Raw genomic sequence first — 57,671 nt, 5'->3', positions numbered from 1 at the left:
AGGAGTCGCGCCAAATCCGTTGACGAGAATAGCCAGCTCCTTCGTATTTTCATCAATGCCAAGGTCTCGTAGTAGGTCACTTGTCATTCTTTCTGCCAATTCATCTGCAGAAATCATCTTTTCGCGCCTAATACCTGGCTCACCGTGGATGCCGACACCATATTCCATCTCATCCTCACCAAGTGTAAAGGTAGGTGTTCCTTTTGCCGGAACCGTACAGGAGGTTAGGGCAAAGCCGATGCTGCGTACATTCGCGGCAGCCTTCTCAGCAGCTTCTTTCACGCTCTGTAAGTCTCTTCCTTCCTCTGCTGCAGCGCCTGCAATCTTATGAACGAGCACAGTACCCGCAACGCCGCGGCGGCCGACAGAATAGAGGCTGTCCTCTACCGCCATATCATCCGCAACCTTCACATATTCAACCTGGATACCATCTTCTTCTGCCAAGGCAGCGCCATTCTTAAAGTTCATCATATCCCCACTGTAATTCTTGATAATCATGAGGACGCCCTTTTGGCCAGCTGCTGCTTTGATCCCTTGATATACTTGGATTTGAGAAGGGGATGCGAAGACATCTCCGCAGATGGCTGCATCGAGCATGCCTTTTCCGACAAAGCCGGCATGTGCAGGTTCATGTCCGCTGCCGCCGCCGCTAATAAGGCTTACTTTGCTTTCATTGATTTGTTTCTTCTTAATGATCTTATCTTTTTTGAGGAATTCCAGCTCTGGATGGGCCAAAGCGAGTCCATAACCCATTTCAATGACGAGGTCCTCTGGTTTATTGATGATCTTTTTCATATCTTACCGCCTCCTGGTATTCATCTAGAACCATAGATTAACTAGATTTCCGTATAATCCCTATCATAGATTGAAAGCGTTTTATCGTAAACGGACAAAAACCTCGATTTGTCAAAATTGGTTGCTTCTATCATATTTTTGTATAATAAAAGGACTATTTGATAGGGATGGTAATCTATGACTTCATCGATCATTACAAAGAAAATCATCGCGAAATCGTTGAAAGACCTGATGGAAACAGAATCCTTCCACAAGATTTCGGTCAGTGATATTATGGGAAACTGCCAAATGCGAAGACAGACCTTTTATTATCATTTTCAAGATAAATATGAATTGCTCGGCTGGATTTATAAGGAGGAGACACAGGAGAATATAACCGATTTCATTGGATATGAAAGGTGGGAGAATATTCTTGAACTGCTGCTGTCATACTTCAGCAGAAACCGGCGCTTCTATCGTAACGCCTTTACGGTGACGGAGCAGAATTCCTTTAATGGCTACTTATTTGAACATACGAAGAATCTCTCTCTTGAGATTATCGATAAAGAAATGATGAAGGAAAAACAGTCCATTGCTGCTGCTGAGAAAGAGCTGTTAGCCTCTTTCTACAGCCATGGATTTGTAGGAATGATTCAAGATTGGATTGAACAAGATTGCCAGACAGACAAGGTCGTTATGTCGGCCCTGATGAAGAATATGATGAATGATATGCTGCAAACAGCGATGAGAGGGAGAGGCCATGAAAAAGATACTCAATGAAGTACAAGGTGCAGTGAATGATATGCTGAACGGCTTTTATTTTGAACAGAGGGGAAGGGTTAGCTATGATCCTGAGCATGAGATTATTTACCGGAGTGACCTCTGGGATCTAGAGGAGGTCATTCTCATCAGCGGGGGCGGGAGCGGCCATGAGCCTGCTCATTTCGGCTATGTAGGGAAAGGAATGCTCTCGATGGCGGTTTGCGGTCAAATCTTCATCCCGCCAACAGCTGAGCAAATTGCAGCTGCCATCCGAATGGTCGATAAACATAAGCCAATCCTCCTTATCATCAAGAATTTTGAGGCAGATCTAGAAAGCTTCCTAAGGGCAGAAGCAATGTCGAAGGAAGAGGGATGGAACATTGATCATATCATCGTGAGTGATGATGTATCAGTAGAGGATGATAATTCCTATGAGAAAAGAAGAAGAGGTGTGGCAGGTACCGTGCTTGTTCATAAGATTCTCGGTGCTGCAGCGGCAGACGGCTGCTCCCTTCCTCAACTTAAGAAGCTTGGAGAAGAAGTGACCAGCAGGCTTCATACATTAGGGGTAGCCCTTTCACCAGCCAATAATCCGGCAAGTGAGGAGACACCTTTTAGACTTTTGGATAACGAAGTATTCTATGGGATTGGGATCCATGGTGAGAGCGGATATCGGAAAGAGCCCTTCCATTCCTCTGAAAAATTGGCTATCGAGCTGATGAACAAGCTTAAAAGCATTTATCGCTGGCAGAAGGGAGACTCCTATGCTGTCCTCGTGAATGGATTAGGAGCTGTGCCGCTAATGGAACAATACGTCTTTGCCAATGACATTCGCCGACTTTGCGAGCTAGAGGGGCTGAACGTCCGTTTTGTGAAGGTCGGGAGTCAGCTTACTTCCTTGGACATGAAGGGAATCTCATTGAGCTTGCTGAAGATAGAAAATCCTTTGTGGGAGGAATGGCTGAGAAGAGAAGTGGAAACGGCGAGCTGGAGGTGAGCCGTTTCGTGAATGGGTGGATAAGGTGGGACCTGCAATTTGATTATTAACAAATAAGAGCAGTGAAAGCTCCCTGGTTGAATTGTCATTTATGTTTAGCTGTTTCAAAGTTCAATCATATGCAGCGCCATATCGGCTCTTCTCTGATCAGAATGCTGTATATATAGTGCCTTGGAAAAAAGACGAGAGCCACATAGGATTCTCGTCTTTTTGTATGTATAGAAAACAGGTTATTCCACAATCTCAATCTGATTATTCTCCGGGTCCAGGATACAGCTTTCGTAATACCCGTCTCCTGTGGTTCTTGGACCGCTTAGGACTGTATAGCCGTCAGCCTTTAACCGGTTTGTCAGCTCATCCACTTTTTCCTTGCTGCCGGCACTGAAGGCTAAATGGGCAAACCCAAGCTGGATAAGATGTTTTTCGTTTTCCTTCATGTCTGGTCTTTTCATGATTTCAAGTCGCACATCTCCTTCAAAGGACAAGAAATATGTTTCTAAGCCCGTTTTAGGGTTATGGTATTTGTCATTTTCTATGGCGCCGAAATATTTTTTGTAAAATTCCTTCGCACGTTCTAAATCTTCGACAAATACGGCTGCATGATTGATTCTCATTGTTGTTCCTCCTTATTAGTGTGCCACTTCTCCATTGTAGCATGGAGGAGATGGCGACACAGGCGGAAATATTCCCTGATTCCTCATCCTGAGATATCGAGTCTATAAATGAATGGATTCCTCATCAATTCGGTACTGACCGCGATGCTGCTTCATCCGTCCATTGTGCAGCAAATAGTATTCGAAGACTTCCTTGGATGTGTACGTTGGCGTGAATCCAAAGGTGGATTTCAGCTTCGTGTTATCAAGAACAGGGCGGTACCGAAGGAAGTTAACCTGTTCCTCGCCATATTGGGTCAGGGACAATCGCTTCAGGATGAAAAGAGCAGCCTTGACGATGGATGCTGGTATCCGGATGACAGGCTTGTGCAGGATATAGGCGAGCTCATCAATGGTCAGCTTGCCATCTCCGGCAACATTAAAGATTCCTGTTATGTCCCCAAGGACAGCTTGCTTGAGGCAGCTTGCAACATCTTCATCCCAAATGAAAACGAAGGGGCTGTCCGATTGGGAGATGCCGATTAAGGCCTTCTTTTCAAAAAGGGCAGTGATTTGGTTATTAACGGTTTCGCCGAGAATGGTGCCAATACGGAAAATGATTTGCTCGAGTTCAGGATGAGTCTTCCGATATTCGGCTAATAGCTGTTCGACGAGTCTCTTATGATGCGAATAGGCAAATTCCTCGTTTCCTCTGATTTCGGTATCCTCTGTTATCCATTCTGGGTTGTCAGGATGGTAGCCGTAAGCAGCTCCGCTTGATGAAACGATTATGCGTTTGACCCCAGTGTTGACGCATGCCTTAAGAATATTCTCCGTGCCAAGAACATCGACAGAGTACTCGAGCTCGCGATTGCTCTTCTTTCCCGGTGTGACAATGGAGGCAAGATGGACAACGGTATCAACCTGGTATTTGGCCATAACCTCATGAACATGCTCGGAGCGAATATCTAATTGAACAAAATCAATTGGAGTCTCTTTATACAAAAAACTCTGATCATGAATGTCTGTGACGATGATCCGAATGGCTTCGTCGTTTTTTACTGCGCCTGACAGCCTTCGGACGAGGAGGCTTCCTAAGTAGCCCGCCCCGCCTGTTATGAGTACATTCATGTTTTCACACTCCCAACTGGTGCTTGGCTTGTATCAGCCAGAGGAGGTCTTTTTGACCAGTAAGTGGCTATGGTCAGGCCGGAAATGATATGCCAGATCGCCCACCACGCCGCTACGATGGCCATGCCCCCTAATCCATTAAAGAAGTTGAAAATCAAAATCAGCCCTAGTCCGGAGTTCTGGATTCCTACCTCAATGGAGATTGCCCGCCGGTCAGCGACTGGGAGCTGTAAGAGTGAGGAAGTAGTGTAGCCAATCGTGATAGCAATTAGATTATGAAGGAATACAATGAAGGCTACCATGCCGATGAACTCGATGAAGTACGTGAAGTTAGAGGCTAACGAAACAAGGACAAAAAGCAAGAAAAAGGCAATGGATACTTTTTTTGCCCATTTGACGATTTGCTGTGCTCTTACCGGGTATTTATGTCTGACATACATCCCGGCGGCGAGCGGCAGCCCGAGCATGAGGAATATCGTAATCAGCATATCTTGGGGACTTATGGTAAAAGACTGAAGGAGGCTGTTTGTCGGGCCGTACAAGGATCCCCAGAGTAAAGTATTAAACGGTGTCATAAAGATTGCGAGCACGGTAGAAATGGCGGACATGCTGATGGACAAGGGAGTGTTTCCCCTTGCCAAATAAGTCAAGAAGTTAGAAAGATTGCCGCCCGGGCATGCCGCAACCAAGAATAATCCGAGTGCAATACTTGGCCTTGGCTGGATGATGAGTACGAGTAAATAGGTGAAGGCCGGCAGCAGGATGAATTGACAGGTGAGACCGATAAGGGCAGGCTTCGGATTGCTCAGACTGCGTTTAAAGTCGGACAAACGTAAATCGAGTGCGACACCAAACATGATGAATCCGATTAGGATATTCATGATAGTCAAGGAGGCGGCATTAAAGTTTAACTGGATATCATCGATGTTCATCTTATTTACCCCTAGGTTCGGCATGCATTTCTTTGAAATATTTCAATCCTGGCGCCCACATATGTTTGACAGGGTCCACATCCACATGAATAACCGAACAGATTCCACTCCGGATTGAACGTTCAAGCGCCTCGCGGAAGCCGGCTGGGTTATTGGCATATTCCCCATGCGCACCCATGCTCTCAGCAAGCTTATGGAATTCAATCTTTCCAAGGTCGGTATTAATACTTTCCTCCGGACTGAGTGTTTTCTTAATTAAGGTCTTGATAGGCTTCATCGCAATATGTTGATTTATTTTCACCATTCCCCATTGGCGGTCGCAAAGAACGATATAAATGACATGGAGGCCATTGCGTACAGCGGTTTCAATATCCTGCGGATGAAAGCCCATGGCTCCGTCCCCAATGACGCAGCAAACAGGAACATCCGGTCTTGCTGCCGCGGCTCCGAGTGCCTGGCCGACACCTGCGCCAAGCATGCCAAACTTAAAGGTCGAAACGACTGTTCCCGGCTCTCTCACCTTGTAGTAGAAATTAGTCCAAATGGCCGTGTTTCCCCCGTCAATGACGAGAGGAGATTCAGCTGGGAAAATATCATTGCAAATAGCTGGAACATGAGCCGAATTCATCGGTGAGGCAAAATCATTTAAGTGCTCATCCAGTTTATCGCGGTGCTTCTTTTTATCTTCAAGATATTTAGACAAAAGGGCTTCGCGGGAGAGAGGAGATAATTGTTCTTTAAAATGCTGCAACCGCTCATACAGTCTCTCAAGGAAGACTTTCACATCAGACTGAATGGTTAATTCGCATGGCTTATTGGCCCCAAGTATGGATGGGTCTATATCCACTTGAATCATCTTCTGGTTTGGATTCCAGTAAGGCGCCTTTCCCCACCAGTCCGTTTCACCAAGCCTTGAGCCAAGGACTAGCAGGACATCAGCTTCATTGCGTACCTTATTATTCGTTTCGATATGGACCATCGGCAGCATTAAGCGGTTATTCTCTGAAATGGCCCCGCGCCCTGCCCAGCTTGTGGTGATCATTGCTTGGAGGAATTCGGCCACTCTTTCAAGCTCTTTGAAGGCTCGAGCGTGGATGACTCCGCTGCCAGCATGGATGACGGGAAATTGGGCTGAAAGCAATAATTTCACAGTCTGGTCGAGCTGCTGCTCGCTTGGTCCAGGTGGCTCGGTTATGCGGTAGTGGCTGGGCTGCCAAAAGGAAAGGTCACATTTTACTTTTGTATTCAGGATATTCTCCGGAATATCTAGATGGACAACTCCTGGCCGGCCCTCATAGCATTTCCTTAAGGCCGTCCGAAGCATTTCAGGAATCCGCTCGAATGATGGGACGCTCTCGCTCCATTTAGCCATTTGACCGATGACACCTGTCTGGTCAAAGCATTGATACGTGCCGCCGCGATCGGGGTACATGATGCCTGTCCGTCTTGCGCTCGTGATGACAAGCACTCGATTTCCTTCTGCCTGCTCAACGACCAATCCCGGGAGAATATTTGCTACCCCAGGCCCGTTGCTCGCCATGCAGACTCCGAGTTTTCCAGTTAATCTCGCATAAGCACCGGCCATATGGGCAGCGCTTGTCTCATGGCGAGGAGATAGCAGTTCAATGCCATAGTTCTGTAAATTTGAATAGAAGCCAAAATAGGTCCCATCAATAATCCCAAATACTTTCTCAACATTCTCTAGGCTCAGCATCTTGGCAATCACTTCGCCGCCTGTCATTTCAGCCATCGTATTCCTCCTTTAGGGTAGGTGATAGTTTAGTGGATTCCATCAGTGACTAATTCATGAAGCAATTGTTCGAAAAGCCTCTCGATATCCTCACGGGTCGGCTGTTTTCGATTGGTGGCAATGCCATTGCCGAGGAGAGCGAGCTCGGCTAATTCCTGTATGTAAGGCAGCAGCTCGTCCTCTATTTGAATAAATTGTCTGCCGGCTTCCCAAATGTGAAAGCGTCTATTATATTGCCGGACGAGCATAAGGATTCTCTTCGCTAGATCTGCCTTGCTTAAATTCGGACTATGGCCTAAAGCAACGGCGATTTCTGCATATCGTTCCTCGGCCGATTCCAGGCTGTATTCAATGACAAATGGGTGTATAAGAGCAACGCTTAACCCATGGGGAAGCTGATATTTAGCTCCTAAAGCCCTGCCGGCTGCATGAGCTAGATTTGTGGATGAATTCGAAAAAGCAATGCCAGCATATAAGCTGCCAAGGAGCATCTCATCATAGATGTATGGGTTGGTTGTTTTGTTATATACCTCTGGGAGATTGTTCGTGATTTTGATAATAGCTTGAAGGGCATAGAAGTCAGAGAAGTCATTGGCTTTCGTTGATACATAGGCTTCCATCGCATGTGTAAGTGCATCTAATCCAGTATAGGCTGTGATGGCTGGAGATAATTTCTGAGTCCAATAGGGATCCAGTATGGCCGCATCCGGTATAAAGGCTGGATGGGAAGGGTTGAGCTTGATGCCGGTCTCGTTGTCCGTTATGACCATCACGCTTGTCGCCTCTGAGCCTGAGCCCGCTGTTGTTGGAATAGCAATCAGTGGCAGACGTTCAATGTCTGCTTCATGCTGGATTGTCATCAAGCTATGCTGCGGATTGAGAATAAAGATGGACACGGCCTTTGCCAGGTCAATGACACTGCCGCCTCCGATTGCTGCGACTCCGTCACATCCCTTTGCTTCTGCACGACCAATGGCGTTTCTCACCTGCAGGAAGGTTGGCTCACCTGTGTCGCAAATGTAGGTATGAAAGGAAATCTCCTCTTTCTCAAGTGCCGGAAAGATAATGGATTGGGCATCCACCATTAACTTTGAAGATATCATAATGAATGGCTTAGCAATTTGCATGTCCTGAATGGCCTCTATGAGCTGAACGGCGCTTGTCCCGCCTGTCATAATCCTGGAGGGCTTGAGAATGGATTGGATAGGAATCACTCCTTGTTATTATGTATTCGCTTACAAAAGTGAGGGAGTCTGGGTGGTAGAAGTTATTTGGTCCATACTTAATGAACATTATAATGAGCAAGAAAGATAAACGCAATATTATTTCTGAATATTCAAATTATAAGCGGTTAAGGTCTTATCAATCCTTCCAACTGGAGCCTCCTTAATAAATGAACATACTTAGGGTATGTGAAAATCGCCTGGTTTGTCATTTTTATCTTATATTGTTTATTCATTCCTCTCGTATTACAGTATAATATTTAGTAGGGAGAATGGGGATAAGGGGGAATAACTCATTGCAGGAGCTTAGCGGCAAACTTTACATATTACTAGAATGGGTGACACGTTTCGCTTATTTACATATACTTTGGATTTTCTTTACTTTATTTGGAGGAGTAATAGCGGGAATATATCCTTCTACGACAACAGTCTTTGCAATCATGCGGAAATGGTTGAATGGAGAGGAAGATTTGCCAGTATTTAAGACATTTTGGTCTTATTATAAGAGGGATTTTTTAAAGAGTAATCATCTAGGAATCTATATCAGTATTATTTTATTTTTTATCCTGGTTGATTTATTTTATCTATACAGCATAGCGGATAGTGCCATGCACTGGACGGCTGTTCCGTTGTCAGTAGGCGTGCTCTTTCTTTCCTTCTTGCTGCTGTATCTATTTCCTGTGTTTGTTCACTATCATCTGCCTGTCCGCAAGACAGTAAGGACGGCTTTTCTTCTGATGTTGATCAGCCCGGTTCAAATTTTTGTCATGATGATTAGTCTGTTTTCCATTGCGGTCATTCTATGGATATTTCCAGCTATCGGGTTTATCTTTGGAATAAGCCTGTATGCCTTTGTAACTGTATGGGCATCTCGTTATTCGTTTAAACGGCTGGAGCAGAAACAGGTGTCATAAAAAAACCTCCAAATGGAGGTTTTTTTGTATTAACTCATACAGCCAGTGGAACCTTATCCTTTCACCGCACTTGATGATAGTCCCTCTATCACTTTATTGCTGAAGAAAATAAAGGCAAGAAGCAAGGGAAGGAAGCTGATAATCAAGGTTGCTCCGATTGCGCCCCAATCGGTCATATATTGACCGATGAAGTTCTGAATTCCAACGGTTAAGGTCTTATATTTATCAGAGCTAATAAAGGTGTTCACAAATACAAATTCATTCCAGTTATAGATCATATTAATAATCACAGTAGTCGACAGAATAGGCATAGACATGGGCAGGACAATCCGGAAAAACATTCGGTGGACGGAGCTGCCATCAATAATCGCGGCTTCTTCAATCTCTCTAGGGAATGTTGTATAAAACCCGAGCAGAATCATCATCGTTATGGGCAAATTATAAGCTGTATAGGTAATCACAATCGACCACGGATTATCAATTAAATTCACATTCAGGAACATATTGAAGAGTGGAATCAGGGCTGAGTGAATGGGAATCATTAGTCCAATCATGAATAGGCCTAAAACAAGCTTGCTGTATTTCCATTGCATTCGTGTTATGGCATAGGTCGCCATGCTGGCGAGCAGTACGGTCAGCATGATGGCAATGCCTGTGATCCAAATACTATTAAAGAAGTATAAGCCGATGCCGCCCTCCCATACCTTCAAATAATTCTCCCACCTGAATTCTGCGGGGAGTGCGAAAGGGGAGCCCCCGAATATTTCCTGATTACTCTTTAACGAGAATAGGAAGAGCCAAATGATCGGGAAGATTTGAAAAACAGCGACAACTGCCAGTGAAAGATACAATAGGGATTTTCCTAATCGAGCCATATATTTGTTCCTCCTCTAATATTGGATTTCATCTTTTGATGCCGTCAGTTTATTGATAACCAATGTGACAATCAAGGTAATAATGAGTAAGAGGAATCCAATTGCACTTCCATATCCAAAGTTTGAGGTGGAGAAGGCAAGTTTGTACATATAGGAAGCCATTACTTCACTGGCTCCATTCGGACCGCCGCCTGTCATTACATAAATCAAATCGAAGTATTTCAGAGACCCGACAATCGCCAGCACAACTGTCACTTTCACTACGCCCATAATTAAAGGAAGCTTAATCTTTAGAGCAATTTGTAATGGGGTAGCTCCGTCAATTTTGGCAGCTTCTATAAGGGATTCAGGTATATTTTTGAGTGCGGCATAGTAAATCAATATGTAAAACCCTGCATATTGCCATAAGATTGGAATGAAGATGGCATATAAAACAATTGAAGTATCTGATAGCCATAAGGGCAGGTTTTCGACTCCAAACCAGCCTAAGATTGTGTTTAAAATTCCATTAGACGGATTAAAGACTTTAATCCATAATTGGGCGATTGCTACTGAAGATAGGAGCATAGGAATCAGGTAAATCTTTCGAAGGAGATTGGCTCCTTTAATCTTTGATGCCAGGATAAGGGCAATGGCAAGATAGATAGCCAGGCTGATAGTCGAAAAAACAGCTAATAGAACGGAGTGCCAGGCACTATCCCAAAAGAGCTTATCCTGCAAGGCAGTTAGATAATTCTCTAAACCAATGAACTCCATTGGAGAAATGCCGTCCCAGTCCATCAGACCGTAATAACCAGTCAGTAATAGAGGAATAAAAATTAATACGCTTATTAAAAGCAGGGCTGGAAGCACATAGATTGCTATAATCCACTTATTGGACATTACTTTACTCATACCATTCACCTCATAATGATGTATGTAAGAAAAGGATCCTCCCAAATAGGACAGATCCTTATTCTTGGCTTATTACTACCTATTTCGATAGAGCCTCTTCATGTGTTTTTGCGAAATCCTTAGGTGTTGTTTCCTTGCCGAATAAGGCTTGGATTTGATCTAAATGGACTTGGGCAACATCAGCACTTAACTGTACATCCGCATATAGGGTAATATTGGTTGCCGTGTTCAGCTTTTCTAATACATCCACATACATTTGAGGGAGGTCTAGAGCTTCGCCGTCAACCTTTGTAGCTGGAATGACACCGGCTTCTGTGACCGATTTCTCCCCCCATGCTTGAGTGAAGAAGGAGACAAATTCCTTTGCTTCTTCTTTGACATCTGAATTTTCTGAAACAAATAACCCTACTCCAGGCCCGCCTACATAGCTATTCATGTCACCTTTCCCATCAACAGCAGGGAAATCGAAGAAACCGACTGAGTCTCTGAATTCCTGAGGAACCTCAACATTTGTGGTATAGTTCGGAAGGTCCCAGGTTGCAATGAGGTACATTGCTGCCTGCTCGTTCATGAACATGCTCTTAGCCTCTTCATCAGATAATCCGTTAAAACCGTCTACAAATGCTTTAGCATCTACTAATTCCTGGACTTTTTCAGCAGCAGATACAAGTGCGGGATCTTCAAATGAACCGGAGCGGTCTATCGCACTATTCAATGCCTTTGTTCCGCCAATGCGGTCAGCTAGATACATATACCATAAGGAGCCGGTCCATTTATCTTTATTACCAAGAGCAATTGGCTCAACGCCGTTCTTATCCAGTGTTTTGGCAGCCTTTATGAGTTCATCAAACGTTTTTGGTGCTTCTAATCCATTTTCTTTAAAGATGGCTTTGTTATAGAAGACGGAGGCAATATTGAGTTCCAGCGGAAGTCCATATGTCTTGCCATCTACCTGATACGCTTCAGTCGTGCCGGAAACAAATGAATCCTTAAGATCGCCTTCAAGCAAATCATCAAGCGGGGCAAATTTTTCTCCCTTAACATAAGGTTCAAGATAGCCTGCAGACCAAGTCATCCCAACGTCTGGAAGCTCTCCGGAAGCGGATAAGACTTTCATCTTGTCCTTGTACTGCTCATTGCTTAATACTTCAACCTCTACTTTGACATCATCGTGCTCCTTCTCAAAATCAGCGATGATATTTTCAACAATAGCATGATGCTGTTTGGAGCTTCCTTCCGGCCATAGATGCATAAACTTGATTACTTTCTTTCCATCAGAGCTGGCATTATCGGAACCTGAGCAGCCTGACAGCACTAACGCCAGCACGAATAAGCCTGCTAACGCTGAAACCGCTTTCTTTTTTAACATAACTAAACCCCCAAAAAATAGTTTTTGAGACTTAATTACCAGTAATCTCAAAAAAAGGATAGCACGGAAAACTTTGTTTGTCTACTAGATAAACAAAGTTTTTCGTGTTACGATAAAAAAGGTACAGACAATTCTGAAATGAGGATTGGTTGAGTAGGAAACAGGTATAACAAGGAAGAAAGAAGCATTGCCAGTACTTCATGGTGTAGAGAAATGAAAGCGTTTTATTACTTTTGCAGGAGGAAGGAAAATGAAGATTCAAAATCCCATTCTAACAGGTTTTCATCCAGATCCATGTATATGCAGAAGAGGAGAAGATTATTATATTGCCGTTTCCACCTTTGAGTGGTTTCCTGGTGTGGGAATCTATCACTCTAAGGACTTGAAGAATTGGCGCCTCCTATCAAGACCACTGAATCGAATGAGCCAATTAAACATGATGGGAAACCCAGATTCCGGCGGTGTTTGGGCTCCAGCCCTTTCCTATAGTGACGGGAAGTTCTGGCTTATCTATACAGATGTGAAGGTAACAGATGGACAGTGGAAGGATTGTCATAATTATCTGGTTACCTGTGAAGAGCCTGACGGAGAGTGGTCTGAACCTATTCATCTAAATAGCTCGGGATTTGATCCATCCTTATTTCATGATGAGGACGGGAAGAAATATTTCGTGAACATGATGTGGGACCACCGCATTGGCAATCATCCTTTTTACGGGATTGTGCTGCAGGAATACAGCGATGCAGCACAAAGGCTGGTTGGAGAGAAGAAAATCATCTTTAAGGGGACAGATATTAAATTAACAGAAGCGCCTCACCTATATAAATGGAACGGCTATTATTATTTGCTCACGGCAGAGGGGGGAACGAAGTACGATCATCAAGCAACCATCGCCCGCTCCAAGACAATAGAAGGGCCATACGAGGTACATCCTGAGAATCCGCTTATTACTTCATTTCCATATCCAAGAAACCCGCTGCAAAAAGCAGGCCATGCCTCTATTGTTCAAACCCATACAGATGAATGGTTTTTGGTCCATTTAACGGGCCGGCCGCTTCCTAAGGAGAATGAAGCCTTACTTGACCCGCGTGGCTTTTGTCCGCTTGGAAGGGAAACGGCGATTCAACGTTTAGTTTGGAAGGAGGATGGCTGGCCATATATTGAGGGCGGCAATGAGCCGTCACTTGAAATCGAGGGACCAAAGATGGCTGAGGTGAAATGGGAAAGGGACTTTGAGGAAAAGGATGACTTTAATAGTGAAGTTCTGAACCTTCATTTCCAGACATTGAGGATCCCGTTGGGAGAAGATGGCGTATCCTTAACTGACAAACCTGGTCATCTAAGACTTTATGGCAGGGAATCACTGACGTCAAAATTCACGCAAGCATTTGTGGCAAGACGCTGGCAGCATTTTAACTTTATTGCGGAAACAAAGGTCGCTTTCAACCCTGATACTTTCCAGCAGGCTGCCGGATTAGTGAATTATTATAATACAGAGAATTGGAGTGCTCTCCAAATCACTTGGAATGAGGAAAAAGGGCGAGTCTTGGACTTAACGGTTTGTGATAATTTCATATTTGACCAGCCATTGAGAGGGAATGAAATCATTATTCCTGATTCCAGTGAATATGTGTACTTAAGATGTGAAGTTCAAACAAATACGTATCACTATTCCTATTCCTTTGATGGAGCGGATTGGTCAATAATCCCGGTTACCTTACACTCCTATAAGCTTTCAGATGATTATATTAGAGGCGGAGGATTCTTTACGGGTGCTTTTGTCGGCATGCAATGTCAGGATACATCCGGACAGAGAAAAGCAGCGGATTTTGACTATTTTACTTATAAGGTTACAGAGTAATTTTTTTCTATGATAGCTTACGTATTACGCTAAATAAAAGCGTTCCTAAATGGGGGCGCTTTTTCTCATGAACATTTATGATTCACTTAGTTAAGCAGCAGCTGATAAAATCATATCATTCTACACTAACAGACCAAACTAGAGATTAGCCGAAACTTTGTTAAGATAGTCATATAGTGAATAATAATGAGGGAAAAATTATGATACGTGTTGAAGAAATTGATTATATAAAAGAATGGGTGTTAAAGAAAGGCGAAGAACTGGAGGTTCCATATACGAGCAATCGTTCAGATGGATTGATGTATGTGAATGTGATCAAGCATACGCAAAGAACATACCGCATTACTGGAGTATTGACTATTTCGGCAAGTGAACCTTCCTTTACGGAGGTTGATAAGAACTTGTTGCAGTTTGGATTCACTCCTAGAAAGAAGGTTAGTCTTCCGGACAATGATCAGACATTGAAATGGCTGCGTGAGGGATTCATCATAAAAGAGATTCGTTTTAAGAAGGATGGCAGAACCCCGGACTCTCAGCATTATAGAATGGGATATCGACTATTTGCCTATTCAGAGAATGAGAAGCGCAAAAAAACTGAGGCTGCTGAGAAAGAATTATTAGCTTGGGTTGAAAAGGCGAAATTAGTGACTAGTTTGTCAATTCCCAGTCATAAGTCAATTGATTTACGTCGTTTAATAAAAGTAGTGGAAGATTTTTGCCATCAAACAGCCGCGGATATAAAAGTATCGGTCGGCTTTCCTTCGGGATGGACATTGGCGAAGAGGCTGCGCTTTCTTCATTTTTTAGTGGCATTCCTGCAATTATCCATAAAGCGAGAGCAGTTTGATTGGAAGGAGATCGGAGCCTCTTATTATCAAGAGATTGGCGGATCGAAGCGATTTGATCGTGATAAAAATGATTTTATCGAGCAATTGGAAGGGCTGGCAGAATGCCCGCTTGTACGGCTGGGATTGACAAGCCTTGGGAGAATCACTCCCTTCTATTTCTCAGGGCCGCTCGTAGGCGGTTACTCGAGTTTCCAATATGGTCCAGTACATGCGCTAACCGACCTATCTATTTCGAGTGATGATTATAGGACAACGGCAAAGGCATTATGGCTTGTGGAGAACCGGGCGATTTTGACGAGGATGGCTTCCGAGGAGAATTTCCTGGAGGAAACGAATTCTTTAATCATGTGTGTGGACGGGCATTTACGTTCCTCTCATAAACAATGTATCTCACAGTTATTGGCTGGAAGCGACATTGACCAGGTGTTAATTTGGTGTGATTATGACCCGGATGGGCTTCAGATTGCGCATGAAATTTATGAGACGGTCAGTGATGCGAAGGGGAAAGAATTAAAATGGATTCAGCCGGACCAGCAGGTTTCGACAAGTCTGCTCGAATATGAGGGGTATATGCTTGCCTTTTTGGAGGAGAATCGAATGGAGCAAGAAGAGATGGCAGGAAGCAGGGAGGAGTGGGTAAAATGGCTGAATCATTGATATCGGTCTTTCAGGCGGATGAGTCACAGCCGGAAGTAATGCAATCGATGCAGGATATTGCCTCCCTATCAGGTGTCCTTAGTGATTTAAGTGCACAAAGCTCCTTTCAAACACCAAGGGAGATCATTCGATTCTTACGCATTATCCAATTAATTAATGAAGAAGCGCTCGGACTGGATGAGCCGATTGAGAATGCCGAGACCGTGTATTATCGTTATAAAAACCGCTATAAGGATGCCGAACCTCCCTCGAAGAAAAAGGTGAATCAGGTCATTGGGGTGTTGGTGAAATACAATTGGATTTCGAAGCAGTCACGGCGCATCCGCATGAGGGATACAGGGAAGCGGATGATGAATGCACTCATTCGCTTGGCTAATGATTCTCTTGCCTATTATATGCATGATGATATCGGACGTGCATTGTTTCAGGCAAGGCGTGACGCCGAATTGAGTGAGGCCTATGATGACCGCGGAATATCCGGCGGCAATAAGATTGCGAGTATGATCCGCAATGTCGAGAACGCGATTCAATTGTTAAAGGAACGCGAACTTGAGATGCTTGCGGACCGGAGTGCCCTTCCGCAGCTTGAATTAATTCATGAGTTGATGAAGGAGTTGGATGGGAAGCTGCAGGAGAGGATTGCGAGTTTTGCCACAGTGGAGGACAGCCTTGTCCTCACCGATTTGATGCAGCAGGGTACATCCGCCCTCGCCGAAGGCACGAATCAAAGCCTAGGGATGATCAATAAATACTTGAAGTTCACCCATATGCAAAAAACGCCCCTATCCTCCACGATCCAGCCGGAAAGGGTTCGCGAATTTATTCAGCAGATGTATAATCCCCCAGTGGAATCAGATATCCCGAATGTACATCAGCTGTTCAGCTTTATGGAACAAGGCCAGTATGAACAGGAGGCGATGGATGGGCTGTGGATTCCATTCAAAATAGCCGCACCGCTATCAGCCGAAGCCATAGATGAGGCGATTGATTATATTGAAACATATGAGCCAATCTCCGCCCCGATGGAAGAGACGGATGAAGAGATTGGGTATTTATCAGAGGAAATATCAGAGGAAGAAATAGATGGATTGATTGGGGAGACAGCTTGGGCGTTAACGAAATCAATGATCAAAACAGAAGCGGTTGAACACTTTTTTGAAAGCCATTCAGAAGCACCGATGGACCAGGTTATCGTTGAGACGACATCTGCTGAATGGGGAGATGCCATCAATGCGATGAATGCCATCGCAGCCTTAGTTGGGAGCAAGCAAGTGACGGTCAGCCAATCTGAGAAAACAGCCAGCAAGGCATATGAACGAGAATGGGAGTGGATGAATCGTGAAGACGGATCAAGGATTATCCGAAAACGACAAAAACAAGATGAATCAGATCATGAATGAGGGGGGACAAACGGAAGAATTTAACGCCAACCCGCTTAATGCCATGCAGGCTGTTAAAGGTGTTTTGACAGAAGAGGAGGAGATGGCCTTCATGAATATCCTGTTCTCCTCCACAGCCACGATACGGATGGGCAATTTTGGCCTCTCCCGTAAAGAGGTGGAGAGGCTGCTAGGATTGAAAGAACAAGATGAGCAGTTTTTCTCCTTCCTTACTAGGGTCAATCAAGCCATCAGCCGCTATATGAAGGTAATCTATGATGAGCGGCGTGATCAGGTAATCGTGATGATGCGGGTGCCGGCAAGGGCAGCCCGTAACACATTGTCAAAGGAGAGCTTGGCATTATTATTGTATATTTTTTATCAACAGGAAGTGCTGCAGCATGAGTTCACGCTATTCGACCAGCTGCTTGAATCGTTTGGGCATGAAACGATGAAGGCTAATCAGCGCATTTTGATGAACTTGGATACCTTAAAGAAAATTGGGGCAATTGAGGAATATGATAACCCCTCACAGGAGAAGGCTTATCAGTTGACGGCGATTGGCGCTCAAATGTTCTCTGATTCCTTCTTGCGGAGAACTGCGGAATTCAGCCAGTCCAATCAATTGAATAAAGAAGAAGTGCTCAAATTCTTCAAGCGATACAATCTGTATCCGAAAGGAGAAGACGAATGATTCCGTGGAGATTGAAATTTTCGGGGGTGCGGGATTATCCGCCGACTTTATTGGATTTGTCTGGTGAGGATGCGCATGTGATGATTACTGGTCCGAATGGGTCAGGAAAATCAACGATTACCTTTTGCATGGGCGCTGTGCTGTATTCCGCCAAGGTCGATATCGAGGGCTTGAAATCGAGAAATCTGGAAGCAAACCAAACATGGAAGGCCGCGATTTCCTTCTTGTTCAAAAATGAAGGCGCCAATAAGATTGATGCCCCGGACTATGTGGAATTTACGCTGAAAATTGTGCAGGAGCCAGGACAGCCAATCAAGAAAGAATACAGTATCTCAACTGGTGAGAATATCGATGAATGGGAAGAGGAGAAAAGATATACATCAGGCGATCGGTTTTATAATTTCACCTCTTATAAAAATGACCTGAAATATAAATATAAGGTCGACCCGGATCATTATTATTTGATTTGGTATCAGCAGGAAGTCAATCAATTCGCCGTCATGCACCCAGAGGAGCGGTTCCGGATATTCAGTGAGATGCACGGAATTGACAAAGTGCAGCGTGATTGGGAAGAAAGCATGGAAAAGGTGAAGGAAGCAGAGGAAACTTCACGTGCCTCAGAGACGAATGTGAAGCTGAAGAAGGCGGAGCTCGGGATGGCGAAAAACGCATTTGACCGCTATACCGACAATCAGAGACGTTTGTACGAAGGGGGGAAGCTGTATGCGCAGTCCTTGCTTGGCATGGAGGCCTCCTACCAGAAACAAGTCCGCGAATTGGCTGGTCAAGTTGAACAAACACATGAAGACATCCATGAGGAGAACGAAGAGCTTGCACGTATTCGTCTCGTTCAAGACCGTCTGGCTTGGGAATTGACTGATAGAAAAGAAATGCTTCAATCAAAGGAGGCTGAGCATGAACAGGAAGAGCGGATTTTGCAAGATATTAAGGACCAAATCAAGAGCATTCAAGTTAAAATCCATAACCTAGAAGATGAACTTGAGGACATCACAAAGAGAAAAAGTCAGATGACTCGTACAGAAGCAGAAGTGAAAGCCGAGCTTGAAAGGGTCAAGATCCGCCAGCAGGAGATTGAAGAAGCCTTGAAGCAAAAGGATTCTGAGCTGAACAAGGTGATGAACTGCTGGCAAGAGGGAGTTCAAGTAATTGCGGGTTTAGAGCAAGAAATTAAGCAGATTGATTCCTTGGAGACTATTCATAAGGCCCGTTTGGCTGAATATATGAGCAGCCACCATGTCCAAATGACGATTGATCAGTTGAACAGGACTATTTTGGACAATAGGGATCGGCATGATGTTCTGCGGAAGGAAAAGCTTGAGCTGCAAGCAGAATTGTCTTATTTGAAGGAAGGTCAAAACGTATCATATAGGCAGAGGGAATCACTTGCTTATTTCAAGGATAGAGGTGTACAGGCATTTCCGCTGTCAGCCCTTCTTGAAATGGAAGAACGGGTGAATCCTCGGGAGGAGCAGTTGTTTCAGGCAATCAAGTACACAGTCTTCTTCGATGGTCGAAAAGCGGTTCCGCCGAATGATTTGTACCATGTTCCTTTATCCTTGGTTATCCCTGATCAAGTCCGGATGTCGTTGCCGAATGTTCCATTAAAGGTGAAAGGGGATCTCCGCGAATCGATGCTTCCTCATGCGATGAAGGCCCTCTGGTGGGTCGCCCAATTGTTTGAGGATGGGCTGCCAGAGATCAATGGCGGCATGCTAACAGACAGTTTAGGGATTCGCGGGTCACAGGAGAAGGAACGGCTTATCCTTAGTCAAAAAGCCATCCGTTTGCGCAAGCAGGAAGTAGAGAACCAAGTGGATGAACGGACAGATCTGATGAGAGAGCTTGATGCGAGCATTGCCGGAGATACTAAGTTATACCAGAAGCTGAATGGAATTATCCATCAAGTGAAAGAATCTGAAGCCTTCATGCTAGCTGAGCATGAGCATGCTCGCAAACGTGAACGATTGAAGGCACTTGTGCATGAACGAGATGAGTTGGAAGGGCTGCGTCGTCAGCATGAACAGAAGAAGCAGGTTTTGACGCGCAAGCAGATTGAGGACAAGCTCTATCAGGACCAATTGGAAGAAGAAGCGAGCTTTTACCTGGAATTAGGGAAGATGAAAGAGAAGTATGAAGAACTTCATCAATTAAACTTAAATTTGACGAACGAAAAGCGCCGAGAGAGGGAACAAAAACTGAAGCTTGAGCTTTTAGAAGAAGAGCTTGATAAGCTTGAACAAATCATCTCTAAGGCTGAAAAAGAAGCACGAAATGTAGCCGGGCAAATAGATGACTCCGCTCGGAAACTGGAATATTTGGCAGTACAGGCAGATAATCAGAAATCGGATCAGGATGCAGCCGAGTTTGGGCTGATGGATGTAAAACGAGAGCTGGAGGATTTGAAACAGGCTGCTCTTGCCATATATGAGGAAGCGGCTCAAAATGTTGATGAACATAATCTCTCTGCTCTCCCTGTCTTAAAAAGTGAACGGGAGAGCGGCAAGATTACATTTGACCTCGCACGAAATGAAGCTGGCATCGACCCAGCTGCTCCGCAGAACTATGAAACGGTGAAAAAGGAATATGAACGGTTTGAGAGTGAATACACCCGCACGAAGCTATTGCTCGAACAGGATAAGGAACGAATGGAAAAACTGAGGGATCAGCTTGAGACGACAATTAGCATGCGGGTCATTGAAATCCAGCAAAGGTTCAAGAACTATATGAGCCAGTTTCAGTTTGAAGGGGATATTAGCTGGGATAGCTTTGAAGACAGGCGGAAGCGAACTCACTTTCAGCTATTCATCAAGGCACGCAAGGAAGGGCACCGCGGGTCGCTGGAAGATGTGAGCGTGAAAGCGCGCGGCGGTAAGGTCGGCAAAGGAGTCTCTGGCGGTGAGGAATCACTCAGCTCTCTCTTATTTGCTCTCTGTCTCCTTCAAAACCTGCAAATCACGCCGGGCTTTATTATCTTAGATGAATTTGATAGCGCCCTAGATGAGAATCGCAAGGTGAAGGTTTTTGATTTGTATGAAAAAGAATTGCAGCGCAAGCTCATTATTTTAACGCCAAAGTCACATGAAAATGAGTATCTGAACCGTTTCTCAAAAGCATTCGTCGTTCGCCATGATCCGCGGATTCCTGAGAGCAGGGTCGCTGGGATTTTGAAGAAGGAACGAGTGGAGCATTAGTCGGAGCCTCCAGCTAAACAACGGGCCTGTTGATTACCAGGCCCGTTTTGAAAAGAGTGAGCTGCGTAGCATATTATATGTGGGTTTTCTGGCTGGAAATAAGCGAAAGTCCAATGGATATTAGCGAAACACTATTTTATGAACGAAACTGGAACGACGAAAACCAGTTTTAGAGATAGCCCTAATCTCCCGTAGTTACTCTTGCTGATTTTTGCAGCTATAATTTTACATATAAATAGATGAAGATAGGTGACAGCATGAAACCGAATGACAAGATAGCAGTAGATAATCAAAAAATATTTGCCCTTCTCAGCAATTATCTAAATAATGCGCCGGATTATGTGGAAAAGGATGAAATAGAGGAATTGGTGAAGTACGGGGTGCCCTATAAGCAGGCAGTCGCGATGATTTTGGCTGCAGCTTTCGGGTTAGATATCGCAGATGACCAAGTTGATAGGGAATTCTATAATCGGTATTTCCCAAAGATATTTTTCCAGCTGGATACAGCGGAATATGCAGAGAATTCCTATTATCAGAATATAAAGATGCCATCAGTGAAAATAGGGAAGAGTGAGCTGAAGTATGAAAAGTATAAACCATTTGAGGGGTTTGTATGCAATGATATCGTCCGGACTTTAGATGGGCGGCAATATCCTCAGATTGGCTTCTTTACGGAGGAGTTCGCATATCCGGCTATCCTGGAGAATGGACGGATCTGGATGACAGTCACACCGAATGAGGTGGAGACCATGAAAGATGCGATTAAGAAAGCATATGGAAAGGTGCTGGCATACGGTCTTGGTCTTGGCTACTATGCCTATATGGTGTCTGAAAAGGATGAAGTGGACAGTATTACGATCGTTGAGAAGAACCGGGATATTATCCAGCTTTTCCAAACCTATCTGCTCCCGCAGTTTAGGCAGGCTAATAAGGTCCGAATCATTGAAGCAGATGCATTTGAGTATGCAAAGCAGGTGATGCCCGCTGAGGAATATGATTTTGTGTTTACTGATCTATGGCATGACGTATCGGACGGGATTGGAATGTATGAAGAGATGAAGCAGTATGAAAGGCTTTGTCCGAAGACTGAATTTTCCTATTGGATTGAGAAATCTATTTTGTGCTATTTATAATGAAAAGGCTCGTCCATTAAGGGCGAGTCTTTTTATGATATTTCTCTTATCAGCCATATGTAATAGGACTGTTTCTTGATTAATCTGCTGAAATTTTAGTGGTATTGTCGAAATTTATCGGAAGAAAAATAGGGGTTGAAATGGGAATTAATGTATACTAGAAAATACTAAGTAGCATGTTTCTTACTATTATGTGAACGTGTCATTGGTATTTTATAAAAGCAGGAGGTTTTGCGAATGAATACATCTCATTATTCTGTATGGCCCAATCGGATGCCGAAGTTTTTGACAGTGCCGGAAAGTCCATTGTTCGATAATCTAGCCGTTACGGCAAAGAGGTACCCGAAGAAGACATGTCTTCATTATTATGGAGCATCTATGACGTATGAGGAAGTACTTCGAGAGGTAGAGACGCTTTCCTCTTATCTTCATCATGAGCTTCAGGTGAAACCAAAAGACCGAGTCATCTTATTTATGCAAAATTCCCCTCAATATGTCATTGCCTTTTATGCGATTCTGCGCGCACATGCGGTGGTCGTTCCAGTTAACCCAATGAATACAACCAACGAGCTGAAATTCTATATACAGGATTGCGAATGCAAGACAGCCATTGTCGGTCAGGAGCTTCACCAAGAAATCAGCCCTCTCCTTGAAAACACCTCACTTACTAATCTCATTATTACTGCCTATTCTGATTACCACACCTCAACAGATGATACTCTCCCCCCAGAGGTGAAAAATGCCCGAATTGCCTTTGATGATGAGAATCGGCATGGCTGGTCGGATATCATGCAGTCTAGCTTGCCGATTCCAGCGTTTGAGGGACATGCCGATGACATGGCGGTCATTCCGTATACTTCTGGAACAACAGGGCTTCCAAAGGGATGTGTTCATACAAACCGGACCATTCAGGCGAATGTGGTAAGTGCAGTCAATTGGCTGAATACATACTCTGATTCGGTTCATTTATCGGCTTTGCCATTTTTTCATGTAACTGGGATGCTCCATAGCATGCATGCACCTATTTATGCTGGAGCAGAGATGGTTATCCTCACACGCTGGAACAGGAATCATGCTGTTTCTTTTATTGAGAAATACCGTTGCTCGCACTGGATCAACATTAGCACTATGGTCATTGATTTTCTTTCGAACCCTTCTTTAGCTGATTATACTATTTCCAGTTTGTCCTGCATTGCTGGAGGAGGAGCTGCGCTGCCTGAAGCGGTCGGGGAAAAACTGTACAAGCTGACGGGTCTGCGCTTTGCGGAAGGATACGGTCTCTCTGAAACGATATCCCACACCCATTTCAATCCGATTGATCGGCCGAAGCTGCAATGTTTGGGAGTGCCTGCTTTTAATGTCGATGCTCGGATTGTGGAACCTACTACCTTTAAGGAGCTTGGTCCGCATGAAACAGGTGAGATTATTGTCAATGGACCGCAGGTGTTTACAGGATACTATAATCGGCCTGAGGAAACCGAGCAGGCTTTCATTCAGTTGGATGGCAAATCCTTCTTTCGTACAGGAGACATTGGTCATTTCGATGAGGAAGGCTATTACTTTATGGTTGACCGAGTGAAGCGGATGATCAATGCCTCGGGCTATAAAGTGTGGCCGACAGAAGTAGAGAGTTTATTGTACAAACACCCTTCTGTTGAGCAGGCATGTGTCGTTGGTGTCCCTGATCCGAAACGCGGAGAAAGTGTCAAAGCCTATATCATTTTGAGTGAGGAGGAGAAAGGGAAGGTTACTGAAGAGGAGATGGTTGAATGGGCTAAGACTCAAATGGCGGCCTATAAATATCCACGTACTATTGAGTTCAGGGATGCCTTCCCGATGACAGCAAGCGGTAAGATTCTATGGAGAAAGCTCCAGGATGAAGCAAGAAATCAAGAGAAGTTCATAAAGGGATGAATATGAAGAAATTAATGGGGGTTATTCTTGCCATGCACTGGCCAAATTCTGCCCGTGAATTTAAGGGGAAGCAGGTTTCTCCTTTTAAAGTCATACAGCTTCCTCTTTATATTTCTTCTTAAACTACATATACTAATCATAGGTATTTAGACGGTCGTGAAGGAGAAGAGGAAGATGTCGAATAACAAGGAATATGTGAACGTAAAGATAGATGTCGAACAATTACGTTACATGAATAGATTGCATCAGCTACTTTGTCAGCGTCTGGATATGGATTTACCGAAGGAGTATGAAATCCCTGAGATTGCGGTGGAGCAAGCTTTGTTTACGTATATAGACCAGTTGGAGAGATTTTATCGGCTGACAGGAGAGGACTGGGAGAAGTTTTATCAAAAATGGAGCGGTGTCCATGAGGTTCCGGAGAAATTGAAGGATTTCAAGGAAAGGATTAAAGGTTGGATTGACAAATGATAAAACAAAAACGGGCTAACTGCAGAAAGACCTGGTGAAATCCAGAGATTCTGTGGTTTTTTTGTTATATCAAAAAATAATATCGAAAATTTTTCACATATATAACATGTTTATTTGAAATGACTGATGGGAATTTAGTTATTGCAATATACAGATAAATGATGTTGCTTACATTTGCAAGGCTATACATATATTCATCAGGAGATTAAAGTGAGCTAATCCTTTATTAGTGGAAGTCACCTTTGATGAGATTCCTGAGGGCTTGAAACGTCTTGAGCGACATGAAGTCAAAGGAAGACTAGTTGCGAAGATTGATGATTGAGGGAATAATGGTGTAAAGGTGAAGCCCTTGGATTCAAGAAACGATGTTTTCTGAATGAGGGCTTTTTCTATGAAGAGGAGAGAGGGTGTTTGGCATGAAAGAATCCATACAAGATATAGATGTTCGAGCTTGTCAATTTGCTGAAAAGGCTCATGCAGGGACTTATCGAAAGGGGACAAACATTCCCTATATGACGCATCTGGAGGAAACAGCGGATATTGTACGGACGTTAACTGATAATAAGAAAATTATTGCCGCTGCCTATCTCCATGATGTTCTAGAGGACACTAGCTGCACGGTATCCGATATTGAGGAGCAATTTGGCGTTGATGTGGCCCGGCTTGTTGAAAGCGAGACAGAAAACAAATATCATGGAAAGCCAAAGGGAGATACATGGAAAACGAGAAAGGAAGAGACAATCCATCATTTGCAGGATGCAAGTGTGGAAACAAAAATGATTACACTGGGCGATAAATTATCTAATATACGTTCAATCGAGCGGGACTATGAACAGATTGGGAATCAACTGTGGGAACGCTTCAATGTAAAGGATCCGCAAATGCATGCATGGTATTACCGTTCCGTCTGTGATTCTTTAAAAGAGCTTGAAGGCTACTCGGCGTGGAAGGAGCTTGACCGCTTAATTAAGGAAGTTTTTAACCAATGAATGGCGGCTGACTTCTTCCTGATGTATTCTGCCGTTATGATAAGAATAACGGCAATCAGAACAGCCAATCTAGATTGAAAAAGCCTTGATTTGATTATGAAGGAAGTTGTTATGATGAAAGAGACTCATTCAAGCTATCAATTAGCCGAGGTAAGAGCTGAACAATATTTTAAAAGATTAAGGACAGAGGTGCTTGAACGCCATTTCATTCCTGTGCTGACAGACGATTTTTCAGAATGGAAGGAGAATCATGTGAATCTGCCCTTTTTAGCTGGGCCCAAAAAAGATTCGAGTATTGGTTATCGGCCATACTTGAAGTGGCTCGATTACACCGGAAAGTTGGATCCCTATTTACGCAGGAGTGCAGCTTATTTATATATGCGTGATCTTGGAAAGGCAATGGATACAGCTGAGGCGGAAGAAGAAATCGAGCAAACGGTGAGGCGCTTAAAAAAATATGTGGCCCATTCTACTGAAGAGAAGGCAGGAACCTTAAGCAGGGATGAGCTGTATCGATGGGGTGAGAAAGAAGGAATCGAGCTTAGCGTCATTTGGCTGTTTTCTAAATTGAGCAGCGTGGCAGAACATATTCCAAACGAGCTGAACGCAGGTCATGCCAAGCGGAAGCTGATTAAAATTATCGCCGGGGTTGTGCTTCATGCCTACGATCAAATGGGTGAGGACATAGAGGAGGATGTTCGGGCGGTTAAGCTTGATGAAGCGATAAGACTGGGCTATGCCTATGGTCTTACCTATCCATTCGTAGATGATCTCCTTGACTCTAATTATTTGACAGACAAGGAGAAGGAGCAATATTCAGCCATGATTCGTACGGCCTTGCTCACTCGTGAAATTCCTGAGCTGGGGGAATGGCCGGAGGGGAAGAGGGAGATTCTTGCCTATATCCACTCAGAACTTTCAGAGGCCTTTACTTATATGAAAAATCATCAGTCACCTGAAGCTTTAAATACCTTTTTCTCAGAATCCTATGTCTTTTTTCATGCACAGGAGCTGGACCGTAATAAAGAATTGTCTCATGCAGATTACACAAATGAGGAACTTCTGATTCCTGTCATTCTGAAATCAGCCTCCTCAAGATTAATTGTTCGTTCGGTGATTGGCGCAGATGAAGATAAGGGTTTTGACGAGCGGACGTTTTACTACGGCATTTACAATCAGCTCGCAGATGATTTTACAGATTTATTTGATGATCTGCAAGCTGGAGCCGTTACTCCCTACACCTATTATTGGACCCATCATAAGGAACGGACCGATCTGGTTAATCCGTTTGAACTGTATTTCGCCGTCATCGCAAATTTGATTCACTATGTGTATTCCTCGAATGAATTGGCCAGGGAAGTCATTTTGGACAGAGCCATCAATGGACTGAAACGAAATAAAGTCCGGTTCGGGGCGGAAAAATACAAGGAGGTCATGGGCTTATTCGCAGCTGGGATGCCTGAATTTAACCGGCTTATTCAAAAGCTCGTCAAGAAGGCAGAAAATGTCGATTTCTTCGATAAACTGCTGCGTGACCATATGCTCGCCCAGCTGGAGAAAGATAGGACAGACCGTGAGACATTTTCTTCCCTCACAAATGAGCTGCGCGAAGAGATGAACAGCTTTCTTCCGCTTGGAGAGGATATTCAAAACGCGCTCCCAGAGGAAAGGACGCTGCGGGAAGCGGCCAACTACAGCCTGATGGCAGATGGGAAACGGATGCGGCCTGTTATCGCGTGGATGATGGGAATGGAGTTCGGTTTAAATAAGCAGGATTTGATACCAGTGCTGAAGTCTCTTGAATATATGCATACGGCCTCTTTAATCTTCGACGATCTTCCCTCACAGGATAATGCAGCAGCTCGCCGTGGACAGCCTGCTCTGCATATTGCCTATACGAATGCAATCGCTGAACTGACAGGAATCTTTCTTATCCAAAAGGCAACCTTAGAGCAGGCATCCATCCAGTCATTCAAACCGGAGGCCGTTCTCTCGCTCATTCAATATTCAGCGAATGCTGCGATGCAAATGTGCCGCGGGCAAGTCATTGACTTGGAGGAAAAGAAGGGCAGCGTGTCATTGGAAGAATTGAATAGCATGTGCTTTTATAAGACCGGTATTGGGTTTGAGGCAGCAGTTATGATGCCAGCTATCCTTGCGGAGGCTGATGAGGGTGAAAGGCAGGCTCTTAAACAATTTGCTCATCACGCCGGTATCGCCTTTCAAATAAAGGATGATCTGCTGGATACAGAGGGAAATTCGGAAGCTCTTGGAAAGCCTGCTGGCCAGGATGAAGAGAATGGACGCTCAACCTTTGTAACGGTCCTTGGAGTGGATGGTGCGAGAAAACAAATGTGGCATCATTACTGTGAGGCGATTGAAAGCTTGCCGGGAATCAATCGTAATACAGATTTTTTGAAGCATCTGCTGGATTATCTAATTAATCGTCAAAGATAATGAAGGGAGAGGCTGATCCTGGATGCTCAGGGTCAGCCTTTTTGTATGGATTATTAATCAGGGAAACTTCTGACAGAAAACAGACGGAAGCTATGGTCAACGCCTGTTTTCGCCCATCCTTCACATTTATCGCCCATACGTCAACCGCTTCGCCCTTAACCGAAGGGATTTCGCCCTTAAACTATGAAATAAGGTTGTTTTCTCATAAAAAGAAAGCCTCCTCCTTCTTTAAAGGTCCAAAATAGATAAACTAATGATCTTTTTTGATGAAAATCTTCCTTTTTCCATCTGAATTTCCGCAAAACTCTCTCTACTTACGCTATTTTGATAATGTGGCTTATTCAGGAGTACCGTCTATGCTGTGTTGGTTTCTAGCTGTCTACAATTTTTGTTTCCGAATGAGGACAATATGGTGTAAACTGTATTGGGTAAACATAGAGACTTTAGTAATATTATCTAATTGCGGTTAGGCATAAAAACAAACATTAGGGAGCAGAAATATGGAGTTTATTGAGTTATTGAAGGCGTTTATCCTTGGGCTTGTTGAAGGATTGACGGAATTTGCGCCGGTCTCCTCGACAGGGCATATGATATTGGTTGATGAGATGTGGCTGAAGTCCACCGAATTCCTTGGGCAATATACAGCGAATACCTTTAAGATTGTTATCCAGCTTGGCTCGATATTGGCAGTTGTTATTATCTTTAAGGATCGATTCATTGATATGCTTGGGTTGAATCGGCTTTTCGGCAAGAAAGAGGATAAGAGAACAGCTGAGGGGAATCATCTCCGTTTAACGCATGTAATTGTCGGATTAATTCCTGCAGGTGTTCTTGGCCTCTTGTTTGAGGATTATATTGATGAGCATCTCTTCTCAATCGAGACGGTTATGATTGGTCTTTTAGTCGGGTCCTTCCTGATGATTGCCGCAGATATCGTAAGCGGCAAGAAGAAAGAGCCTAAGGTAACAACGGTTGACCAAATTACGTATAAGCAGGCCCTCTCAATCGGATTGATTCAATGCTTATCCTTATGGCCAGGCTTTTCCCGCTCAGGCTCGACCATCTCAGGCGGGGTTCTGCTTGGATTAAGTCATAGAGCGGCAGCTGATTTTACGTTCATCATGGCTGTGCCAATTATGGCGGGGGCCAGTTTGCTGTCATTGGTTAAGAACTGGGAGCATTTCAATATGGATGCTCTGCCATTCTTTATTGTCGGTTTCATCAGTGCATTTATCTTTGCGCTAATATCGATCCGCTTCTTCTTGAAGCTAATTAATAAGATTCGATTAATGCCATTTGCCATCTACCGAATTGTCTTGGTAGCGGCAATTTACTTCTTGTATTTTTAATCGAAGAAAAGCCATTTCACATTTAACTCGTGAAATGGCTTTTTTGTTTAATTTCCATTAGATAATACATGTGATCTTGTGATGAAATGCCGTTCCTCTATGCTATCGAGTGAGAATTCAGCCCCTTTTCCTGGGATGGCATCAATGATTAGCTGTGTATGCTTCCAATATTCATACTGGCTCTGGTGCATATAGAAAGGAACACCGCCAATGATTCCGAGCAGCAAATCCGCATTCCCAATCCGGAAGTCTTCCTCTCTATAGCACATCGGTGCCGACCCGTCACAGCAGCCGGCGGATTGGTAGAAGAAGATGCTGCCGTGAATGTCCCTTAAATGATTAATTAGACTAAGGGCGGCATCTGTCGCAATGACTCTTTCTGGCATAATCATCAACCTTTCGATTTAGAAGAAGCCTTGTGGCTTGCGGTCATAGCTGACCAATAGACATTTCGTTTGTTGATAGTGATCTAGCATCATCGCATGATTCTCACGGCCGATGCCAGATAATTTATAGCCGCCGAAAGCAGCTCCGGCTGGATATTGATGGTACGTGTTGGTCCATACGCGTCCTGCCTGGATGGCACGGCCTGCACGGTATGCAAGGTCACCGCTGCGGGACCATACGCCGGCTCCTAAGCCATACAAGGTATCATTGGCCATCTCCATTGCCTCATCGAAGTCCTTGAATGTAGTCACGCCAAGAACTGGTCCGAAGATTTCCTCTTGGAAGATACGCATTTTATTATGGCCTTTAAAGACAGTTGGCTGAATATAGTTGCCTTTTTCTAATCCTTCGCCGAGGTTATTTTCTCCTCCGCCGATTAGGCATTCAGCCCCTTCTTCTTTACCTAATTGGATATAAGAAAGGATTTTTTCCTTTTGTTCATTGGAGGCTTGGGCTCCCATCATAACGTCTGTATCAAGCGGGTTGCCGACCTTGATGGCTTTAACGCGTTCTATCGCCCGTTCCATGAATTTATCATAAATGGACTCTTGGATGAGCGCACGTGAAGGGCAAGTACAAATCTCGCCGGAATTGAGGGCGAACATGACTAATCCTTCAATCGCTTTATCAAGGAATTCATCATCCTGGTCCATTACATCTTCAAAGAAGACATTCGGGGACTTGCCGCCAAGCTCGAGCGTGACAGGGATGATATTTTCTGTTGCATATTGCATGATTTGACGGCCGACAGCTGTAGAACCGGTGAAGGCAATCTTAGCGATGCGTTTATTTGTCGCAAGCGGCTTACCGACTTCAATGCCGTATCCGTTTACAATATTCAGCACTCCAGCAGGAAGCAGGTCTTGAATAAGCTCCATGACGACCATGATAGAGACAGGTGTTTGCTCTGCTGGTTTTAAGACGATGCAGTTCCCAGCTGCAAGTGCCGGTGCAATCTTCCATGCGGCCATAAGGATTGGGAAGTTCCATGGAATGATTTGTCCTACTACACCTAAAGGCTCTTGGAAGTGGTAAGCGACTGTATCGTTGTCAAGCTGGGTAGTGCGGCCTTCTTGGGCGCGGATGGTACTTGCAAAATAACGGAAATGGTCAATTGCTAACGGAATGTCTGCATTTAATGTCTCGCGGACAGCCTTCCCGTTATCCCATGTTTCTGCGACAGCGACCATTTCTAGGTTTTCTTCTAAACGGTCAGCAATTCTATTTAAGATTTGTGCACGTACAGCTGCAGATGTTTTCCCCCAAGCATCCTTCGCTGCATGTGCTGCATCTAAAGCAAGCTCGATATCCTCTGCGGAAGAGCGTGCAGCCTGTGTGAATACTTCACCATTAACAGGTGATCTATTATCAAAGTATTGACCTTTAACAGGAGCAACCCATTTGCCCCCGATGAAATTATCGTATTTCTCCTTGAACTGAATAATGGCTCCATCTGTATTTGGATTTGCGTAGATCATGAAGCATTCCCCTTTATGTTCGTATTGAAAATGAATCAGATGTCTTGGCAATTGTAAATCTTGAAAAACAAGCCAGCATCTGGAAGCGCTTTCTATACTCTATTAAAATAGTTGTTCACAAAAATTTCAACTAATATGATTGACAAAAACAGGGGGCTTTATAAAATTCCGGTCAATGGTTTTAGATTCATGGAATCCAGTCCTTGATTCACAAGATCGATATCATAAATAGCTTTCTCGAGAAAGAATCGAATGACTAAATCGCTCGTCTCACTTTCAGAGAGGGAATACCCGGCTGCCTGAAGGAGTATCTCCAAGTCTGGTTCTTGCAGCTCTAAGGCAAACCCTAAGGCAAGGATGGTTCGTTTACTGGGATGATACTCCGGGTTGGTGCGTATCTTTGAGAAAAGCTTGCGGTCAACACCTGCACGTGTGTAAATCTCAGAATCTGTTTTTCCTTTTTCATCAATAAAAGAGAATAGGACTTGCTGAAGGGGCGGCTTCCTGTTTGTCTCAATGAAATCTTGCAATTCCTCCTCCTCGGTGTGACGGGTGGCTGAGCGCAGCAGCTGACTTTCGAAAACAACAGGTTCAAGCTGACGGCCTGCCATATACTCTTTCAATTCATGCATTAAGTATTCTCGTTTCATGACCATCCTCCTTATTGTCGCCTGTAAAGCGACCAAATGCTTCACTCTCTTAGGTAAAATTATAGCATGATAGATAATTCATTTGAGGAGATGGATGATGATGAATAAACAATTGACTGAGCTCATTTTTGTCCTTGATCGGAGCGGTTCGATGGCTGGTTTGGAGAAGGATACAATTGGCGGGTTCAACTCCTTGGTGAAAAAACAATGCGATCTGCCTGGCAAGACTGCAGTGACCGCTATTTTATTTGATGATGAGTATGAGGTGCTTTGGGAAGGAAAGGATGCGAATCAAGTAGTAATGACAGAGAAGGAATACTATGTCAGAGGGATGACTGCCCTGCTTGATGCTGTCGGAAAAACAATTTTAAGCGTTGGCCAGCGTCTGGCACATACGGCGGAGGATGCGCGTCCTGGCAAAGTGATCTTCGTCATTACGACAGATGGCTATGAGAATGCCAGCGTGGAATTTACGTATGACAAAGTGAAAGAAATGATTCGTCATCAGCAAGAGAAATATCATTGGGAATTCCTCTTTATCGGAGCCAATATCGATGCAGCTAAGGAAGCTGGACAATTGGGCGTTGCTGAACAAGATGCCTGCCAATATGAAGCTTCACCCGTCGGCGTCCAGAAGATGTATGCATCTGTCCATATGAAATTGGCTGAAAAAAGAACATAAAAATAGTATTCGAGCTATGGAGGAGCGATATGCTCCTTCCTTTTCGTCTAGGTATGTTGAACAAAATGAATATTGACCGATATATAGAACGATTTCACTTATTTGGGGTTAGGAGGAGTCGTTTTGTATTCAAGTATCCAGGCAACTCGAACATCAATGCACCATGAATCAAATGTATATGTCCATAAGCGTCTCGGTTCAGCAATGATAGCTGGATTGACAGGCCTGGCCTCGTTCGCCTTCATGCTTTTAGGCTATTATGCGGTCAGCTCCTACGAAATGGCTGATTCAATTGACATCTTGGCTATATCAATCAGCTTTATCCTTGCCTTTCTCACGTTGCCTTTTGGCTTGGCTGCTCTGCATTCGAGTAAGGGGAGAGGGCTTGCTATTGCCGGATTGATTCTGTCCATTCCAGGATTGCTGCTATTTATAATCCCAGTTTGCTATTATATGATTCTCTCTTTCTAAACGAAAACCCTGATGAATGTCATCAGGGTCTTTTGCTGTTTGCCGGCTTTTATTGATTCGCAGGGGGGCTCCGAATGATTCGGAACACCGGATTGGGAAGCTGAGAGGGTTTGAGACATTCGAAGCAGGTTTGCGAATTGTTCGCAACCCTCCTATAATAGAACAATCAATGATGAAGGTAAGGATGTTGAAAATGCTACATGAATATACGATTTCTATGCTGCAGGAGGCTGTCGATGAAGCAATCGAAAAGCTGAATATGCATGGGTACTACAATTCTTATTACGACCAGCCGATTGAGCAATATGCTTCTGACAATGGCTATGGTGTCCAAGAGATTGAGGATGGCACCGTTGACCTGAAGGTGATTATTGAAGAGGAGTCAATACCGGTGGATGTTGAAAAGGAGCAGGCATCCATAGCGGCTATCCTTACGGTTGAAAAGGAAAAGGTACATTATCAGCTGCTTGATACAGTAGAATGGCAGGAGCCATTCCCTATCATTGACCTTCAAAATGGCTGGTTCATTAAACCGGTACAGGAAGAGCAAGTACCGGCAGGCAAAATCATTCATTTTGAGCCTCCGCGTGCTTTTGGTTCAGGTCTTCATGGAACGACACAGGACTGTCTCCGTCTCATTCTCCGTGAAGAGATGAAAGGAATGAGGGTGCTTGATATCGGTACAGGAGCGGGGCTATTAAGTATAGGGGCCGCTCTTTCAGGAGCTTCGGAAATTCAAGCAATCGATATGGAGGATGTTGGTGAAGAGGTTTTATACAATGCCAGGCTGAATGGGGTAGAGTCCAATATCAAGGTGAGCTGTGCGGATGCTCTAAATCCAAAGTTCGGGATTGATGGAACGTTCGACTGGATCTTCATTAATATCGCTGCAAATGAAATTAAGCAATTATTCGCTTTTGTTGATAGACATCTGGCAGCTGGAGGGAGATTAATCCTTTCGGGGATGGTGACGTGGAATGAGGAGGATGCTCTAAAGGTTTACCAAGAAAACGGGTATCAGCTGAAGGAAATTCATCAAACAGATGAATGGGTGACAGCCTATCTCATAAAAAGCCGATAACAATAGGACAGCCTAGCGCTGTCTTATTTTGTTTGGATAGGTGGAGATGTTTCCAGATTTATAATAGAGAAGATGGTCATATAAGCCCTCTAAGTCCCGAGTAAACGACTCTACCTCGAAGCCGCCCTCCTTGCCTGATTCAATCTTCAATAGAATTTGGAATAATAATGATTTCGCCTCACTATCATGCAAGTCATCAACAATCATTTTTAGTCTCTGCAATCGTTTTTCCCCCTTAAAATTTCTTTAGTCTTTCTCCTTAATACCGCAATATAAGACAAAGTAATCATCTTATTGAGGAATTTATTGTAAATATTAAGAGGTTTATTACATAAAATGGAATAAAATTAGGCTTATAGTGTGATATTTGTAAGCTGAATTTTCAGAGGTAATGATATTCTCCTTCACGCTTTCGGCTTCTCCGAATAGACTGAGGTACAAGCAGTCATGATGGATGAAATGATTAAAGGAGCTAAAGCAGATGAGAAAATGGTTGAGTGGATGGTTAATGGGGCTGGCAGTCCTGTTAGCTATACCGACTGAGAATGCCAATGCCCTGGAACCAGAAAGTTCAAACCTCTTCCGGGGAATCGATGTAAGTGAATGGCAGGGAGAGATCGATTTTCGGGAAGTCGCAGATGCAGGTATTGAAATGGTCTATATTAAATCTAGTGAGGGAACAGATTATGTCGATCCTGATTTTGAACGTAATTATGATGGAGCTAAGGATGCCGGGCTCCTTGTTGGATTCTATCATTATGTGACAGCAAGAACCGAATCACAGGCAGAGGCACAAGCACGCTTTTTTGTCTCCACAATCAGCGGCAAGGAATTTGAGGGCAAGCTAGCTATGGATTTTGAGGATTTAACGGGATTGAGCAATGAGGAAATCAATGATATTGCCTTGACCTTTATTCGGGAGACTGTGAGATTATCAGGCAAGGAAGCGGTTGTATATAGCGATGCTTCTAATGCAGCCAGCACATTTAATGATGCCTTAACGGATTATTCTCTATGGATAGCTGAGTATGGGGTGAGTGAGCCAACGGATGGTGTGAGATGGTCATCATGGGCGGGGTGGCAGTATTCAGATTCAGGCAGCGTGGCTGGTATTGACGGAGATGTCGATTTAGACCGATTCAATGACGGGATATTGGTCAGTGACACCAGGGAAGTGGTTAAGCCAGCTGAACGGGAGACGAGGTCTGAGACAATCACCTATACGGTTAAGGCTGGTGACACCTTATCTGAAATTGCACGCAAATATCATACTACAGTAGCTGCGATTGCCAGAGAGAATAATCTCTCCAATCCAGATCTCATCTATGCAGGAGAAAAATTACGCCTGACGATTTATGATGATGACAGGCAGGAAAGGGCGGCGGTGATAATTGATTATACGGTCAGGACTGGAGACACCTTATCAGCAATCGCCCGTAAATATTCCACAACAGCCGCATCAATTGCCAAGGAGAATAATCTCTCCAATCCGGATTTAATCTATCCGGGTGAAAGGCTGCGGATTACGGTAAGAAGCGGGTATGAGACGACGACAGAATATATTGTGCAACGAGGAGATACATTGAGTGAATTGGCGAGAAGATACGGTACGACCGTGGAGAAGATTGCATCGGATAACCAACTTTCTAATCCAAATGTCCTGTATCCAGGGGATACCCTTCGAATCAAAAGTGATGAAGGACAGCAGCCGCCGCGGAAAGAATATTTTCAATATATAGTGAAATTCGGCGATACTTTAACAGAGATTGCCCGCCGATTCCGTACGGCAATTCGTGAGCTTGAGAGGATTAATAATCTCACTAATCCAGAATTGATTTTTCCGAATCAGCGGATTTATGTACCGCGAACATCCTAAAGAAGGTTGAGTATGAAGTGTCCCTGATATAGGGGACGCTTTTTTACGTTTATCTGTTGTCCATTTCGGAAATGGAGAAGGAGACTGTGAAATGGGGGGATATAGATGTTTACACTTAATTGGGGAGACTTAGGCAGAATCATCGTCATTGGTATTTTGGCCTACATTGCCCTTATCGTTATGCTTCGTATTGCTGGCAAGCGAACGTTGACGCAATTAAATGCGTTTGATTTAGTGATTACTGTTTCAATTGGGTCGGTATTTGGGACGGTATTATTAGATAATGCCATTTCGATATTTGATGGAATGACGGCCTTCTTTGTCTTAATTGCCCTGCAGTGGATATTCTCGAAGACAACGACGGAGACGAACAAAATCAGCCATGTCATTAAAGGGGAAGCATCCATTTTATATTTCAGGGGACAGTATTTCCAGGATGTGATGGAGGCTGAACGAATTGAAAAGGAAGAAATTATTCAAGCGGTGCGGATGCAGGGGAAAGAGAGTCTGGATGAAGTAGAAGCTGTCATACTGGAATCGAATGGTCAATTCTCTGTGCTTTCCAAATCAAGCGAAGATGGGAGTTCTACGATTCCAGACTAAATAGACGGTATGATATGCTAATAGTAATTCTAGTGAGATGAGGTTTTGGGCAATGGTCGTGAAGATGGTGCTGATGATTATCCTTACCGTATTGATTTATGGAGCCATATCCTTTTATATATGGCGAAACGGGAGAGCCTGGCTTGAGGTATCTCCGCTTAGAAGGTTTAAAAAAACCTATACGGTCCTGTTTCTTATTCTATCCTTATCCATGTTTATTGGGATGATTCCTCATCTTGGCATCTTTAAATGGGTTGGGGGCTATTGGTTCATCATTGTCGGCTACAGTCTTGTGCTGCTCCCATTCATGAACCTAGCTTATTACTTAGCAAGGAAAAGAGGCCTTATGGTCATGGGCATCATTTACTTTCTCTTCTTTACAGCGGTCATCTCCTATGGCTCCTATCAGGCATTCAGTCCGGTTGTCCGATATGACCAAGTGGAGGTGAATAAAGAGGCTGGACGCGATTCCATTAAGATATTCATGGCCTCTGATACGCACTTAGGCCCAATCGTAGGGAGCGGTCATCTGAAAAAGCTGGCTGCCATGGTGGAGGAGGAGAAACCTGATATCGTACTGATACCTGGTGACATCATTGATGACCAGATTGATACGTTTAATGAGGAGAATATGATTGAGATTTTCCGCGGAATGAAGGCGCCTCTAGGTGTATATGTATCCCCGGGAAATCATGATTATTATGGAAATGATCTTAAAGAGCTTGAAGAAGAGTTTGAGGCTGTCGGCATCCAGATGTTAATGGATGAGACCGTGGAAGTAAAGAATGGTTTTTATCTGGTTGGGCGCAAGGATTTAACCGATGATAATCGTTCTTCCATCAGTGAACTTGTTGAAGGGCTTGACCATTCAAAGCCAATCATCATGCTTGACCACACACCGGTCGAACTGGCACAGGCTGAGGAAAGTGGAGTCGATATTCTTCTCTCTGGTCATACGCACCGTGGACAATTATTCCCGGGCAATTTAATCACGGGTTGGATTTATGAAAATGATTGGGGCTATTTGAAGAAAGGCAATCTTCATTCCTTTGTCTCTTCTGGCTTTGGAACTTGGGGACCTCCGCTTCGTATTGGCACGAGATCTGAGGCGTGGATTATTGAAGTGAATTTTGATTAAGTGAAGCATGCATCTGACGGATGCGTGCTTTTTGTCAATATATGCTAAAATAAAGCTATTCAAATCGGATGACGGAGAGGTTCTCGCTATGCAAATTTCAATCCAAAGGGACTATTTCAAGCAGGCCCTGCAAGAAGTCATGTATGCTGTCTCCAATCGAAACGTGTTACCTATATTGAGCGGAATCAAAGTAATGGCAAATACGGATGGGGTGACCTTAACGGGCGGCAATTCAGATATCATTATTCAGAGGACAATCCCTGCTAGGCTCGATGGTAAACCAATCATGCAAGTATTTAAGGAAGGCAGCGCGGTTGTTCCGGGTAAGTATTTCAGTGAAATGGTGAAAAAGCTCCCAAGCGATATATTCATAGAGGCAGATGAAGAGCTCCATATTACTGTACAATCAGAGGAGATCATCACGACCATGAATGGATACGACCCCGAGGAGTACCCTGCTCTCCCGGAAATGGATAGTGCTAATATCGTGAGAGTGTCTGGAGGAGAATTGGTAGAAATGGTCAAACAAACAGCCTTCGCTGTGGCAAAGGCAGAATCACGGCCCGTTTTGTCAGGTGTCCACATCTCCATTCAGAACGGGAAACTTGCGTTAGCGGCAACGAATGCTCAGCGGCTGGCTTTGCGAAGGGCAAGCGTGGCGGCAGAATGGAAGGGTGCGTGTATTGTGCCGGGCAAAACCTTGTTGGATCTTGCTAAGCTCCTGCAGCATGCACCCGAAGTAAAAATGGCAATCTCTGATAATCATATTCTCTTTCAATCAGACTCCCTCTTGTTATTATCAAGATTGATTGAAGGCAATTACCCGAACATCGAGAATCTATTTCCGAAAGAGGCAATGTGTGTGATTGCTTCCAATAGGAAGGAACTCCTGCTCGGTGTGGACCGTGCCTGCCTGTTTGCAAGTGAGTGGCGTCATAATACCATTTCCCTGGCTGTTAAGAACGGCGCACAGCTGAGGATTTCCTCCAAATCAACTGCAGTCGGAAAGATTGAAGAGGTGCAGACGGTTGAGTGGGTTGATGGGGAAGAGGAGCTGGAGATTATGCTTGACGGCCGCTACCTGCTCGATGCGCTTAAATCAATCAAGGAGGACAAGGTTGTCCTAAGCTTTCACGGTTTAATCAGACCCGTGCTTGTCCAGCCATTCGGCGTTGAAGAGCACCTGCATCTGATATCCCCTGTACGATCGTAAAATAAGATAGATTAAGAGGATGCCAGTCTTAGGACTGGTTTTTTGTTTGTATTGTTGTATCCGAGTCTCATTTGACAAGACGTATCGTCTATGCCGCCAAAAGAAGGGCTTTTTTAATGTAGACAGGGTATTTCGTTCAAAAAGGCTATCTGCTTGTCTGTTTTATACGTTTAGAGACAAATAGGAATTCAATGGTCATGAGCAACAGTCTGCTTTCAGGGTTTTAAGGGTAAATTCCACATGGTTAAAGGCGTAATGATCAGTTTTATGGGCGAAGACAAGGACTTTCAGGGCGAGATAGAGTCACTTAAGGGCGAACAAGGAATTTTCAAGGCGGAAAAAGTAGAATATGGGCGATTGAAGAGAACGATGGGCGGTAATTTTTGCTTAGGGCGGAATATTCGAGGCAAGGGGGAAAAAAACATTAGGAACGACTTCTAATAGTAAAGGGTCTAAACAAGGTCTCCTGCTTTACAAACTCATCCATCACAGGTGCTATCTTTTTGTTTTAGAAGATTTTGAGAATATAATAATACCAAAGGAATCAACATGATCTTGAACAAGCAAGGGGTGGAACCTGAGATGCTTCAATTAGTCCCAGCTATGCTGGAAAAAGTAGGAATTATCGTGATTGTTGCCTTCCTATTATCGAAGATTCATTCGTTCCGGCAAATTGTACAGGAAGACCATAATAAGTATGTAAAGCTCAGATTGATTGTGTTGTTCGGTGCATTTGGCATCATTAGCAATTATACCGGTATAGAGGTTTATGGACATTCCATTGAACAAAATCGATGGTTGTCAGAGATTGGGGCAGAAAGTGCTATTGCAAATACACGGGTGATGGGTGTAGTGATCGGCGGGCTTCTTGGGGGGCCTGTCGTCGGGATTGGAGCCGGCCTGATAGCCGGTGTGCACCGCTATTCCTTAGGTGGCTTCACAGCTCTTTCCTGTGCGATTTCAACAGTTGTTGCAGGGGTTATTGCGGGCTATATCGGACGGCAGCGAAAGGAGCTGTCCAAGCCGGTGACAGCCGGATTTGCAGTTGTGGTCGGCATGACTTTGGAGGCGCTGCAGATGCTCATTATTCTTCTTGTTTCAAAGCCGGTTGAACATGCCTGGGACTTGGTCAGCTATATCAGCATCCCAATGATTTGCATTAATGGACTTGGAACATTATTGTTCATGTTTATCGTGCAGTCCATTAAGCGAGATGATGAGATGGGGCGTGCTATCCAGGTTAATCAGTCGTTTGATATTGCCGATCAAACGCTCCCTTATTTCCGTCAAGGTCTGACCCAGCATTCTGCTGAGGAAATTGCGAAGATCATGCTGCGGCTGACGAATGCGGATGCCGTATCAATAACGAATACAGAGCTGGTGCTTGCCCATGTTGGAGCGGCATCTGACCATCATGCGGCAAATCTGCGGCCTGAAACAGGCTTGACGAGAAGAGTGCTGGAGACAGGGAAGGTATCGGTTGCACGAACGAGAGAGGCCATCTATTGCGGCCATAAGGATTGTTCATTAAGAGCGGCAATTGTCATGCCGCTTAAGGTGAAGGAAAAAGTCGCTGGTACGCTGAAAATGTATTATACCGAACCGGCAAAGCTTGATAAGGTACAGGAGATGCTGGCCGAGGGACTGGCCAATCTCTTCTCCGCTCAGCTGGAGTTGGCGGAGGCAGAGAAGCAGACAAAGTTATTGAAGGATGCGGAAATCAAGGCATTACAAGCCCAGATCCATCCCCATTTCTTATTTAACAGCATGAACACGATATCTGCCTTATGCCGTACGAATCCCGAGAAGGCAAGGGAGCTATTGCTTCAGTTAAGTGCCTTCTTCAGGGGCAACTTACAGGGGGCAAGGCAAATGCTGATTCCGCTTGAAAAAGAGCTGGAAACCGTGAAGGCCTATATTAACTTAGAGCAAACAAGATTTCCGGATAGGTATGATATTCAGTTTGATGTTGATCAAGGATTATTAAAATCGTATATTCCCCCCTTTACCTTACAGCCGCTAGTCGAGAATGCCATCCATTACGGCCCAAAGGGGAAAAAGAAAAAATGCCTTATTCAAGTAAGTGTCTATATGGAGGATGGCTGCTTAAGAATAGAGGTGCAGGATAATGGAGCAGGAATTCCAAAAGAGCGGCTTGCTACTCTTGGAAATCAGGTTGTTGAATCTAAGGGTGGAAATGGGACAGCTCTCTTTAATATTCGTGAGCGGTTAAAGGGAATCTACAATGGACAAGGCGAGCTCTTCATTGAGAGCGAAGTGGATAAAGGCACAAAGGCAGTGCTTGTGATGCCGTGTAATTTTAAAGGAGTTGAAGAACAGCATGCTGCGAGTATATATCGTTGATGATGAGCCTTTGGCAAGAGATGAACTGAAATATTTGATTCTTCGCAGTAAAGAGGCCGAAATTGCTGGGGAGAGTGATTGTGTGGACCACGCACTGGCGGATATTCATATTCTAAAGCCGGACTTGGTTTTCCTAGATATAGAACTGGCTGATGAGAATGGACTGAGCATTGCCAAAAAGCTAGGTGAGCTTGATCCAGCCCCTGCACTTATCTTCGCGACTGCCTATGATGAATATGCGCTTCAGGCCTTTGATCTAAATGCGGTTGATTATATTTTGAAGCCATTTGAGGAAGAACGGATATGTAAGGCGATTGAGAAGGTTAAGAAATCAAAGGGCATTGGATTGGAGCAGCAGCGAACCACTGTTCAGCCTATCCGTGAAGTAAAGGGCAAGATTCCAGTGCTGATAGATGAACGCATCGTACTGCTGAACTGCCGTGATATTCTCTTCTTAGAATCAAGAGATGGGAAATGCATCATTAAGACAAAGGATATGGAATACAGGGTCAGTGATGCACTCGTCATGATTGAGAAGAAAATCAATGAAGGGGCATTTCTTCGTGTTCACAGAAGCTATATTGTCAATTTGGATCAAATCACTGAGATTGAGCCATGGTTTAATTCCACCTATAACTTGACCATGGAGGATGGTTCAAAGGTTCCGGTCAGCAGGACATATGTGAAAGAGTTGAAAATGCTCGTCGGTTTTTAAGAAATTGTGCTTTTCAAGTGTCGAATTTTGCAACTCATCCCTCCCTTTTTGTAAATCAGCTTGAAAATGAAATGTAAGCATTTTCATTCGCTAAAATAAAGGCAGATAACAACAAAGGGGGAGCTAAAATGAATGCGATTACAATTGTTGTAGGTGCTATCTGTATCTTAATGATTGCCTACAGGCTATATGGAACATTCATGGCCGCTAAAGTATTAAAATTGGATGATTCAAATCCTACTCCGGCACAGAAATTAGAGGATGGACAAGATTATGTGCCGACAAATAAATGGGTGGTTTTCGGCCATCACTTTGCGGCAATCGCTGCAGCAGGTCCGCTTGTCGGGCCCATCTTGGCAGCACAATTCGGTTATCTGCCGGGGTTAATTTGGCTATTAGTTGGTGCGGTTATTGGGGGAGCTGTCCATGATATGGTCGTCCTTTTCGCCTCTATGCGGAGGGATGGTAAATCCCTTTCTGAAGTAGCCAAAGAAGAACTTGGCCCAGTCGCTGGATTCTGTACAGGGCTTGCCATGCTCTTCATCATCACGATTACAATGGCTGGTTTATCAATGGTTGTCCTTGGTGCGCTTGAGCGGAACCCATGGGGAACATTTGCAGTCGGCATCACAATTCCAATCGCGATGGGTGTTGGTCTGTATCATAAGAGAACAGGGAATTTGAAGCTTGCCACAACAGTCGGATTTATTCTAATCATGCTGGCAATCGTGCTTGGACCGAATATTCAAGGCACGTGGTTCGGCGATTTATTGACGCTTGAGAAGAGTACACTAGCTATTATACTTCCTATCTATGCTTTCTTCGCAGCGGCACTGCCGGTCTGGTTATTGCTGGCACCGCGTGATTATTTAAGTACATTTATGAAAATCGGCGTTTTCGCAGCACTTATTGTCGGGGTCTTCATTGTTAACCCAGAAGTCCAATTCCCAGCCTTTACAGAGTTCATTAACGGCGGAGGTCCGGTTGTCGCAGGACCTGTATGGCCGTTCATTTCCATCACGATTGCCTGCGGTGCCATTTCCGGGTTCCATGCCTTCGTTGGCTCCGGTACAACACCGAAAATGGTCAATCGCTGGAAGGATATTAAAGGGGTCGCCTTTGGTGCGATGCTTGTTGAATGTTTAGTAGCGATTATGGCCCTGATTGCAGCGATTTCCCTGCAGCCAGGAGATTACTTTGCGATTAACTCAACGCCTGAGCAATATGAAAAATTGAATATGGAGCCAGTTCATTTGGAACGATTAAGTGAGGATGTCGGAATGGACCTTGAAGGCCGTACAGGCGGAGCGGTAACACTTGCTGTTGGGATGACAGAGATCTTTACGAATGTACCATTCTTTAAGAACTTAGCTTCCTACTTCTATCAGTTTGTTATTCTCTTTGAGGCCGTGTTTATACTGACCGCGATTGACTCAGGGACAAGGGTAGCCAGATACTTAATTCAAGACTTCTTCGGTGAATTCTATAAACCGCTGAAACGAACTGATTCTCTCTGGGCGAATATATTTGCCAGTGCGCTCGCCTGCTTTGTTTGGGGGTACCTCCTGTTCTCAGGAGATATCAGCTCCGTATGGGCCCTGTTTGGAGTATCAAACCAATTGATGGCCTCCATCGGTCTGATTGTCGGTGCGACGGTTATCCTGAAGATTGCGGACAAACGCTGGTATATGCTTACATGTCTAGTACCGCTCGCTTACTTGTATGTGACGGTTAATGTGGCCGGTTATTGGATGATTACCAATGTATATATGAACGCAGAAAGTGCAGGCTATAATATCTTGAATGGGGTTCTATCCATTATCATGCTTATCCTCGGATTCGTTATTTTGGTAGCGTCCATTAAGAAATGGCTTGAAATGATGAAATTGCCACAGGCAGAGCTTGTTGCAAAATCAGCTAAAGAACTTGTCTGATTGCCTGAGCCCAGGGGCTGTTGTCCCTGGGCTTTTTATGTATGATCTGCTTTTATCTTATCGGACATTTGGTAAAAATTTAAATTATTGTTGATATTTAGAAAATTATGTTTATAATAATAGTTAATCGAATAAACAGGTAGGAGAATATGAGAAGATGCCTAAAATGAAAGCCTTTACAAAAGGCTGTCATTCGGCATGTTCTCTTTTTTCTTGCCTATTCGGCTAAGAAGAAAAAGGGGGATGAAGACAAGTGAGGAAATATCATTGGAGCAAGCCGTTGCTCGCTCTTGGCTTAATTGGCGGAATACTGGCTGGCTGTGCAGGAGAGGAAAGCTCAGGAGGATCTGGCGGTGGAGCTGACGGACCGGGGAAAATAACGTTGTATTCACCGGAAACACCAGACTTTACAAAGGAGCTTGCCTCTAAGTTTGAAGAGATCAAAGGCGGCAAGGTGGACGTTCAGTATGCAGGAACGAATATATTAGTTAATCGGATGATGGCCGAGAAGGATAATCCGCAAGGGGATGCTTGGTATGGGGGCGGAGGCATTCTGACATTTGAGGCCAATGCTGACAAAGGTATTATTGGTGCATATGTGCCAAAGGAGGCCGAGGATTGGGATGTAGTTGAAGACGGTATCAAGCTAAAGCATGAGGATGACAAGTATGTCGGGGTGGAAGTATTCGTGCTTGGCTTTGCTTATAATACCGAGCTGGTGAAAGAGGAAGAAGCGCCAAAAACATGGGATGACCTGCTAGACCCTAAATGGAAGGGGAAAATTCAATTTGCGAACCCTGCTGCATCTGGAACCTCGACCTTAATGGTGCTGAATCAAATGATGCAGCGCGGGGAATCAGAGGGCTGGGCGTATATGGAGAAGTTAGTGGAACAGGCGAATTCCATGCCTGACTCCGGTTCTGCCCCTACAAAGGCTGTAGCAATGGGGGAAGCCCATATCGCTGTTGGATTTGATTTCATGGCCTATGAGGCAAAAGCAAAGGGCGAAACAGTCGATTTCGTTGTACCTGATAAAACACCAATCCTCGTCAATCCAATTTCAATGGTGGAAGGGGCGCCAAATGAAAAGGGAGCGAAGGAATTCATTGATTTTATGCTATCAAAAGATGCCCAGCAAATACTGGCTGATTGGTATCATATTCCGATTAACCCGGATGTCGAGTCCAAAACACCATTGACCTTGGAGAATGTAAAATCGCATGCGGTCGACCTGGACATTGATTGGGTGAACAAAAACTATGACAAGGTCAGAAATGAATGGAAAGAGAAATTCCAGTAAGGAAGAAGGGGCGATATTCATGGGTTCCGTTACAGTCGACCAGTTAAATAAAGAATTTTCCGGAGTGAAAGCATTGAATAACGTCAATCTAGAGATTAAGGAGGGCGAATTTTTCGCCCTTCTTGGTCCATCCGGATGCGGTAAAACAACGACAATGCGATGTATTGCAGGCTTTGAGGAGCCTACATCAGGTGTCATCAGAATTGGAGAGGAGAAGGTTAATCATATCCCTCCGAACAAACGGAATTGCGGGATGGTATTTCAAAGCTATGCACTTTTCCCTCATATGAATGTTTTTGAAAATGTAGCATACAGCCTCAATATTAAACAATTGAATGAGAAGAATGTACTCGCCAAGATGGGAGTCTATGCCCGCTTGCTTAACCGGCGGCTGGGGCGTATGCCGAAGGAAATGGAACGGAAGGTCATGGAGATATTGGAGTATATGGAGCTTGAGCCATATGCCGACAGGCTGACGAGTGAGCTTTCAGGCGGACAGCAGCAGCGTGTCGCCTTAGGCCGTGCCCTTGTGATGGAGCCGGCAGTATTGTTAATGGATGAGCCGCTGTCCAATCTCGATCAGAAGCTCCGTCATTCGATGAGAAATACGATTAGAAGGATTCAACAGGACTTGGGAATTACCACCATTTTCGTTACGCATGATCAGGAGGAAGCGATGAGCATGGCTGACCGCGTGGCGGTTATGAATAATGGGGAGGTCAAGCAAATCGGAAGGCCTACTGACCTGTACAGTCATCCATCAAGCCCTTTCATTGCTAATTTTGTGGGTACCTCTAATATGTTAAATGTGCAATCAATTGAACGTGTAGGGGCGTATTCCATCATTAAAGGGGAAGGATTCGCCCTAAAAACGAATCATCAAAGCAAAGAGAAAGGCACAGTGATTATTCGTCCTGAAAGCATACAAATTCATCATGCCGATACAGAAATGAATCCGGAATTGATGAATATACTAGAAGGAGAAATTTTGATTTCTACCTATTTAGGCTCTATTGTCCGTTATGAGGTTAAGGCAGCGGGTCATACATTGATTGTGGATGCTACCTATGCCTCTGGAGAGAGTATTTTGAAACCAGGAACGAAGGTTAAGCTCGCCATTGAGCCTGAAAGGGTGCTGGTCATATGAAGAAAGGGAAAAGAGCATTCAATGGTCTGACACTCGTCAAAGTCCTTATTTATTTGTTTTTTGGCTTATTCCTGATCTTGCCGCTCTTATCCGTCTTTTTGGTCAGCTTCACTGGTCAGCCTGTAAATTTATTGGGCTCCATAACAGATCCGGCCATTCTGAACTCAACCATTGAGAAGTTTAAAGGGGCTTCATTTGATGCGTACGAGTCCATTATTACGAGCAAGGGCTATTTTAATAGTCTTATAAACAGCTTGCAGCTTGCCATTACCGTAGCTGTACTGGTCATTGTTCTTTGCGTGCCCATTGCTTATGGAATCGCTAGAACGACCATGCCCTTTAAGAAGACGATATCTGCCCTATGCACGATTCCATTAATTGTGCCGACCTTTATTTCAGCCTATGCCTTTATTCTCATGTTCGGGAGATCGGGGTGGATAACGGCCATTTATCAAAAGCTTGGCGGAGAAGGGATGCTGATCGATCCATATTCCATGGCTGGAATCGTGATTGTACAGGTGTTTTTCTTCTTTCCATATGCTCTATGGCCAATGGTTGCTGCCTTTAAGGTGAGTGATATCACGCTTGAGGAGGCATCACTTAATCTAGGAGCTAAAAACTGGTTCACTTTCGCATTTGTGACATTTCCACTTGCCCTTCCAGGTATTATATCAAGTGCATTATTAATCTTTACGGTAAGTTTCTCTGACTTTGGGACACCAATCATTCTTGCCCCAAAAGCACTTAATTTGCTAGTTGTCGAGGCTTACCGTGAAATTGCAGGATTTTATAATTGGGGCGGTGCGGCGATATTAACAGTCGTAATGGTTCTCGTTGCAGCCTTTTTCTTCTGGCTGCAGTCCTTATCGACAAAAGGCCGCAATTACGGATCTGTTTCCGGTAAACCTAAAATGCAAAGATTGAATAATCATAAAGGATTAACAAGATTCTTATCCACTTACAGTTTTCTTATTGTTTTAGTTCCTTTTCTTGCGATGGTCTCCATTGTCATTCAATCCTTTGCAACAACTTGGGGGAAGGACTTCCTGCCAAGCGGCTATACAATAAAGCATTATCAAACCATCTTTACGAGCTCGCTTGGAAATATCCAAAACAGTTTAATTCTCGCCTTTGGAGCCTTAGTATTAAGTGTCGTAATTGCGACCTTTATCTCTTATTTTGTTGTCCGGCAAAATGCTTCGAAGCTGGATTTTGTGACAAATATTCCGTTGATAGTTCCGGGAATTGCGTTTGGGATTGCCTTGATTCAAACCTTTAACACAGCCCCCCTGCAATTAACCGGTACCGCTCTTTTATTGATTGTTGCCTATACGATTAGAAGATTGCCCTATATGATTCGATCGACAATGGGAACAATGAGAGCTATTAAGCAGGATATTGAGGAAGCGGCTATTAATCTTGGAGCAACACCGCTGACTGCTGCCATTACCATCATTGGTCCATTAATGCTTCCAGGGATAGCGGCAGGATCATTGCTCGTCTTCATTACGGTTATTAAGGAAACGTCTATCTCCATTCTCATAGCACCTGCAGAATGGGCGCCAATGAGTCTGGCAATCTTTCAAAATATCCTTCGGGGCGAGTATTATACAGCAGCTGCCATGTCTGTCATTCTAGTCATCTTAGTCTTGATTCTGCAGGCAGCGGCCAACCGTATATCAAAAAATGATTGAATGATCTGGAGGAGAAGGATGAGAGGATATATATTTGATTTGGATGGTACGGTATATCTGGGGGATGAGCTGATTGACGGGGCGAAGGAGGCTATTGCGGAGCTCCAAAGCCGCGGGGATCAAGTTGTGTTCTTGACCAATAAATCGATTGCCACTCGGATGCAGTATGTTGAGAAGCTGCGTAAGCTAGGGATTCCCGCTGAGCTTGATCAAGTGATTAATTCCAACTTTATTACAGCTAAGTATTTAAAGAGTATGATGCAAGAACAAGAGGCTGTGCTTGTTATTGGGGAAAAACCCTTGGTGGATGAACTCACTGAGATGGGAATCCAGATAACGGAGAATGAGAAGGAGGCCCGCTATGTTGTCATCGGCTGGGACCGTCAGTTCAACTATGAAAAAATCAACAAAGCCTATCAGGCTTGGCTGAATAAGGCGAAAATTATTGCGACAAATCCAGATCGTACCTGTCCGGTGGATGGCGGTGAAATACCAGATTGCGGTGCGATGATTGGGGCTCTTGAAGGAGCAACGGGACAGCCCATAGATTCCATAACAGGAAAGCCATCCCGGCTCATGGCTGAATTTGTCGTTACCGATGTTCTGATGATGAACCCATCTGACTGTTTTATGATTGGGGACCGTCTGGAAACAGATATTAAGATGGGGAATGAGTTTGGCTTGAAATCAGTACTTGTCTTGACTGGAATTACCACAAGAGAAATGCTCGGAGCTGCCTCTTTCTCTCCAGCCTATGTGGTAGACAGCATCAAGCAGGTTCCGGCTTTATAAATCAAATTGCCACATGGCAGGATTTCCTGAAGATACAGCGAGAGCACCTGCTTTTAGAGCCGCTAGAATTTCTGATTCCTCGCTGATCAATCCACCGACGATCAGCGGGAGTCTTATTTTGCGAGAGAGATCATCAATGATTTTGGGCATTAATCCAGGCAGGACTTCCACCGCATCCGGCTTGCAGGCATGAATATTCTCGATGCCTTTTTGTACAGCAGCGCGGTCAATTAAGAAAATACGCTGTATGGTCATTAGGCCCTCTTCTTTTGCTAATTTGACAACATTGCTTTTCGTTGTGATAATCCCAGTCGGCTTCCATACTTGAGCAATAAATTGAAGAGCGCTTTTCGTATTGGAGAGTCCCTCGATGAAATCTAAATGAATGAATACATACATTCCACTGGATTTCAATTCAGAAATAATTCCTTGCATATTCATTAGATTGCCAGTTAGTAAAAAAGCGATATTTGCTCGGCTGTCTATGGCCTTTTGAATATCCTCTTTTTCTTTAATGCTTGCAATCAATTGTGATTCAACCATGTCTACTATTCTCATTGGTCATCCCCCTGTGCAGTTTTTGTAAATTTTAACATACTATTGATTGAATTGGAGAAAGAGGGAGAATTCCAGCATATAGGATATGATTGAAGCGAAATTTGTTACAATAGAAGAAAGGCTTGTCTCTGTATGTGCAAATAGCCGACAGGGGCTTTTTTATTTCAATGATAAAGGCGGATAGACATTTGACAATTTATTTATATACGTATGCGTGCAGTCCAGAGGAAGAACCGCTGTGCCAGATGGAAATGCGTTCACTCTTCGGGTGTGAAGCAGGTCCATATGTAATCTTGAGCAAGAAGAAAATCGAACCAGAGAGAAGTCCTTTTATCCGGGAGCGGATTGAGGTCATGTTTGAAGGGGATACGTATCATTCCCTTGCCGAGCAAGCAAAGAATCTGGTAATCGGAGAAGAGACATTTAAGGTATTGCTCATCAAAGATAATGATTTAGAAGAGAGGCTTTCTTTGCAGAAGAGACGGAGCATAGAGAGGGAGATTGGTCTGTCTATTCAGGGGGTCGCCGAATTAGAGCATCCAACTCATCTATTTGCCGTTATTCCATATAAAGGAGTCTGGTACTTCGGCCGCTACAAAAAGGGGGAGGCGGTATGGCTAAAGCATCAGCAAAAGCCAAGAGAATATTCAACAGCGCTCAGCACAAGGATGGCGAGAGCGGTCGTGAATATCGCCGTTCCAAAGGTGGAAGGTACGAAGGTCATTGATCCATGCTGTGGAATTGGGACGGTTTTGATTGAGGCTCTTTCGATGGGAATGGATATAACGGGAAGGGATATCAAGCCATTACCAGCGATAGGGGCAAGAGAGAATATCGCTTATTTCGGTTATGAATGTGACGTAAGGAAAGGGCCAATCGAGGAAGTGACTGAGCATTATGATTCAGCAATCATTGATTTGCCCTATAATTTATGTCATACCGCCTCACCAGAGGAGCAGCTATCAATATTAATTCATGCCAACCGAATTGCTGACAGGATTGTGGTTGTGACCGGTGAACCGATTGATGCCATGATTGAACAGGCAGGCCTGATTATCATGGATCGATGTGAAGCCAAGAAACCTGGTTTTACGCGTGAAATTCTCTTATGCAGGAGTTCCAATATTCCAGCAGTTTGAGAGATAGCTGATAGAAAATGGGGGATGGATGTGAAGAAGCTGAAGGGGAAAAGGATTGCCGTATTGGCATCTAGAAAAGTCGAGGAAATGAGCGCCATCATTCGTAATTTGGGAGGTGAGCCCGTGGTTAGGCCAGCCCAAGGGACGGTCTATCTTGATCATTCACAGTTAAAGGATGATATCGTCCGTTTGCTCAATCATCAATATGAATGGGTCATATTCACCACTGGAATTGGGGTGGATACTTTATATAAAGCAGCTTGTGAGCTTGAGCAGGGAAATGCCTTTATAGAGGTTTTAGGCAAAATGAACATAGCTGCAAGAGGATACAAGACGGTCAATATGCTGAAAAAACTTGGTCTCCGTCCAATTGTTCGCGATGATGATGGCAGTACAAAGGGGCTCGTGCGAATGATGGAGGAGCATTCCTTGGAGGGATGCCGCACCGCCTTACAGCTTCACGGCGATCCGGCACCGCTTTTGATTGAATGGCTTGAAAAGGAGAAGGCACAATATAAAGAAATTCTGCCTTATCTCCATACTCCGCCGGAAACAGATGTGATGGAGCAATTGCTAGGTGAGCTGCTTCAAGATGTGTATGATGCCGCCTTCTTCACGAGTACTCCGCAGGTTCGTCATCTTATGATGTATGCAGATGAGAAGGGGCATGGAGAGGAATTAAGGAAAGCCTTTGAATCAAAGGTTCTGGCACTTGCTGTCGGGAAGGTAACTGCCCAAGCACTGCACGAGGCTGGTATTGAGAGGGTCGTCTTTCCGCAGAATGAAAGGATGGGCAGTGCCATCGTCGAATTAGGAAACTATTATCATAGCAAAAAGGACATCTGAGCTTAACCTCAGATGTCCTTTTATTATTTATTACCAATCCCATACTAAGACAAACAGGGATCCGAAGATTGTTACAATCGCAACGAATAATGCGTATAGAATATTCGTATACAATGTTCCTTTTTCTTTGGACTCGCCAATATGCATGAACAAGAAGAGCTGCAAGCTGGCTTGAAGTCCTGCGGTTACGAGCAGGATCGTCATTTTGACTCCGAATGATACATCTAGGTAAAGAACCATTAATGCAGCTATGGTCAGAGCGATTGATGACAAGAATCCGAGTACATGCTCTTTAGGAAATAACTTTGCCATATTACATCAGTCCTTTCAAGTAGACGAAGCTGAAGATGAAAATCCAGACGACATCTAAGAAATGCCAATAAAGGGAGAAGATAAAGGATTTATTGGCTGTATGTGTATTAAGACCATGTTTCTTCACTTGAAGCAAGATGGCAAGTCCCCAGAAGAAGCCAAATGTAACGTGGGCTCCGTGAGTTCCAAGCAGTGTCAATAAGGCAGATGTGAATCCGCTTGTTGTGATTGCTGCCCCTTCATGTACATAGTGGAAGAATTCATATATCTCAATACCTAAGAAGGCAAGACCAAGTGCAAGTGTGATAACCATAAAGGTCATCATGGCTTTTTTCATACCCATACGCATCGCATGAATCGCGATACCAATTGTAAAGCTTGATGTTAATAGGAGGAATGTTTCCCATAACACGCCGGAGATCTTAAAGATTTCCTCACCAGTCGGACCGTTGCCTGTTCCATTTTCCAAAACGAAATAGACGGTAAATAAGGTGGCGAAGAGAACAATTTCAGCTCCGAGGAAAATCCAGAAACCTAAGATTTTCAGCTGGTTTTCCTCTGTTCTATATTCTAATGGCTGTGAGGCATCTAGCTTCATTTTGTTTCACCTCGCAATTTCTTTTCTTCAGCTTCTAATTCTTTCACAGAGATATGGAATCCATGATCATTGCTGAATGAACGTGCAAACAGCAGGTAGAAGATTGGAATCATGGCGATAATGGCCGGAATCCACCAGCTGAATACCATAAAGAATCCCCAGAAGAAGAAGGCAATCGCCATCCAGAATGGCATAAAGCTTGAGTTAGGCATATGAATTTCTTCTAATTTACCTTTGAAAATCTTATGTTTACCCAGTTTTTCATCCCATAAAGTATCTACAGAACTCACTTCAGGTGTGATCGCGAAATTGTAGGATGGGACAGGTGTATGTGTAGCCCATTCCAATGTACGTGCATCCCATGGATCATTATTGCCATTCAAGCGCGGTGCATAGCGGAAGCTCCAGTAAATATTGTAAACCAAGAGAATGAACCCAATCGCTAAACCGACAGACCCAATTGACGCAAGCAGATTTAACGGTCCAAAGCCGCTTTCCTCAGAATACGTATACATACGACGGTTCATCCCTTTAAGACCGAGTGCAAATAAAGGCAGGAAGGTCACGTTAAAGGAGATGGCAATCCACCAGAATGCGCGTTTTCCTTGTTTTTCATTAAGCATGAAGCCGAAAATCTTTGGCCACCAGTAATAGAAACCAGCTAGAACACCGAAGACGGTACCAGGAATCAATACATAGTGGAAGTGGGCAACTAGGAACATCGTGTTATGGTATTGGTAATCCGCACTTGCCATTGCAAGCATGACCCCTGTAATACCGCCGAATGTAAAGATTGGAATGAATCCTAGTGCATACATCATTGGTGTTGTAAATTGGATTTTCCCTTTGTACATCGTTAAGAGCCAGTTAAAGATCTTAACCCCTGTCGGTACAGCAATCAGCATCGTTGTAATGGAGAAGAAGCTGTTAGAGAGAGCTCCTTGACCCATTGTATAGAAGTGATGGACCCAGACAAGGAATGATAGAGCTGAGATGGCAAGCATACTTGCAACCATTGATTTATAGCCAAACAAATTCTTCTTAGAGAAGGTTGAAATAACTTCACTGAATATACCGAATGCAGGCAGGATAACGATATATACTTCTGGATGTCCCCAAACCCAGAACAGGTTGGCCCAGAGCATATCCATACCGCCGTCAGTCATAGAGAAGAAATGTGTGCCGAACAAGCGGTCTAATGTCATTAACGCAAGCGCGACTGTTAATACAGGGAATGCGAAAACGATGATGATGTTGGTAATTAAGATAGACCAAGTGAACATTGGCATTTTCCAAAGTGTCATGCCAGGTGCACGCATTTTTAGGATGGTGACGATGAAGTTAATCCCTGTCATCAATGTACCAATCCCGGCAATCTGAATCGCGATTGCGTAATAGTTGTTACCGACGGATTCACTGAATTCCGTACTTGCCAGCGGGAAGTACGCTGACCATCCAGCATCCGGAGAACCTCCGATAACGAATGAAATATTGAAAAGCATGGCTCCGGCAAAGAATAACCAGAAGCTGACAGCATTCAAATACGGGAACGCTACATCACGGGCACCGATTTGAAGCGGTATGACAATATTCATTAAACCGATGATAAAAGGCATCGCCATGAACAAAATCATGATAACGCCGTGAGTTGTAAAGACCTCGTTGTAATGCTGGGCATCTAAGAAGCCGTTCTCAGGCATAGCGAGCTGCCCGCGCATCATTAATCCGTCAATCCCTCCGCGGAATAACATCAGGAGGGCGGCAATAATATACATAATCCCAATTCGTTTATGATCAACGGTTGTCAGCCATTCATCTCTTAGCCAACGCCATTTCTTAAAATAGGTCAGACCCACAACAATGGCCATCGATACAGCGACAATACTGACCATGGCTCCATAAATTAACGGGTCCCCAAGAACAAAAAATTCATCCCATTTCACGTTTGTTTAGCTCCTTTCGTATAGGTGTTAGTGGTTTTCATGATGCTCTGATTGCTCAGAATCCTTATCGAATTGATTTTCCTGATCAGGGTCCTCGTTTGATGGAGCCTTTTCAGCGCCGTGGTTATGTCCCTCAGGCGGCGGGCTGAACTCCAAGTGAGTGGAAGAATAGCTTTGGCGGCCGACATAAGCTGTGTCTAAAAGCTCGTCGAACTTCTCTTCTGTCAGTTCAGGCTCATTTGCTTGAACTTGCTCTACCCATTCTTCAAACTCTTCATTAGACATTGAGAGTGCTTCAAATTCCATATGGGCAGTTCCTTGTCCGCTGAAGTTTGCATTACGTCCCATCATGGACATTTCGTTATCGGCTACGAAATTAAGCTTCGTGACCATGTCAGACATCGCATATTTTTGTCCGCCTAATTGCGGAATCCAGAAGCTGGTAATCGGTCCGTAGGAATACAGACGGAATTCTACGACTCTATCAGTTGGGATATTGACGTAGTTAACGGTTTCGATATCCTGTTCAGGATAGCTGAAATGCCATTTCCAGTTGGAGGAGGAAGCATAAATAACGAGAGGTTCTTGATCCTCATAGCCCTTCGGCGTGCTCTCAACCTCGAAAGTGGATACGACTGTCACGTAACCAAGAATAGAGACAATGATAATTGGAATAGCTGTCCATATGATTTCAAGTGTTTTGCTGCCTTCCATATGCGGAGGCACATAATCTTTAGGAGCTTTGGAAGCTCTATATTTCACTAGCATGAAGATATACAGCACATAAACGACAATCATAACGCCAGCCAGCATCAGGATGGAAAAGATAATCGTATCTGACTGAGTTTTGGCTACTGGTCCGTTAGTGTCGAACACAACCCAGTCACATCCGGCTAACAGAAGAATCGATGCCAGCATGGACCCTAAAAGTCCTAACTTTTTTTTCATAATGTTCCCCTTCCGTAAGTAGTGTAAGTTAGCTAAATATAAGCTGGGAATAGAAAAAGAATAGACAAGTAGATTTTAAAAAACCAACCATATATGTAGCTATTTAGATGAATTACATTCTTTTACCATACCCCAATTTTCAATATAATAACTGTATTTCCAAATTACAAATATATGTATCTGAAAGAGGCAAATGTTTTTATCATATTTGACAAAGTTGTGAACTCATTAACAGGAACTTATAATAATGGATTTTTATGTAAAATATGTGGCTAATTAGTGAATAAAACGCGTGGTTATCAGTTATTTATCAAGTGAGGACGGAGTTGTTCAATTATTGTTTTTCATTCTGACAAGAGTCCTTCTGCTAGAGTTATTCTGTTGTAGATAGTGTTAATAAAGGACATAGAAAAAGGTTTTAAAAAGTATATCGATAAAATAAATGATTAAACGCTAGTCCTATATATATAGGAAGAAAGGTCAATGTGCTGCTAAAATATTTGGAAAAAAATGTAGGAAATGCTCAGGTGATAGAATGGGAGCCGCTATATACTAGAGTGGAAGTTTATGATTGTTTGGAGGGATGAGAAGGAATGAAGAAAGTTATTGTTTTACTTATTGTAAGCGTTTTCTTTTCTCTAGGGGCTATTACATCGGCAAATGCGGCTATGGGTAAGCAGAAACCGCAAAAGGTGACGAATGTAGCCCATAGAGGAGCTTCCGGGTATGCTCCAGAACATACGATTACTTCTTATAAGCTTGGGGATAAGATGGATGGCGATTATATCGAAATTGATCTCCAAATGACAAAGGATGGCCAATTAATTGCAATGCATGATGAAACCTTAGACAGGACAACAAATGGAACAGGGTTTGTTAAAGATTATACGATAAGGGAAATTAAGAAGCTTGATGCTGGCAGCTGGTTTAATGAAAAATATCCCGAATATGCGCGTGAAGAATATGTTGGTTTACAGGTCCCTACTTTAGAAGAAGTCTTTAAAAAGCTGGGTAAGCATAAAAAGTATTATATTGAAACGAAATCCCCTGATGTTTATCCAGGTATGGAGGAAGAATTAGTACGCCTAATCAATAAGTACAAGATTAATAAGAAAACATTGCTGCTTCAATCGTTCAGTCCAGACAGCCTCCTGAAACTCCACTCGCTGGATCCGAAATTAAAGCTCGTTCAATTGATTTCCTATAAAAGCAAGGCCACGATAACGGACGAGGAAATTGATTACGTCAAAACGTATGCAGTAGGTATTGGGCCTAATCATACGTATTTAAATGAAGCCTATGTTCAAAAGGTCGTGCAAAATGGTTTGGACATTCACCCATACACTGTCAATACAAAGGAAAGAATGAAAACCTTGATTGATTGGGGTGTGACAGGGATGTTTACCAATTACCCGGATGTATTGGATCAATTGAAGAAGGAATTGAGAAGAGGGAAATAACCCTCTTCTTTTTTTGTCTAAGCGGCTTTCCTTCCTGCCATAAATTTTTGAAAGTGTTTGTTTGATAGGCTAGATAATTGGTAGAATATAAATAATTGTGTATTTTGTTAGATAAATAGAATTAATAGAATGAAATGTATGTTTTCGTATTCGACTTGGAATCAAACAGAAGTCTATATGAAATAAGGAATGATCATCCATGAAAAAAGTTATATTATTGCTGGCTGTATTTATTTTTGTCTTTACTGGTCTTCTATCAATTGATAATGATGCTTCCGTGATTGAGAAAGAAATAGATATATTAAATGTGGCGCATCGGGGAGCCTCTGGCTATGCTCCGGAACACACGATTGCTTCCTATCAACTTGGAGATAAAATGAATGGAGATTATATTGAAATCGATCTACAGATGACAAAGGATGGCAAATTAATCGCGATGCATGATGATACAATTAATCGCACAACCAATGAATCAGGAAGTGTGAAGGATTTCACCTTGAGAGAAATCAAGGAACTGGATGCAGGGAGTTGGTTTAATAAAGCATATCCGGGTAATGCTAGTAAGGAATACATTGGACAAAAAGTACCTTCCTTAGAAGAAATCTTCGAGTTATTCGGAGAGGAAAAAAGATATTATATTGAAACAAAATCTCCGGATGTCTATCCAGGGATGGAGGATAAATTATTACGCTTAATCAACAAATATAAGATTGATAAAAATAATTTAATAATACAATCATTCAGTCAGGAAAGCTTGTTGATACTTCACTCGTTAGATCCTGAATTGAACTTAGTGCAGCTAGTTGCTTATCAGAATGAGGCCACGATAACGGACGAGGAAATTGACTATATCAAAACGTATGCAGTAGGTATTGGGCCTAATCATACGTATTTAAATGAAGCCTATGTTCAAAAGGTCGTGCAAAATGGTTTGGACATTCACCCATACACTGTCAATACAAAGGAAAGAATGAAAACCTTGATTGATTGGGGTGTGACAGGGATGTTTACCAATTACCCGGATGTATTGGATCAATTGAAGAAGGAATTGAGAAGAGGGAAATAACCCTCTTCTTTTTTTGTCTAAGCGGCTTTCCTTCCTGC

Annotated in this window: 51 protein-coding genes (1 of these 51 running past the window's edge); 33 read left to right on the top strand and 18 right to left on the bottom strand. The window is 43.8% G+C overall.

Features of this window, described 5'->3' with window-relative positions:
* Positions 1-795 carry the 5' end (the start) of a dihydroxyacetone kinase subunit DhaK gene (dhaK, locus tag ACI35L_RS13775; RefSeq protein WP_082197200.1) on the bottom strand. The gene continues 960 nt to the left of window position 1, outside the view, so the window shows 795 of its 1,755 coding nt (coding positions 1-795); the start codon lies at positions 793-795; its stop codon lies off the left edge, out of view.
* A 177-nt stretch (positions 796-972) separates the two neighbouring features.
* On the opposite strand from dhaK, the gene dhaS reads away from it, so the two are divergent.
* Positions 973-1,554, top strand: a complete 582-nt coding sequence (dhaS, locus tag ACI35L_RS13770) for a dihydroxyacetone kinase transcriptional activator DhaS (protein ID WP_049672189.1) — start codon at positions 973-975, stop codon at positions 1,552-1,554.
* Positions 1,535-2,533 (top strand): DhaKLM operon coactivator DhaQ, encoded by a 999-nt coding sequence (dhaQ, locus tag ACI35L_RS13765; protein WP_049672188.1) that lies wholly within the window; start codon positions 1,535-1,537, stop codon positions 2,531-2,533. Before dhaS ends, dhaQ begins: the two co-directional genes overlap by 20 nt.
* Before the next feature lie 230 nt (positions 2,534-2,763).
* On the opposite strand, the gene ACI35L_RS13760 is transcribed toward dhaQ, so the two are convergent.
* The 5 genes from ACI35L_RS13760 to ACI35L_RS13740 form a co-directional block, all read right to left on the bottom strand.
* The gene (locus ACI35L_RS13760) at positions 2,764-3,147 is read right to left on the bottom strand and encodes a VOC family protein (protein WP_439803124.1); all 384 of its coding nucleotides are present in this window, start codon (positions 3,145-3,147) and stop codon (positions 2,764-2,766) included.
* A gap of 102 nt (positions 3,148-3,249) precedes the next feature.
* On the bottom strand, positions 3,250-4,257 hold the full coding sequence (locus ACI35L_RS13755; protein ID WP_049672186.1) for an SDR family oxidoreductase: 1,008 nt from the start codon (positions 4,255-4,257) through the stop codon (positions 3,250-3,252).
* A complete protein-coding gene (locus ACI35L_RS13750) occupies positions 4,254-5,189 on the bottom strand; it encodes a bile acid:sodium symporter family protein (RefSeq protein ID WP_049672185.1) in 936 nt (311 codons plus the stop codon). The genes ACI35L_RS13755 and ACI35L_RS13750 overlap by 4 nt, the downstream gene beginning before the upstream one ends.
* Position 5,190: 1 nt before the next feature.
* Positions 5,191-6,939, bottom strand: coding sequence for a thiamine pyrophosphate-binding protein (locus ACI35L_RS13745; protein ID WP_049672184.1), 1,749 nt, complete (start codon positions 6,937-6,939; stop codon positions 5,191-5,193).
* Positions 6,940-6,968: 29 nt separating this feature from the next.
* Positions 6,969-8,114, bottom strand: a complete 1,146-nt coding sequence (locus ACI35L_RS13740; protein WP_053103780.1) for an iron-containing alcohol dehydrogenase — start codon at positions 8,112-8,114, stop codon at positions 6,969-6,971.
* A 344-nt stretch (positions 8,115-8,458) separates the two neighbouring features.
* On the opposite strand from ACI35L_RS13740, the gene ACI35L_RS13735 reads away from it, so the two are divergent.
* A complete protein-coding gene (locus ACI35L_RS13735; RefSeq protein WP_197089953.1) occupies positions 8,459-9,076 on the top strand; it encodes a YesL family protein in 618 nt (205 codons plus the stop codon).
* Between the two features lie 53 nt (positions 9,077-9,129).
* Here the strand turns inward: ACI35L_RS13735 and ACI35L_RS13730 are convergent, their stop codons facing one another.
* The 3 genes from ACI35L_RS13730 to ACI35L_RS13720 all read right to left on the bottom strand — a co-directional run bounded on the left by ACI35L_RS13730 (position 9,130) and on the right by ACI35L_RS13720 (position 12,214).
* Complete coding sequence (locus tag ACI35L_RS13730; RefSeq protein ID WP_049672182.1) at positions 9,130-9,951, bottom strand: carbohydrate ABC transporter permease; 822 nt, start codon at positions 9,949-9,951, stop codon at positions 9,130-9,132.
* Positions 9,952-9,966: 15 nt separating this feature from the next.
* Positions 9,967-10,845 carry a carbohydrate ABC transporter permease gene (locus ACI35L_RS13725; RefSeq protein ID WP_439803123.1) on the bottom strand — a complete coding sequence of 293 codons (879 nt, stop codon included), beginning with the start codon at positions 10,843-10,845 and terminating at the stop codon, positions 9,967-9,969.
* Between the two features lie 79 nt (positions 10,846-10,924).
* The gene (locus ACI35L_RS13720) at positions 10,925-12,214 is read right to left on the bottom strand and encodes an extracellular solute-binding protein (protein ID WP_439803122.1); all 1,290 of its coding nucleotides are present in this window, start codon (positions 12,212-12,214) and stop codon (positions 10,925-10,927) included.
* Between the two features lie 250 nt (positions 12,215-12,464).
* On the opposite strand from ACI35L_RS13720, the gene ACI35L_RS13715 reads away from it, so the two are divergent.
* The 11 genes from ACI35L_RS13715 (at position 12,465) to ACI35L_RS13665 (ending at position 29,178) form a co-directional block, all read left to right on the top strand.
* Complete coding sequence (locus ACI35L_RS13715) at positions 12,465-14,075, top strand: glycoside hydrolase family 43 protein (RefSeq protein ID WP_439803121.1); 1,611 nt, start codon at positions 12,465-12,467, stop codon at positions 14,073-14,075.
* Between the two features lie 200 nt (positions 14,076-14,275).
* Positions 14,276-15,580, top strand: a complete 1,305-nt coding sequence (locus ACI35L_RS13710) for a DUF2399 domain-containing protein (protein WP_049672179.1) — start codon at positions 14,276-14,278, stop codon at positions 15,578-15,580.
* Positions 15,565-16,980: a hypothetical protein gene (locus ACI35L_RS13705; RefSeq protein ID WP_049672178.1), complete on the top strand. Its 1,416-nt coding sequence runs from the start codon at positions 15,565-15,567 to the stop codon at positions 16,978-16,980. The genes ACI35L_RS13710 and ACI35L_RS13705 overlap by 16 nt, the downstream gene beginning before the upstream one ends.
* Positions 16,961-17,653 carry a hypothetical protein gene (locus ACI35L_RS13700; RefSeq protein ID WP_049673051.1) on the top strand — a complete coding sequence of 231 codons (693 nt, stop codon included), beginning with the start codon at positions 16,961-16,963 and terminating at the stop codon, positions 17,651-17,653. Before ACI35L_RS13705 ends, ACI35L_RS13700 begins: the two co-directional genes overlap by 20 nt.
* The gene (locus ACI35L_RS13695) at positions 17,650-20,865 is read left to right on the top strand and encodes a chromosome segregation protein SMC (RefSeq protein ID WP_439803120.1); all 3,216 of its coding nucleotides are present in this window, start codon (positions 17,650-17,652) and stop codon (positions 20,863-20,865) included. Before ACI35L_RS13700 ends, ACI35L_RS13695 begins: the two co-directional genes overlap by 4 nt.
* 257 nt (positions 20,866-21,122) lie before the next feature.
* Complete coding sequence (locus tag ACI35L_RS13690; protein WP_439803119.1) at positions 21,123-21,998, top strand: hypothetical protein; 876 nt, start codon at positions 21,123-21,125, stop codon at positions 21,996-21,998.
* Between the two features lie 237 nt (positions 21,999-22,235).
* Positions 22,236-23,912 (top strand): long-chain fatty acid--CoA ligase, encoded by a 1,677-nt coding sequence (locus tag ACI35L_RS13685; protein ID WP_049672175.1) that lies wholly within the window; start codon positions 22,236-22,238, stop codon positions 23,910-23,912.
* A 174-nt stretch (positions 23,913-24,086) separates the two neighbouring features.
* A complete protein-coding gene (locus tag ACI35L_RS13680) occupies positions 24,087-24,383 on the top strand; it encodes a hypothetical protein (RefSeq protein WP_049672174.1) in 297 nt (98 codons plus the stop codon).
* 416 nt (positions 24,384-24,799) lie between these two features.
* Positions 24,800-25,372, top strand: coding sequence for an HD domain-containing protein (locus tag ACI35L_RS13675; RefSeq protein WP_439803118.1), 573 nt, complete (start codon positions 24,800-24,802; stop codon positions 25,370-25,372).
* 111 nt (positions 25,373-25,483) lie between these two features.
* Positions 25,484-27,829, top strand: a complete 2,346-nt coding sequence (locus tag ACI35L_RS13670) for a polyprenyl synthetase family protein (protein WP_439803117.1) — start codon at positions 25,484-25,486, stop codon at positions 27,827-27,829.
* A 500-nt stretch (positions 27,830-28,329) separates the two neighbouring features.
* Positions 28,330-29,178: an undecaprenyl-diphosphate phosphatase gene (locus ACI35L_RS13665; RefSeq protein ID WP_439803116.1), complete on the top strand. Its 849-nt coding sequence runs from the start codon at positions 28,330-28,332 to the stop codon at positions 29,176-29,178.
* Between the two features lie 47 nt (positions 29,179-29,225).
* On the opposite strand, the gene ACI35L_RS13660 is transcribed toward ACI35L_RS13665, so the two are convergent.
* The 3 genes from ACI35L_RS13660 to ACI35L_RS13650 form a co-directional block, all read right to left on the bottom strand.
* Positions 29,226-29,564, bottom strand: a complete 339-nt coding sequence (locus ACI35L_RS13660; protein WP_049672172.1) for a DUF779 domain-containing protein — start codon at positions 29,562-29,564, stop codon at positions 29,226-29,228.
* Between the two features lie 18 nt (positions 29,565-29,582).
* On the bottom strand, positions 29,583-31,103 hold the full coding sequence (gene exaC / locus ACI35L_RS13655) for an acetaldehyde dehydrogenase ExaC (protein WP_049672171.1): 1,521 nt from the start codon (positions 31,101-31,103) through the stop codon (positions 29,583-29,585).
* A gap of 158 nt (positions 31,104-31,261) precedes the next feature.
* Entirely contained in the window at positions 31,262-31,753 is a 492-nt protein-coding gene (locus ACI35L_RS13650; protein WP_049672170.1) for a hypothetical protein, read from the bottom strand.
* A gap of 94 nt (positions 31,754-31,847) precedes the next feature.
* Between ACI35L_RS13650 and ACI35L_RS13645 the strand changes: the two genes are divergently transcribed.
* From ACI35L_RS13645 to ACI35L_RS13635, 3 genes are all read left to right on the top strand, one after another.
* Positions 31,848-32,435, top strand: a complete 588-nt coding sequence (locus tag ACI35L_RS13645) for a vWA domain-containing protein (protein ID WP_439803115.1) — start codon at positions 31,848-31,850, stop codon at positions 32,433-32,435.
* Between the two features lie 123 nt (positions 32,436-32,558).
* A complete protein-coding gene (locus ACI35L_RS13640; RefSeq protein WP_049672169.1) occupies positions 32,559-32,906 on the top strand; it encodes a hypothetical protein in 348 nt (115 codons plus the stop codon).
* A 193-nt stretch (positions 32,907-33,099) separates the two neighbouring features.
* Positions 33,100-33,987, top strand: a complete 888-nt coding sequence (locus ACI35L_RS13635) for a 50S ribosomal protein L11 methyltransferase (RefSeq protein WP_439803114.1) — start codon at positions 33,100-33,102, stop codon at positions 33,985-33,987.
* 12 nt (positions 33,988-33,999) lie between these two features.
* Here ACI35L_RS13635 and ACI35L_RS13630 read toward each other — a convergent pair whose 3' ends face one another.
* A complete protein-coding gene (locus ACI35L_RS13630) occupies positions 34,000-34,209 on the bottom strand; it encodes a hypothetical protein (RefSeq protein ID WP_049672167.1) in 210 nt (69 codons plus the stop codon).
* A gap of 259 nt (positions 34,210-34,468) precedes the next feature.
* On the opposite strand from ACI35L_RS13630, the gene ACI35L_RS13625 reads away from it, so the two are divergent.
* The 12 genes from ACI35L_RS13625 (at position 34,469) to ACI35L_RS13570 (ending at position 48,763) form a co-directional block, all read left to right on the top strand.
* Positions 34,469-35,863 carry a LysM peptidoglycan-binding domain-containing protein gene (locus ACI35L_RS13625; protein ID WP_439803113.1) on the top strand — a complete coding sequence of 465 codons (1,395 nt, stop codon included), beginning with the start codon at positions 34,469-34,471 and terminating at the stop codon, positions 35,861-35,863.
* Between the two features lie 105 nt (positions 35,864-35,968).
* Positions 35,969-36,466 carry a DUF421 domain-containing protein gene (locus ACI35L_RS13620; protein ID WP_049672165.1) on the top strand — a complete coding sequence of 166 codons (498 nt, stop codon included), beginning with the start codon at positions 35,969-35,971 and terminating at the stop codon, positions 36,464-36,466.
* A gap of 52 nt (positions 36,467-36,518) precedes the next feature.
* Positions 36,519-37,604 carry a metallophosphoesterase gene (locus tag ACI35L_RS13615; protein ID WP_439803112.1) on the top strand — a complete coding sequence of 362 codons (1,086 nt, stop codon included), beginning with the start codon at positions 36,519-36,521 and terminating at the stop codon, positions 37,602-37,604.
* Positions 37,605-37,692: 88 nt separating this feature from the next.
* Positions 37,693-38,817 (top strand): DNA polymerase III subunit beta, encoded by a 1,125-nt coding sequence (dnaN, locus tag ACI35L_RS13610; protein ID WP_049672164.1) that lies wholly within the window; start codon positions 37,693-37,695, stop codon positions 38,815-38,817.
* Positions 38,818-39,057: 240 nt separating this feature from the next.
* On the top strand, positions 39,058-39,258 hold the full coding sequence (locus ACI35L_RS13605; RefSeq protein ID WP_049672163.1) for a hypothetical protein: 201 nt from the start codon (positions 39,058-39,060) through the stop codon (positions 39,256-39,258).
* 141 nt (positions 39,259-39,399) lie between these two features.
* A complete protein-coding gene (locus ACI35L_RS13600; RefSeq protein WP_049673046.1) occupies positions 39,400-41,181 on the top strand; it encodes a sensor histidine kinase in 1,782 nt (593 codons plus the stop codon).
* The gene (locus tag ACI35L_RS13595) at positions 41,159-41,896 is read left to right on the top strand and encodes a LytR/AlgR family response regulator transcription factor (protein WP_049672162.1); all 738 of its coding nucleotides are present in this window, start codon (positions 41,159-41,161) and stop codon (positions 41,894-41,896) included. Before ACI35L_RS13600 ends, ACI35L_RS13595 begins: the two co-directional genes overlap by 23 nt.
* A 128-nt stretch (positions 41,897-42,024) precedes the next feature.
* A complete protein-coding gene (locus tag ACI35L_RS13590; protein ID WP_049672161.1) occupies positions 42,025-43,830 on the top strand; it encodes a carbon starvation CstA family protein in 1,806 nt (601 codons plus the stop codon).
* 253 nt (positions 43,831-44,083) lie between these two features.
* The gene (locus ACI35L_RS13585; protein WP_082197194.1) at positions 44,084-45,130 is read left to right on the top strand and encodes an ABC transporter substrate-binding protein; all 1,047 of its coding nucleotides are present in this window, start codon (positions 44,084-44,086) and stop codon (positions 45,128-45,130) included.
* Positions 45,090-46,277, top strand: coding sequence for an ABC transporter ATP-binding protein (locus ACI35L_RS13580; RefSeq protein WP_439803111.1), 1,188 nt, complete (start codon positions 45,090-45,092; stop codon positions 46,275-46,277). Before ACI35L_RS13585 ends, ACI35L_RS13580 begins: the two co-directional genes overlap by 41 nt.
* Complete coding sequence (locus tag ACI35L_RS13575; RefSeq protein ID WP_439803110.1) at positions 46,274-47,971, top strand: ABC transporter permease; 1,698 nt, start codon at positions 46,274-46,276, stop codon at positions 47,969-47,971. Before ACI35L_RS13580 ends, ACI35L_RS13575 begins: the two co-directional genes overlap by 4 nt.
* Before the next feature lie 18 nt (positions 47,972-47,989).
* Positions 47,990-48,763 carry an HAD-IIA family hydrolase gene (locus ACI35L_RS13570; protein WP_439803109.1) on the top strand — a complete coding sequence of 258 codons (774 nt, stop codon included), beginning with the start codon at positions 47,990-47,992 and terminating at the stop codon, positions 48,761-48,763.
* On the opposite strand, the gene ACI35L_RS13565 is transcribed toward ACI35L_RS13570, so the two are convergent.
* Positions 48,758-49,321 (bottom strand): glycerol-3-phosphate responsive antiterminator, encoded by a 564-nt coding sequence (locus ACI35L_RS13565; RefSeq protein WP_049672158.1) that lies wholly within the window; start codon positions 49,319-49,321, stop codon positions 48,758-48,760. The two genes, ACI35L_RS13570 and ACI35L_RS13565, sit on opposite strands and share 6 nt — an antisense overlap.
* A gap of 170 nt (positions 49,322-49,491) precedes the next feature.
* Here ACI35L_RS13565 and ACI35L_RS13560 point away from each other — a divergent pair, with 170 nt between their 5' ends.
* Both ACI35L_RS13560 and ACI35L_RS13555 read left to right on the top strand, forming a co-directional pair.
* On the top strand, positions 49,492-50,460 hold the full coding sequence (locus ACI35L_RS13560; protein ID WP_439803132.1) for a TRM11 family SAM-dependent methyltransferase: 969 nt from the start codon (positions 49,492-49,494) through the stop codon (positions 50,458-50,460).
* Positions 50,461-50,484: 24 nt separating this feature from the next.
* Complete coding sequence (locus ACI35L_RS13555; protein ID WP_439803108.1) at positions 50,485-51,306, top strand: uroporphyrinogen-III synthase; 822 nt, start codon at positions 50,485-50,487, stop codon at positions 51,304-51,306.
* 30 nt (positions 51,307-51,336) lie between these two features.
* On the opposite strand, the gene qoxD is transcribed toward ACI35L_RS13555, so the two are convergent.
* From qoxD to qoxA, 4 genes are read right to left on the bottom strand one after another with little or no spacing between them, the layout of a single operon-like run.
* Positions 51,337-51,618 carry a cytochrome aa3 quinol oxidase subunit IV gene (qoxD, locus tag ACI35L_RS13550; RefSeq protein WP_049672156.1) on the bottom strand — a complete coding sequence of 94 codons (282 nt, stop codon included), beginning with the start codon at positions 51,616-51,618 and terminating at the stop codon, positions 51,337-51,339.
* Position 51,619: 1 nt separating this feature from the next.
* Positions 51,620-52,216, bottom strand: a complete 597-nt coding sequence (gene qoxC / locus ACI35L_RS13545; protein ID WP_049672155.1) for a cytochrome aa3 quinol oxidase subunit III — start codon at positions 52,214-52,216, stop codon at positions 51,620-51,622.
* Positions 52,213-54,159: a cytochrome aa3 quinol oxidase subunit I gene (qoxB, locus tag ACI35L_RS13540; RefSeq protein ID WP_439803107.1), complete on the bottom strand. Its 1,947-nt coding sequence runs from the start codon at positions 54,157-54,159 to the stop codon at positions 52,213-52,215. Before qoxB ends, qoxC begins: the two co-directional genes overlap by 4 nt.
* Positions 54,160-54,186: 27 nt before the next feature.
* Positions 54,187-55,107 carry a cytochrome aa3 quinol oxidase subunit II gene (gene qoxA, locus ACI35L_RS13535; protein WP_439803106.1) on the bottom strand — a complete coding sequence of 307 codons (921 nt, stop codon included), beginning with the start codon at positions 55,105-55,107 and terminating at the stop codon, positions 54,187-54,189.
* 593 nt (positions 55,108-55,700) lie between these two features.
* Between qoxA and ACI35L_RS13530 the strand changes: the two genes are divergently transcribed.
* Positions 55,701-56,567, top strand: coding sequence for a glycerophosphodiester phosphodiesterase (locus ACI35L_RS13530; protein WP_439803105.1), 867 nt, complete (start codon positions 55,701-55,703; stop codon positions 56,565-56,567).
* 199 nt (positions 56,568-56,766) lie between these two features.
* Entirely contained in the window at positions 56,767-57,633 is an 867-nt protein-coding gene (locus ACI35L_RS13525; RefSeq protein ID WP_439803104.1) for a glycerophosphodiester phosphodiesterase, read from the top strand.
* The last annotated feature ends 38 nt before the right edge of the window (positions 57,634-57,671 follow it).

The organism is Pradoshia sp., assembly GCF_051873915.1.
Classification (GTDB): Bacteria; Bacillota; Bacilli; order Bacillales; family Pradoshiaceae; genus Pradoshia.
Note: the sequence above shows the minus strand (reverse complement) of the source record. Positions and strands in the feature narration are given on the sequence as shown.

What these genes read in the sequence shown, in the direction of transcription:
- ACI35L_RS13680 (WP_049672174.1), top strand. Translation starts at nt 24,087, where the DNA reads ATGTCGAATAACAAGGAATATGTGAACGTAAAGATAGATGTCGAACAA.
- ACI35L_RS13620 (WP_049672165.1), top strand. Translation starts at nt 35,969, where the DNA reads ATGTTTACACTTAATTGGGGAGACTTAGGCAGAATCATCGTCATTGGT.
- ACI35L_RS13600 (WP_049673046.1), top strand. Translation starts at nt 39,400, where the DNA reads ATGCTTCAATTAGTCCCAGCTATGCTGGAAAAAGTAGGAATTATCGTG.
- ACI35L_RS13685 (WP_049672175.1), top strand. Translation starts at nt 22,236, where the DNA reads ATGAATACATCTCATTATTCTGTATGGCCCAATCGGATGCCGAAGTTT.
- ACI35L_RS13700 (WP_049673051.1), top strand. Translation starts at nt 16,961, where the DNA reads ATGAATCAGATCATGAATGAGGGGGGACAAACGGAAGAATTTAACGCC.
- ACI35L_RS13650 (WP_049672170.1), bottom strand. Translation starts at nt 31,753, where the DNA reads ATGAAACGAGAATACTTAATGCATGAATTGAAAGAGTATATGGCAGGC.
- qoxA (WP_439803106.1), bottom strand. Translation starts at nt 55,107, where the DNA reads ATGAAAAAAAAGTTAGGACTTTTAGGGTCCATGCTGGCATCGATTCTT.
- ACI35L_RS13745 (WP_049672184.1), bottom strand. Translation starts at nt 6,939, where the DNA reads ATGGCTGAAATGACAGGCGGCGAAGTGATTGCCAAGATGCTGAGCCTA.
- ACI35L_RS13570 (WP_439803109.1), top strand. Translation starts at nt 47,990, where the DNA reads ATGAGAGGATATATATTTGATTTGGATGGTACGGTATATCTGGGGGAT.
- ACI35L_RS13710 (WP_049672179.1), top strand. Translation starts at nt 14,276, where the DNA reads ATGATACGTGTTGAAGAAATTGATTATATAAAAGAATGGGTGTTAAAG.
- ACI35L_RS13730 (WP_049672182.1), bottom strand. Translation starts at nt 9,951, where the DNA reads ATGGCTCGATTAGGAAAATCCCTATTGTATCTTTCACTGGCAGTTGTC.
- dhaS (WP_049672189.1), top strand. Translation starts at nt 973, where the DNA reads ATGACTTCATCGATCATTACAAAGAAAATCATCGCGAAATCGTTGAAA.
- ACI35L_RS13750 (WP_049672185.1), bottom strand. Translation starts at nt 5,189, where the DNA reads ATGAACATCGATGATATCCAGTTAAACTTTAATGCCGCCTCCTTGACT.
- ACI35L_RS13670 (WP_439803117.1), top strand. Translation starts at nt 25,484, where the DNA reads ATGATGAAAGAGACTCATTCAAGCTATCAATTAGCCGAGGTAAGAGCT.
- ACI35L_RS13725 (WP_439803123.1), bottom strand. Translation starts at nt 10,845, where the DNA reads ATGAGTAAAGTAATGTCCAATAAGTGGATTATAGCAATCTATGTGCTT.
- ACI35L_RS13690 (WP_439803119.1), top strand. Translation starts at nt 21,123, where the DNA reads ATGAAACCGAATGACAAGATAGCAGTAGATAATCAAAAAATATTTGCC.
- ACI35L_RS13760 (WP_439803124.1), bottom strand. Translation starts at nt 3,147, where the DNA reads ATGAGAATCAATCATGCAGCCGTATTTGTCGAAGATTTAGAACGTGCG.
- ACI35L_RS13715 (WP_439803121.1), top strand. Translation starts at nt 12,465, where the DNA reads ATGAAGATTCAAAATCCCATTCTAACAGGTTTTCATCCAGATCCATGT.
- ACI35L_RS13590 (WP_049672161.1), top strand. Translation starts at nt 42,025, where the DNA reads ATGAATGCGATTACAATTGTTGTAGGTGCTATCTGTATCTTAATGATT.
- ACI35L_RS13615 (WP_439803112.1), top strand. Translation starts at nt 36,519, where the DNA reads ATGGTCGTGAAGATGGTGCTGATGATTATCCTTACCGTATTGATTTAT.
- ACI35L_RS13665 (WP_439803116.1), top strand. Translation starts at nt 28,330, where the DNA reads ATGGAGTTTATTGAGTTATTGAAGGCGTTTATCCTTGGGCTTGTTGAA.
- ACI35L_RS13580 (WP_439803111.1), top strand. Translation starts at nt 45,090, where the DNA reads ATGACAAGGTCAGAAATGAATGGAAAGAGAAATTCCAGTAAGGAAGAA.
- ACI35L_RS13530 (WP_439803105.1), top strand. Translation starts at nt 55,701, where the DNA reads ATGAAGAAAGTTATTGTTTTACTTATTGTAAGCGTTTTCTTTTCTCTA.
- ACI35L_RS13595 (WP_049672162.1), top strand. Translation starts at nt 41,159, where the DNA reads ATGCTGCGAGTATATATCGTTGATGATGAGCCTTTGGCAAGAGATGAA.
- ACI35L_RS13575 (WP_439803110.1), top strand. Translation starts at nt 46,274, where the DNA reads ATGAAGAAAGGGAAAAGAGCATTCAATGGTCTGACACTCGTCAAAGTC.
- ACI35L_RS13565 (WP_049672158.1), bottom strand. Translation starts at nt 49,321, where the DNA reads ATGAGAATAGTAGACATGGTTGAATCACAATTGATTGCAAGCATTAAA.
- ACI35L_RS13740 (WP_053103780.1), bottom strand. Translation starts at nt 8,114, where the DNA reads ATGACAGGCGGGACAAGCGCCGTTCAGCTCATAGAGGCCATTCAGGAC.
- qoxC (WP_049672155.1), bottom strand. Translation starts at nt 52,216, where the DNA reads ATGAAGCTAGATGCCTCACAGCCATTAGAATATAGAACAGAGGAAAAC.
- qoxD (WP_049672156.1), bottom strand. Translation starts at nt 51,618, where the DNA reads ATGGCAAAGTTATTTCCTAAAGAGCATGTACTCGGATTCTTGTCATCA.
- ACI35L_RS13625 (WP_439803113.1), top strand. Translation starts at nt 34,469, where the DNA reads ATGAGAAAATGGTTGAGTGGATGGTTAATGGGGCTGGCAGTCCTGTTA.
- exaC (WP_049672171.1), bottom strand. Translation starts at nt 31,103, where the DNA reads ATGATCTACGCAAATCCAAATACAGATGGAGCCATTATTCAGTTCAAG.
- dnaN (WP_049672164.1), top strand. Translation starts at nt 37,693, where the DNA reads ATGCAAATTTCAATCCAAAGGGACTATTTCAAGCAGGCCCTGCAAGAA.
- ACI35L_RS13645 (WP_439803115.1), top strand. Translation starts at nt 31,848, where the DNA reads ATGATGATGAATAAACAATTGACTGAGCTCATTTTTGTCCTTGATCGG.
- ACI35L_RS13695 (WP_439803120.1), top strand. Translation starts at nt 17,650, where the DNA reads ATGATTCCGTGGAGATTGAAATTTTCGGGGGTGCGGGATTATCCGCCG.
- ACI35L_RS13720 (WP_439803122.1), bottom strand. Translation starts at nt 12,214, where the DNA reads ATGTTAAAAAAGAAAGCGGTTTCAGCGTTAGCAGGCTTATTCGTGCTG.
- ACI35L_RS13525 (WP_439803104.1), top strand. Translation starts at nt 56,767, where the DNA reads ATGAAAAAAGTTATATTATTGCTGGCTGTATTTATTTTTGTCTTTACT.
- ACI35L_RS13555 (WP_439803108.1), top strand. Translation starts at nt 50,485, where the DNA reads ATGGATGTGAAGAAGCTGAAGGGGAAAAGGATTGCCGTATTGGCATCT.
- dhaQ (WP_049672188.1), top strand. Translation starts at nt 1,535, where the DNA reads ATGAAAAAGATACTCAATGAAGTACAAGGTGCAGTGAATGATATGCTG.
- ACI35L_RS13755 (WP_049672186.1), bottom strand. Translation starts at nt 4,257, where the DNA reads ATGAATGTACTCATAACAGGCGGGGCGGGCTACTTAGGAAGCCTCCTC.
- ACI35L_RS13660 (WP_049672172.1), bottom strand. Translation starts at nt 29,564, where the DNA reads ATGCCAGAAAGAGTCATTGCGACAGATGCCGCCCTTAGTCTAATTAAT.
- ACI35L_RS13675 (WP_439803118.1), top strand. Translation starts at nt 24,800, where the DNA reads ATGAAAGAATCCATACAAGATATAGATGTTCGAGCTTGTCAATTTGCT.
- ACI35L_RS13605 (WP_049672163.1), top strand. Translation starts at nt 39,058, where the DNA reads ATGGTTAAAGGCGTAATGATCAGTTTTATGGGCGAAGACAAGGACTTT.
- ACI35L_RS13635 (WP_439803114.1), top strand. Translation starts at nt 33,100, where the DNA reads ATGCTACATGAATATACGATTTCTATGCTGCAGGAGGCTGTCGATGAA.
- ACI35L_RS13705 (WP_049672178.1), top strand. Translation starts at nt 15,565, where the DNA reads ATGGCTGAATCATTGATATCGGTCTTTCAGGCGGATGAGTCACAGCCG.